The sequence below is a fragment of the Bifidobacterium pongonis genome (genome assembly GCF_019331805.1).
In the GTDB taxonomy this organism is placed as follows: Bacteria; Actinomycetota; Actinomycetes; order Actinomycetales; family Bifidobacteriaceae; genus Bifidobacterium; species Bifidobacterium pongonis.
The window spans coordinates 57,672-114,060 of the sequence record NZ_JAHBBE010000001.1 but is presented as its reverse complement, the minus strand read 5'-3'; the positions used below and the strand labels follow the sequence as shown (position 1 = coordinate 114,060).

General features: G+C 61.9%; 60 protein-coding genes and 1 tRNA gene (2 of these 61 only partly in view). 9 read left to right on the top strand and 52 right to left on the bottom strand.

The genetic code is table 11. From position 1 onward, the window contains the following. The 32 genes from truA to adhE all read right to left on the bottom strand — a co-directional run. On the bottom strand, positions 1–826 hold the 5' portion of the coding sequence (truA, locus tag KIH75_RS00500) for a tRNA pseudouridine(38-40) synthase TruA (RefSeq protein ID WP_219054966.1). Its footprint begins 107 nt before the window's first position; 826 of the gene's 933 nt are visible here — the first part of the coding sequence; the start codon lies at positions 824–826; its stop codon lies beyond the left edge, outside the window. Positions 827–1,111: 285 nt separating this feature from the next. Then, entirely contained in the window at positions 1,112–1,579 is a 468-nt protein-coding gene (gene rplQ, locus KIH75_RS00495; RefSeq protein WP_219054965.1) for a 50S ribosomal protein L17, read from the bottom strand. Between the two features lie 84 nt (positions 1,580–1,663). After that, positions 1,664–2,662, bottom strand: a complete 999-nt coding sequence (locus KIH75_RS00490; RefSeq protein WP_003827266.1) for a DNA-directed RNA polymerase subunit alpha — start codon at positions 2,660–2,662, stop codon at positions 1,664–1,666. 78 nt (positions 2,663–2,740) lie between these two features. Next, positions 2,741–3,139: a 30S ribosomal protein S11 gene (gene rpsK / locus KIH75_RS00485; RefSeq protein ID WP_003827267.1), complete on the bottom strand. Its 399-nt coding sequence runs from the start codon at positions 3,137–3,139 to the stop codon at positions 2,741–2,743. Positions 3,140–3,221: 82 nt separating this feature from the next. Continuing rightward, a complete protein-coding gene (gene rpsM / locus KIH75_RS00480) occupies positions 3,222–3,599 on the bottom strand; it encodes a 30S ribosomal protein S13 (protein WP_003827268.1) in 378 nt (125 codons plus the stop codon). 143 nt (positions 3,600–3,742) lie between these two features. Further along, the gene (rpmJ, locus tag KIH75_RS00475; protein ID WP_003808136.1) at positions 3,743–3,856 is read right to left on the bottom strand and encodes a 50S ribosomal protein L36; all 114 of its coding nucleotides are present in this window, start codon (positions 3,854–3,856) and stop codon (positions 3,743–3,745) included. A gap of 21 nt (positions 3,857–3,877) precedes the next feature. Further along, entirely contained in the window at positions 3,878–4,096 is a 219-nt protein-coding gene (infA, locus tag KIH75_RS00470; protein ID WP_003827269.1) for a translation initiation factor IF-1, read from the bottom strand. Between the two features lie 178 nt (positions 4,097–4,274). Next, positions 4,275–4,841: an adenylate kinase gene (locus tag KIH75_RS00465; protein ID WP_219054964.1), complete on the bottom strand. Its 567-nt coding sequence runs from the start codon at positions 4,839–4,841 to the stop codon at positions 4,275–4,277. A 108-nt stretch (positions 4,842–4,949) separates the two neighbouring features. Continuing rightward, entirely contained in the window at positions 4,950–6,287 is a 1,338-nt protein-coding gene (gene secY / locus KIH75_RS00460) for a preprotein translocase subunit SecY (protein WP_219054963.1), read from the bottom strand. Between the two features lie 171 nt (positions 6,288–6,458). Further along, a complete protein-coding gene (gene rplO, locus KIH75_RS00455) occupies positions 6,459–6,911 on the bottom strand; it encodes a 50S ribosomal protein L15 (protein WP_219054962.1) in 453 nt (150 codons plus the stop codon). A gap of 2 nt (positions 6,912–6,913) precedes the next feature. Beyond that, entirely contained in the window at positions 6,914–7,099 is a 186-nt protein-coding gene (rpmD, locus tag KIH75_RS00450; RefSeq protein WP_169080624.1) for a 50S ribosomal protein L30, read from the bottom strand. 5 nt (positions 7,100–7,104) lie between these two features. Beyond that, a complete protein-coding gene (gene rpsE / locus KIH75_RS00445) occupies positions 7,105–7,830 on the bottom strand; it encodes a 30S ribosomal protein S5 (protein ID WP_033522690.1) in 726 nt (241 codons plus the stop codon). Next, positions 7,827–8,198, bottom strand: coding sequence for a 50S ribosomal protein L18 (rplR, locus tag KIH75_RS00440; RefSeq protein ID WP_219054961.1), 372 nt, complete (start codon positions 8,196–8,198; stop codon positions 7,827–7,829). The genes rpsE and rplR overlap by 4 nt, the downstream gene beginning before the upstream one ends. Before the next feature lies 1 nt (position 8,199). Then, positions 8,200–8,739: a 50S ribosomal protein L6 gene (gene rplF / locus KIH75_RS00435; protein WP_169080627.1), complete on the bottom strand. Its 540-nt coding sequence runs from the start codon at positions 8,737–8,739 to the stop codon at positions 8,200–8,202. A gap of 17 nt (positions 8,740–8,756) precedes the next feature. Then, a complete protein-coding gene (rpsH, locus tag KIH75_RS00430; protein WP_169080628.1) occupies positions 8,757–9,155 on the bottom strand; it encodes a 30S ribosomal protein S8 in 399 nt (132 codons plus the stop codon). An 83-nt stretch (positions 9,156–9,238) separates the two neighbouring features. Next, positions 9,239–9,424 carry a type Z 30S ribosomal protein S14 gene (locus KIH75_RS00425; protein WP_003808046.1) on the bottom strand — a complete coding sequence of 62 codons (186 nt, stop codon included), beginning with the start codon at positions 9,422–9,424 and terminating at the stop codon, positions 9,239–9,241. 1 nt (position 9,425) lies between these two features. Continuing rightward, on the bottom strand, positions 9,426–10,001 hold the full coding sequence (gene rplE / locus KIH75_RS00420; protein WP_003827278.1) for a 50S ribosomal protein L5: 576 nt from the start codon (positions 9,999–10,001) through the stop codon (positions 9,426–9,428). Beyond that, positions 9,998–10,333: a 50S ribosomal protein L24 gene (gene rplX / locus KIH75_RS00415; RefSeq protein WP_033522684.1), complete on the bottom strand. Its 336-nt coding sequence runs from the start codon at positions 10,331–10,333 to the stop codon at positions 9,998–10,000. The genes rplE and rplX overlap by 4 nt, the downstream gene beginning before the upstream one ends. A gap of 1 nt (position 10,334) precedes the next feature. Beyond that, entirely contained in the window at positions 10,335–10,703 is a 369-nt protein-coding gene (gene rplN, locus KIH75_RS00410) for a 50S ribosomal protein L14 (RefSeq protein ID WP_033522682.1), read from the bottom strand. 140 nt (positions 10,704–10,843) lie between these two features. Further along, positions 10,844–11,104, bottom strand: a complete 261-nt coding sequence (gene rpsQ / locus KIH75_RS00405) for a 30S ribosomal protein S17 (protein ID WP_219054960.1) — start codon at positions 11,102–11,104, stop codon at positions 10,844–10,846. 2 nt (positions 11,105–11,106) lie between these two features. Beyond that, complete coding sequence (gene rpmC, locus KIH75_RS00400; protein WP_033522679.1) at positions 11,107–11,358, bottom strand: 50S ribosomal protein L29; 252 nt, start codon at positions 11,356–11,358, stop codon at positions 11,107–11,109. A gap of 1 nt (position 11,359) precedes the next feature. Then, positions 11,360–11,779 (bottom strand): 50S ribosomal protein L16, encoded by a 420-nt coding sequence (gene rplP, locus KIH75_RS00395; protein WP_003827283.1) that lies wholly within the window; start codon positions 11,777–11,779, stop codon positions 11,360–11,362. A 6-nt stretch (positions 11,780–11,785) separates the two neighbouring features. Beyond that, entirely contained in the window at positions 11,786–12,589 is an 804-nt protein-coding gene (gene rpsC, locus KIH75_RS00390) for a 30S ribosomal protein S3 (protein WP_033522678.1), read from the bottom strand. A gap of 2 nt (positions 12,590–12,591) precedes the next feature. Further along, complete coding sequence (gene rplV / locus KIH75_RS00385; RefSeq protein ID WP_033522676.1) at positions 12,592–12,951, bottom strand: 50S ribosomal protein L22; 360 nt, start codon at positions 12,949–12,951, stop codon at positions 12,592–12,594. A gap of 15 nt (positions 12,952–12,966) precedes the next feature. After that, the gene (gene rpsS / locus KIH75_RS00380; protein WP_003808025.1) at positions 12,967–13,245 is read right to left on the bottom strand and encodes a 30S ribosomal protein S19; all 279 of its coding nucleotides are present in this window, start codon (positions 13,243–13,245) and stop codon (positions 12,967–12,969) included. Positions 13,246–13,259: 14 nt separating this feature from the next. Continuing rightward, positions 13,260–14,090 carry a 50S ribosomal protein L2 gene (gene rplB / locus KIH75_RS00375; RefSeq protein ID WP_003827286.1) on the bottom strand — a complete coding sequence of 277 codons (831 nt, stop codon included), beginning with the start codon at positions 14,088–14,090 and terminating at the stop codon, positions 13,260–13,262. 36 nt (positions 14,091–14,126) lie between these two features. Continuing rightward, positions 14,127–14,423, bottom strand: coding sequence for a 50S ribosomal protein L23 (gene rplW / locus KIH75_RS00370; protein WP_219054959.1), 297 nt, complete (start codon positions 14,421–14,423; stop codon positions 14,127–14,129). Between the two features lie 5 nt (positions 14,424–14,428). Further along, positions 14,429–15,088 (bottom strand): 50S ribosomal protein L4, encoded by a 660-nt coding sequence (rplD, locus tag KIH75_RS00365; protein WP_219054958.1) that lies wholly within the window; start codon positions 15,086–15,088, stop codon positions 14,429–14,431. Positions 15,089–15,094: 6 nt separating this feature from the next. After that, positions 15,095–15,745: a 50S ribosomal protein L3 gene (gene rplC / locus KIH75_RS00360; protein WP_033522672.1), complete on the bottom strand. Its 651-nt coding sequence runs from the start codon at positions 15,743–15,745 to the stop codon at positions 15,095–15,097. A 16-nt stretch (positions 15,746–15,761) separates the two neighbouring features. Further along, positions 15,762–16,070: a 30S ribosomal protein S10 gene (gene rpsJ / locus KIH75_RS00355; RefSeq protein WP_003827292.1), complete on the bottom strand. Its 309-nt coding sequence runs from the start codon at positions 16,068–16,070 to the stop codon at positions 15,762–15,764. A 293-nt stretch (positions 16,071–16,363) separates the two neighbouring features. Beyond that, entirely contained in the window at positions 16,364–17,233 is an 870-nt protein-coding gene (locus KIH75_RS00350; RefSeq protein WP_219054957.1) for a YwiC-like family protein, read from the bottom strand. Between the two features lie 216 nt (positions 17,234–17,449). After that, positions 17,450–20,176 carry a bifunctional acetaldehyde-CoA/alcohol dehydrogenase gene (gene adhE, locus KIH75_RS00345; RefSeq protein WP_219054956.1) on the bottom strand — a complete coding sequence of 909 codons (2,727 nt, stop codon included), beginning with the start codon at positions 20,174–20,176 and terminating at the stop codon, positions 17,450–17,452. A gap of 526 nt (positions 20,177–20,702) precedes the next feature. On the opposite strand from adhE, the gene KIH75_RS00340 reads away from it, so the two are divergent. Then, positions 20,703–21,833 (top strand): ROK family transcriptional regulator, encoded by a 1,131-nt coding sequence (locus KIH75_RS00340; RefSeq protein WP_219054955.1) that lies wholly within the window; start codon positions 20,703–20,705, stop codon positions 21,831–21,833. Positions 21,834–21,965: 132 nt separating this feature from the next. On the opposite strand, the gene KIH75_RS00335 is transcribed toward KIH75_RS00340, so the two are convergent. The 3 genes from KIH75_RS00335 to KIH75_RS00325 all read right to left on the bottom strand — a co-directional run bounded on the left by KIH75_RS00335 (position 21,966) and on the right by KIH75_RS00325 (position 24,992). Further along, positions 21,966–22,364: a VOC family protein gene (locus tag KIH75_RS00335; RefSeq protein ID WP_219054954.1), complete on the bottom strand. Its 399-nt coding sequence runs from the start codon at positions 22,362–22,364 to the stop codon at positions 21,966–21,968. 62 nt (positions 22,365–22,426) lie between these two features. Next, entirely contained in the window at positions 22,427–23,791 is a 1,365-nt protein-coding gene (locus tag KIH75_RS00330) for an MFS transporter (protein ID WP_219054953.1), read from the bottom strand. A 196-nt stretch (positions 23,792–23,987) separates the two neighbouring features. Further along, positions 23,988–24,992, bottom strand: a complete 1,005-nt coding sequence (locus tag KIH75_RS00325; RefSeq protein WP_219054952.1) for a zinc-dependent alcohol dehydrogenase family protein — start codon at positions 24,990–24,992, stop codon at positions 23,988–23,990. Between the two features lie 223 nt (positions 24,993–25,215). On the opposite strand from KIH75_RS00325, the gene glgX reads away from it, so the two are divergent. After that, the gene (glgX, locus tag KIH75_RS00320; protein ID WP_219054951.1) at positions 25,216–27,900 is read left to right on the top strand and encodes a glycogen debranching protein GlgX; all 2,685 of its coding nucleotides are present in this window, start codon (positions 25,216–25,218) and stop codon (positions 27,898–27,900) included. A gap of 78 nt (positions 27,901–27,978) precedes the next feature. Here glgX and rpsI read toward each other — a convergent pair whose 3' ends face one another. The 7 genes from rpsI to KIH75_RS00285 form a co-directional block, all read right to left on the bottom strand. Further along, complete coding sequence (gene rpsI / locus KIH75_RS00315) at positions 27,979–28,470, bottom strand: 30S ribosomal protein S9 (RefSeq protein ID WP_033522661.1); 492 nt, start codon at positions 28,468–28,470, stop codon at positions 27,979–27,981. A gap of 20 nt (positions 28,471–28,490) precedes the next feature. Further along, positions 28,491–28,940, bottom strand: coding sequence for a 50S ribosomal protein L13 (rplM, locus tag KIH75_RS00310; RefSeq protein WP_033522659.1), 450 nt, complete (start codon positions 28,938–28,940; stop codon positions 28,491–28,493). 303 nt (positions 28,941–29,243) lie between these two features. Beyond that, positions 29,244–31,415: a 4-alpha-glucanotransferase gene (malQ, locus tag KIH75_RS00305; RefSeq protein WP_219054950.1), complete on the bottom strand. Its 2,172-nt coding sequence runs from the start codon at positions 31,413–31,415 to the stop codon at positions 29,244–29,246. A gap of 38 nt (positions 31,416–31,453) precedes the next feature. Continuing rightward, complete coding sequence (locus KIH75_RS00300) at positions 31,454–32,167, bottom strand: AbrB family transcriptional regulator (protein ID WP_219054949.1); 714 nt, start codon at positions 32,165–32,167, stop codon at positions 31,454–31,456. Positions 32,168–32,199: 32 nt separating this feature from the next. Continuing rightward, a complete protein-coding gene (locus KIH75_RS00295; RefSeq protein WP_219054948.1) occupies positions 32,200–32,841 on the bottom strand; it encodes an IMPACT family protein in 642 nt (213 codons plus the stop codon). A 120-nt stretch (positions 32,842–32,961) separates the two neighbouring features. Further along, positions 32,962–33,999, bottom strand: a complete 1,038-nt coding sequence (locus KIH75_RS00290; protein WP_219054947.1) for a D-2-hydroxyacid dehydrogenase family protein — start codon at positions 33,997–33,999, stop codon at positions 32,962–32,964. A gap of 26 nt (positions 34,000–34,025) precedes the next feature. Further along, a complete protein-coding gene (locus KIH75_RS00285; protein ID WP_219054946.1) occupies positions 34,026–35,435 on the bottom strand; it encodes a CapA family protein in 1,410 nt (469 codons plus the stop codon). A gap of 195 nt (positions 35,436–35,630) precedes the next feature. On the opposite strand from KIH75_RS00285, the gene KIH75_RS00280 reads away from it, so the two are divergent. The 4 genes from KIH75_RS00280 (at position 35,631) to KIH75_RS00265 (ending at position 40,885) form a co-directional block, all read left to right on the top strand. Then, a tRNA-Ser gene (locus KIH75_RS00280) sits at positions 35,631–35,717 on the top strand. 122 nt (positions 35,718–35,839) lie between these two features. Then, complete coding sequence (gene dinB, locus KIH75_RS00275) at positions 35,840–37,111, top strand: DNA polymerase IV (protein WP_219054945.1); 1,272 nt, start codon at positions 35,840–35,842, stop codon at positions 37,109–37,111. Positions 37,112–37,212: 101 nt separating this feature from the next. Next, entirely contained in the window at positions 37,213–38,388 is a 1,176-nt protein-coding gene (gene glf / locus KIH75_RS00270) for a UDP-galactopyranose mutase (protein WP_219054944.1), read from the top strand. A gap of 118 nt (positions 38,389–38,506) precedes the next feature. Further along, positions 38,507–40,885 carry a transglycosylase domain-containing protein gene (locus tag KIH75_RS00265; protein ID WP_219054943.1) on the top strand — a complete coding sequence of 793 codons (2,379 nt, stop codon included), beginning with the start codon at positions 38,507–38,509 and terminating at the stop codon, positions 40,883–40,885. Between the two features lie 242 nt (positions 40,886–41,127). Here the strand turns inward: KIH75_RS00265 and leuA are convergent, their stop codons facing one another. Then, positions 41,128–43,035, bottom strand: a complete 1,908-nt coding sequence (gene leuA, locus KIH75_RS00260) for a 2-isopropylmalate synthase (protein ID WP_219054942.1) — start codon at positions 43,033–43,035, stop codon at positions 41,128–41,130. A gap of 227 nt (positions 43,036–43,262) precedes the next feature. On the opposite strand from leuA, the gene KIH75_RS00255 reads away from it, so the two are divergent. Continuing rightward, positions 43,263–44,735 carry a metallophosphoesterase family protein gene (locus KIH75_RS00255; RefSeq protein ID WP_219054941.1) on the top strand — a complete coding sequence of 491 codons (1,473 nt, stop codon included), beginning with the start codon at positions 43,263–43,265 and terminating at the stop codon, positions 44,733–44,735. A gap of 85 nt (positions 44,736–44,820) precedes the next feature. Here the strand turns inward: KIH75_RS00255 and KIH75_RS00250 are convergent, their stop codons facing one another. The 3 genes from KIH75_RS00250 to KIH75_RS00240 all read right to left on the bottom strand — a co-directional run bounded on the left by KIH75_RS00250 (position 44,821) and on the right by KIH75_RS00240 (position 48,166). Next, complete coding sequence (locus tag KIH75_RS00250) at positions 44,821–45,702, bottom strand: MetQ/NlpA family ABC transporter substrate-binding protein (RefSeq protein ID WP_219054940.1); 882 nt, start codon at positions 45,700–45,702, stop codon at positions 44,821–44,823. 261 nt (positions 45,703–45,963) lie between these two features. Next, positions 45,964–47,241: a methionine adenosyltransferase gene (gene metK / locus KIH75_RS00245; RefSeq protein WP_219054939.1), complete on the bottom strand. Its 1,278-nt coding sequence runs from the start codon at positions 47,239–47,241 to the stop codon at positions 45,964–45,966. A gap of 178 nt (positions 47,242–47,419) precedes the next feature. Further along, positions 47,420–48,166, bottom strand: coding sequence for a class I SAM-dependent methyltransferase (locus KIH75_RS00240; protein WP_219054938.1), 747 nt, complete (start codon positions 48,164–48,166; stop codon positions 47,420–47,422). 881 nt (positions 48,167–49,047) lie between these two features. Between KIH75_RS00240 and KIH75_RS00235 the strand changes: the two genes are divergently transcribed. Further along, entirely contained in the window at positions 49,048–50,289 is a 1,242-nt protein-coding gene (locus tag KIH75_RS00235; protein WP_236027934.1) for an MFS transporter, read from the top strand. 23 nt (positions 50,290–50,312) lie between these two features. Here KIH75_RS00235 and KIH75_RS00230 read toward each other — a convergent pair whose 3' ends face one another. Further along, positions 50,313–50,933: a DUF5701 family protein gene (locus tag KIH75_RS00230; protein ID WP_219054936.1), complete on the bottom strand. Its 621-nt coding sequence runs from the start codon at positions 50,931–50,933 to the stop codon at positions 50,313–50,315. 48 nt (positions 50,934–50,981) lie between these two features. Further along, a complete protein-coding gene (locus KIH75_RS00225; RefSeq protein WP_219054935.1) occupies positions 50,982–51,146 on the bottom strand; it encodes a hypothetical protein in 165 nt (54 codons plus the stop codon). A 246-nt stretch (positions 51,147–51,392) separates the two neighbouring features. Here KIH75_RS00225 and asd point away from each other — a divergent pair, with 246 nt between their 5' ends. Continuing rightward, the gene (gene asd / locus KIH75_RS00220; protein WP_219054934.1) at positions 51,393–52,487 is read left to right on the top strand and encodes an aspartate-semialdehyde dehydrogenase; all 1,095 of its coding nucleotides are present in this window, start codon (positions 51,393–51,395) and stop codon (positions 52,485–52,487) included. Between the two features lie 328 nt (positions 52,488–52,815). On the opposite strand, the gene KIH75_RS00215 is transcribed toward asd, so the two are convergent. From KIH75_RS00215 to dnaX, 4 genes are all read right to left on the bottom strand, one after another. Beyond that, positions 52,816–53,379 (bottom strand): ACT domain-containing protein, encoded by a 564-nt coding sequence (locus KIH75_RS00215; protein ID WP_219054933.1) that lies wholly within the window; start codon positions 53,377–53,379, stop codon positions 52,816–52,818. Positions 53,380–53,421: 42 nt separating this feature from the next. Then, positions 53,422–54,186 carry an aspartate kinase gene (locus KIH75_RS00210; protein WP_219054932.1) on the bottom strand — a complete coding sequence of 255 codons (765 nt, stop codon included), beginning with the start codon at positions 54,184–54,186 and terminating at the stop codon, positions 53,422–53,424. A 189-nt stretch (positions 54,187–54,375) separates the two neighbouring features. Next, positions 54,376–54,978, bottom strand: a complete 603-nt coding sequence (recR, locus tag KIH75_RS00205; RefSeq protein WP_219054931.1) for a recombination mediator RecR — start codon at positions 54,976–54,978, stop codon at positions 54,376–54,378. 3 nt (positions 54,979–54,981) lie between these two features. Next, positions 54,982–56,389: the end of a DNA polymerase III subunit gamma/tau gene (dnaX, locus tag KIH75_RS00200; protein WP_219054930.1), read on the bottom strand. 1,433 nt of this gene lie beyond the right edge of the window; 1,408 of the gene's 2,841 nt are visible here — the last part of the coding sequence; the start codon falls outside the window, past its right edge; its stop codon occupies positions 54,982–54,984.

The window sequence follows — 56,389 nt, the reverse complement described above, 5'->3', positions numbered from 1 at the left end:
CGGTGCTGCCTTCGCGCTTGGGCACGGCCATTTTGCCCGCGAACCAGTCGAGGTCCCGCTTGCCGAGACCGACCTGTACGCAGCCGTTGACCAGCGATCGCACCATATTGCGGGCGAAGGCGTCGGCGACGATGGTGAAGCAAACCAGACCGGATTCGAAGGTCGGCACGATATACCCGGTTTCCGAGCCTTTTTCCCGGCCGGTTTCCGATGCGTTCGGTGCAACGAGCGGCGACGTGCCGATGCGTGTCCATCGCGCACGCTTGACTTCGCGGATGGTGGTGCCTCCCGGATTCGGGGTGGCGAAGGAACCGAAATCATGCAGGCCGATGGTCATTGCCGCGGCATGGTTCATCGCCTCGATGTCGAGGTCATCGTCGATGTGGAGCACGCAGCCGCGCAGCCGCGGGTCGACTTCGCTTCGGCGGTCGGCGATGCGATACACGTACGTGCGTTCCAGCGCGGAGAATCTGGCGTCGAAGCCTTCCGGCGCCACGCTGATGCGGTGAATGGCGATGTCAGCGGGCAGCAGACGCTGCAGGCGATGTTCCAAAGCGGTCACCGCGGGAACCTTCATATGCCCGACCGCCCGTTGCAGGACATCATCGCTGATGTCGATATGGCACACCTGATGGCTGGCGTGCACGCCCGTATCGGTACGCCCCGCCACCACCAGGCGCAGCGGCTCGTCGGCATCATCGGCGGCGACACGCAGGATACGGTGAAGCGCCTGCTCCACTTCCCCCTGCACCGTGCGAATGTCTGGTTGCACGGCCCATCCGTAGAATGCCCCGCCGTCATATGCCAAATCGATCCGAAGTCTCATAACCACCCATAGTACGGGTTCCCTCAACCTTCGCGCGGCAACCACCCGGTTCGCTTACCGCCTCGAGCAGGCCGCCCGGCATGGCATAGCACGGCACGGCATGGCGTGATTCGGCACGCTCCGGCATGGCATGGCACGGCATCGCGCACGACGAGGCGAGGCGGTCACGGCTCCGCTCCCCCATTCCCGCTTCCCGATTCCCGAGGCGCATAAGCCCGCCTCATATACGAAAAAGGCTGGGAACCACGCAGGTTCCCAGCCTTTTCAACCAGCTAAATTACTGGTTCACTCAGCCTTCTCGGCCTCGTCCTTGGCTTCCTCAACGGGAGCTTCGGCTTCGGCGGCGACCTTGGTCGCGGCTTCGGCTTCCTTGACGACGGCCTTCTTCGGGCTCACCGGCTCGGTGACGAGCTCGATGATGGCTGCAGGCGCATTGTCGCCGGTACGGGAGGCGATCTTCACGATGCGGGTGTAGCCGCCCTCGCGCTGCTCCATCTGCTCGGCGATCTCGGTGAACAGCTTATGCACGACGGACTTGTTGCGGATGACGCGCATCACGCGACGGCGGGAGTGCAGATCACCGCGCTTGGCGAAGGTGATCAGGCGCTCGGCCAGCGGACGAAGGCGCTTGGCCTTCGGCAGCGTGGTGGTGATGCGGCCGTTCTGGAACAGGCTGGTAGCCATGTTCGCGAGCATAAGGCGCTCGTGTGCCGGGCTGGACGCCAGACGCGGGCCCTTCTTGGGTGTAGGCATTGTTACTCCTTTTGCCGGGCCGGTTCAGGTGGGCAAGAGCCCGAACATCCGAACCGGTCAAGCGGTTGGTCGAAGGTTATGCGATCACTCGTCTTCCGGGGAGAAGAAAGTGCCGCCTTCGAGATTATTGGGGTCGAAGTCGCCGAGCGGCGAAGCCTTCAGGGAAAGCCCCAGGGACTGGAGCTTCTCCTTGACCTCGTCGATGGACTTCATACCGAAATTGCGGATGTCGAGCAGATCCTGCTCGGTGTGGGAGACAAGCTCACCGATGGTGTGGATGCCCTCACGCTTCAGGCAGTTGTAGCTGCGCTGAGTGAGGTTCAGATCCTCAATCGGCACGGCATGCTCGGGGTTGGCTTCTTCCACAACGGGAGCGGAACCAACCTCAACGCCCTCAGCCTGAACGTTGAGCTCACGGCACAGACCGAAGAGCTCCACCAGGGTGGAACCGGCGGAAGCCACCGCGTCACGCGGGGAAATGGCCGGCTTGGTCTCCACGTCCAGAATGAGCTTGTCGAAGTCCGTGCGCTGTTCCACACGGGTGGCCTCGACCTTGTAGCTCACCTTGAGCACCGGGGAGTAGATGGAATCGACCGGGATACGGCCGATTTCGTCAGCATCCTGCTTGTTCATCGACGCCGGGACGTAACCGCGGCCACGCTCGACGGTGAACTCGATCTCGAGTTCGCCATCTTCGGCGAGGGTGGCGATGTGCTTGTCCGGGTTGGCGATGGTGACGCCGGCGGGCGGGGTGATATCGCCTGCGGTGGCTTCACCCTTGCCGCTCTTGCGCAGGTACATCACGACGGGCTCATCATATTCGCTGGTGAGCACGATGCCCTTGATGTTCAGCAGGATCTCGGTGACGTCTTCCTGCACACCCGGCAGAGTGGTGAACTCATGCAGGGCACCGGAGATACGTACCGAAGTAACAGCGGCACCCGGAATCGAGCTCAACAGGGTACGGCGCAGCGAGTTGCCAAGCGTGTAGCCGAAGCCCGGTTCAAGCGGTTCGATAGTAAAACGGGAGCGCTGAGGATTCAGCGATTCCTCGGTAAGAGTCGGACGCTGTGCAATAAGCACTGTGGTATCCTTTCAGCTTCTGAACGGCGGTGCACTCGCCGAACATAAGCACGTTGGATGAATATTGTCTAGTAGTGCTCAGACGCGACGGCGCTTCGGGGGACGAACGCCGTTGTGTGCTTGCGGGGTGACGTCGGTGATGGAGCCGACTTCAAGACCTGCAGACTGCAGGGAGCGGATAGCGGTTTCACGACCGGAACCCGGGCCCTTCACGAATACGTCGACCTTCTTGACGCCGTGTTCCATCGCCTTGCGGGCGGCGGACTCGGCAGCCATGCCGGCAGCGTACGGCGTGGACTTACGGGAGCCCTTGAAGCCGACGTCGCCACCGGAGGCCCAGGACACCACAGCGCCGGACGGATCGGTGATCGAGATGATCGTGTTGTTAAAAGTGGACTTGATGTGCGCCTGCCCGACCGGGACCGACTTGCGGTCGCGGCGACGAGGCTTGCGCGCGGCTTGCTTCTGAGCTGCCATTGATCCTCGTTTCCTAATAACGAATGTCTTGCTGGCCTACGCGATGAGGATGCACACCTCGTGGCGTATGCCTCGCCACCTATTACTTGGTGGCCTTCTTCTTTCCGGCGACCGTGCGCTTCGGGCCCTTGCGGGTACGAGCATTGGTCTTGGTGCGCTGACCACGCACGGGAAGACCCTTACGGTGACGCTGGCCTTGATAGCAGTTGATCTGAATCTTACGACGGATATCGGCGTCGATCTCACGACGCAGATCGCCCTCGATCTTGAAGTTGGCTTCGAGGTAGTCACGCAGCGTGATCAGCTGCTCGTCGGTAAGATCCTTGACGCGAATATCCGGGTTGATACCGGTCGCAGCAAGCGTTTGCTTCGCACGAGTGCGACCCACACCGAAAATGTAGGTGAGGGCGATCTCGATGCGCTTCTCGTTAGGGATGTCGACTCCGGCAAGACGTGCCATTGCGATTCCTTCTATGCTCCGTAGGTCTTGCACCCTCTCGCCCGGTTATCCGGCACGGGCCTACGTACCCGTGGTTCAACGTCGCTTCCAAGAGAAGGCGTTGTGAGAAAGTGCCTTATTACTTGTGCCGCAGGGAAATCTGCTCAGCCCTGGCGCTGCTTGTGGCGCGGGTTGACACAGATCACCATGACGCGGCCGTGACGACGGATCACGCGGCAGTTTTCGCAGATCCTCTTCACACTAGGGCTGACCTTCATGGTTTTCCTTTACTTGTACCTTTACTTATAACGGTACGTAATGCGTCCGCGAGTCAGATCGTACGGGCTCATCTCGAGCACCACGCGATCCTGCGGGAGGATGCGAATGTAGTTCTTCCGCATCTTTCCGGAGATGGTGGCCAGCACGATGTGCTTGTTCTCAAGTTCAACACGAAACATCGCGTTCGGCAGTGCTTCGACTACCTGACCTTCGACTTCAATCACACCGTCTTTAGCCATTAGCTCCAGTCCATCCTTGTGGGTGCATTACACGGCGCTTCCGAAGAAACACCAACTTGCAAGAATACACAGTAGGGCCCCCAAGATCGCGGACGGCGTGTCACGCGATATTGGGGGCCCTATAGGCCGGCGGGTCTACCCCGCCGTCATGAGTTCGCTACGGCGATCAGACGTCCGTTCAGCGGGCGTCGAGCGCGTCGACAATGTTCTTCTGGATGGCGTCGATCTCGCCAACACCGTCGATGGCGACCAGCTGGCCACGGCTCTTGTAGGTGTCCAGCAGCGGCGCGGTCTCCTTGGCGTAGGTGGCGAGGCGCTTGGCGATGGCTTCCGGCGTGTCGTCGGTGCGGCCCTGTTCCTCGGCGCGCTTGGCGATGCGGGCCATCAGCACGTCATGATCGGCGTCGAGGGCGACCACGGCGTCGAGCGGGGTGCCGAGCTCTTCGAGCATGGCGTCGAGGGCTTCGACCTGGGCGGCGTTACGCGGGTAGCCGTCGAGGATCCAGCCGTTGGCGGTGTCGTCCTGGGCCAGACGGTCCTTGACGATGGAGTTGGTGAGCTCGTCGGGGACCAGCTCGCCCTTGTCGGTGTATTCGATGACCTTGAGGCCGAGCTCGGTCTTGCCCTTGATGTTGGCACGGAAGATGTCACCAGTGGAGATGGCGGGGATGCCGTAATGCTCGGCGAGCAGTGCGGCCTGGGTGCCCTTGCCGACGCCCTGGGGGCCCATGATCAGCAGACGCATGAGGGTTCTCTTTCTATGTTGGATTCTGTTGTGTGGGTTATACGTAACGGAGCGCTATCGAAGTCCAGCTCCGTAGCGCTCCGTAAGTATGGCCGGGTCAGCGACCCGTCACTTGCCTTCCTGGTGATCGGTGTTCTCGAACAGGAAGCCAGCGTACTGGAACTGTTCGGTCTGCGCCTTCGCCTGACGCAGGGTGTCGAGGCCGACGCCCGCGATGATCAGGATGGTGGTGCCACCGAACGGCAGCTTGGTGTTGAGGTTCAGGGCCATGATCAGCACGGTCGGGATCAGGGCCACGAACAGCAGGTAGACCGCGCCGACCGTGTTCAGACGGTTCATCACGTAGGTCAGGTAGCGGCTGGTGGCGCTGCCCGCGCGGATGCCAGGGATGAAGCCGCCGTACTGCTTCATGTTGTCGGCGGTCTCGTCCGGGTTGAACGTGATCGACGTGTAGAAGAAGCAGAAGAAGACGATCATCAGCGCGTACAGGGCGATGTACCACACGGAGGTGGTGTTGCCCAGGTTGGCGTTGATCCACTTGACCCAGGACTGATCGGAGCTGCCGAACTGGGCGACCAGGGTCGGGATGGCCAGGATGGAGGATGCGAAGATCGGCGGGATGACGCCGGACATGTTGATCTTCAGCGGCAGGTAGGTGGAGGAGCCGCCGTACATCTTGCGGCCGATCATGCGGCGGGTGTACTGCACCGGGATACGGCGCTGGCAGAGCTCGACGAAGTCGACGAAGATGAGGATGACGACCAGCACGGAAACCACGATGGCGAACTTACCCCAGTCGCCGTCCGTGCCGTTGGTGCCGTACCCGATCTCCCACAGCTGCGGCAGGAAGCCGGAGCAGATGGACATGAAGATAAGGACGGACATACCCTGACCGATGCCCTTATCGGTGATGAGTTCGGCCATCCACATAATCAGGCCGGTACCGCCGGTCATGATGAGGACCATGACCACGAGGTTCCACACGGAACCGTCGGGGATGACCTGGGAGCACTGGTAGTTGAACAGGGCGCCGGAACGCGCGGTGACCAGAATGGTGGTGGACTGCAGCACTGCGAGGCCGATGGTCAGATAACGCGTGTACTGGGTCAGCTTGGTCTCGCCGGACTGGCCTTCCTTATGCAGCGCCTCGAAGCGCGGGATCACGACGCGCAGCAGCTGGATGACGATGGACGCGGTGATGTACGGCATGACGCCCAGCGCGAAGATCGACAGCTGCAGCATGGCGCCGCCGGAGAACAGGTTGACAAGCCCGATGAAGTTCTCCTGATTGCCGGACAGAGTGGTGACGCACTTCTGCACGACCTTGTAGTCCACACCCGGGGTAGGAATGAACGAGCCAATGCGATAGATAATGATGATGAAAAGAACGAAGAGGATCTTCTTCCTCAGTTCCTTCGTCTTCAAGGCCTGGATTAACGTCCTCACCTAGATTCCTCCCTTATGGTGTTAGGCGCACAATTGACACACCACAGATACAAAACAATTCACTAACGCACGAGCATAGTCGACAGTGTCTACTTCGTGCGCACACATCTCACAAAAAATGGCCCCCTTGCAGGCAAGGGGGCCATTTCAAATCACCTTACCGAAAACGAATCAGTCTTCGGAGATGGAACCGCCGGCGGCCTCGATCTTGGCCTTGGCGGAGGCGGAAGCCTTCACGCCCTTCAGCGTGTACTTGACGGTGGTCTCGCCATCGCCCAGGACCTTCACCGGGTAACCGTTGCGGACGGCGCCCTTGGCGACCAGGTCGGCCACGGTCAGTTCGCCACCCTCCGGGAAGAACTCGGTGAGCTTGGTGATGTTGATGACCTGGAACTCCGTCTTGAACGGGCTCTTGAAGCCACGCAGCTTCGGCAGGCGCATGTACAGCGGCAGCTGGCCACCTTCGAAGCCTGCGCGCACGTGCGTACGCTTGGTCTGGCCCTTGGCGCCACGACCGGAGGTCTTACCCTTGGAGCCTTCACCACGACCCACGCGGGTGCGGTCCTTCTTGGCGCCCGGGGCGGGCTTCAGATCGTGCATCTGCAGAATTTCGTTATCTGCCATAATCAGTCAGCCTCCTCAACGGTGACCAGGTGACGCAGCACGTTGACCATACCGCGCACGGCCGGGGTGTCCTCGCGGACAACGGTCTGGCCGATCTTGCGCAGACCCAGGGTCTGCGCAGTCGCGCGCTGGTTCGGCTTACGGTTCACGAGACCGTGGTGCAGCGTAATCTTCAGGTTCTTAGCCATGTGAATCACTCACCATCCTTCGCTTCAGCGGCAGCCTCTTCGCGAGCCTTGCGGGCTTCGGCAATGCCGGCGGCGCGGGCGCGCAGCAGGGCATCCGGAGCGACTTCCTCGAGGGAAAGGCCACGGCGGGCAGCGATCTCCTCCGGCTCCTCAAGCTGCTTGAGGGCGTCGACGACCGCACGCACCATGTTGATCGCGGTGGGCGAACCCATGGACTTGGTCAAAACATCGGAGATACCGGCGCACTCCATGACGGCACGCACCGGACCACCGGCGATAACACCGGTACCGGGAGCGGCCGGACGCAGCAGGACGGTGCCAGCGGCGTCGTGGCCGATCACCGGGTGGGTGATGGTGCCACGCACGCGCGGCACGTTGAACATGTGCTTCTTAGCATCCAGCTGGCCCTTGGCGATAGCGGCCGGGACCTCACGGGACTTGCCGTAGCCGACACCCACGGTGCCGTTGCCGTCGCCGACCACCACGAGGGCGGCGAAGCTGAACGTACGACCACCCTTGTGGGTCTTGGACACGCGGTTGATGGTCACGACGCGATCGAGGAGCTCATCGCCCTTGTTCTCTTCGCGACGGTTGCGACGCTCACCGCGACGGCCTTCGCCACGCTGGCCACGACGGCCACCACGACGATCGTCGTTGGACTTCTCTTCAGCCGGAGCGGCCTGAGTGTTCTGATCTTCAGCCACTTGAGTTTCCTTCACTTCTTCGCTCACAGTGCCAGACCTCCCTCACGGGCGCCCTCAGCGACAGCTGCGACACGACCGGTGTACTTGTTGCCACCACGGTCGAACACGACGGTGTCGATGCCAGCGGCCTTGGCCTTCTCAGCAACCAGCTGGCCGACCTTCTTGGCGGCCTCGACCTTGGTGCCTTCGAAACCGGCGAAATCAGCGGTCAGAGTGGAAGCGGACACCAGGGTAACGCCCTTGGTGTCGTCCACGATCTGAGCGACCATGTGACGGTTGGAGCGGGTGACCACCAGGCGCGGACGCTCGGCGGTACCGGCAATGTGCTTGCGGATGCGTGCGTGACGGCGCTTGAGAGCAACCTTCTTGCCTTTTCCGAGAATAGCTACGCTCATATCACTTACCAGCCTTTCCAGCCTTGCGCAGAATACGCTCGTCGGTGTACTTGACACCCTTGCCCTTGTAGGGTTCCGGAGCGCGCAGCTTGCGGATATTCGCAGCAACCTGGCCCACAACCTGCTTGTCGGTGCCCTTGACGATCACCTGGTTGGGGTTCGGCAGTTCGAACTCGATGCCTTCCGGCGGGTTCACGGTAATGGTGTGGGAGTAGCCGAGGAAGAACTCGATGCCCTTGCCCTTGGCGACGGCGCGGTAACCGGTGCCGACGATATCCAGGGTCTTGGTGTAGCCTTCGTGCACACCCTTCACCATGCCGGCGATGATGGAGCGGCTCAGGCCGTGCATTGCACGGGTGGTGCGCTGATCATCAGCCGGGGTCAGGACGATCTCGTTGCCTTCGACGGCAGCGGTGATGCCCTCGGGGATCACGTAGGAATCGGAGCCCTTGGCGCCCTTGACCGAGAAGTTCTGACCGTCAATCTTGACTTCCACGCCAGCCGGAATGGTGACGGGGAGCTTACCAATATGCGATGCCATGTTTCAGCTCTCCTTTCTCACCAAACGTAAGCGACGATTTCGCCGCCGATGCCTCGATCGAGGCATTCCTTCTGGGTCAGCAGTCCCGACGAGGTCGAGATGATTGCGATACCAAGGCCACCGAGCGGCATCGGCAGGGAGTCGGACTTCGCGTAGCGACGCAGGCCCGGCTTGGAGATGCGCTTGATGCCCTGGATGGAACGCTCGCCGTTGGGGCCGTACTTGAGGGTGACCTCAAGAGTCTGGCCGACCTTGGCTTCCTTGGCGGTGAAGTCCTTGATAAAGCCTTCGCGCTTCAGAATCTCGGCAATGTTCGCCTTGAACTTGGAGTACGGCATATCCACGGTCTCGTGCTTTGCCGCGCTCGCATTACGCAGACGCGTAAGCATGTCTGCGATCGGATCTGTCATTGTCATTGTGGGCTAGTGCCCTTTCTCGCCGTGGTTTCCGCCGCCTATCCCCTATCGGGGAATCAGCCGCGGACCTTCAGCGTCGATGTTTACCAACTGGACTTCGTAACGCCGGGCAGCTCGCCGCGGTGGGCCTTCTCGCGAAGGCAGATGCGGCACAGGCCGAACTTACGATACACGGAATGAGGACGACCGCAGACCTGGCAGCGCGTGTAAGCGCGCACCTTGAACTTCGGCTTAGCGGCCGCCTTGTTCTTCAGAGCGGTTTTTGCCATATCAGTTCTCCTTGAAAGGGAAGCCAAGGTGCTTAAGCAGAGCGTAAGCTTCCTTGTCGTCCTTGGTGCTGGTCACCACGGTGATGTCCATACCGCGCTGGTGATCGATCTCGTCCGGGATGATCTCGTGGAACATGGACTGTTCGGTGAGACCGAAGTTGTAGTTGCCCTGTCCATCGAACTGGTGGCCGTTGATGCCGCGGAAATCGCGGATACGCGGCAGAGCCAGCGTCAGGAGACGGTCCAGGAACTCCCACATACGATCGCCACGGAGGGTCACGTACGCACCGATGGCCTGGCCTTCACGCAGGTGGAACTGCGCGACGGACTTCTTGGCCTTGGTGATCTTCGGCTTCTGGCCGGTGATGGCGGTGAGGTCCTTGACGGCGCCTTCGATGAGCTTGGAGTCGCGAGCGGCGGCGCCGACACCCATGGAGACGACGACCTTCTGCACACGCGCAACCTGCATGGGGTTGGAGTACTTGAACTCCTTCTCCAGCTCAGGCACGATCTGCTCGTTGTACTGCACCTTCAAGCGCGGAGTTGCCGGCGCTTCGACGGTAGTGGTGTCGGTCATGCCAGCTCCTTTCCGGACTTCTTGGCAACGCGCACGCGCACGGTCTTGACCTTGCCGTCGCGAGCCTCTTCCTTGACGTTCACGCCAACGCGAGTGGGCTTCTTGGTCTCCGGGTCGATCAGCATCACGTTGGAGCGATGGATCGGAGCCTCAACGGAGACGATGCCCGACTGCTGACCCTGCTGGGTGGCGCGCACGTGCTTCTTGACGATCTGGACACCTTCGACGATCAGACGATCGTTGGAGAGCACGCGGGTAACGGTGCCTTCCTTACCACGGTCCTTGCCGCGGATGACCTTGACCAGGTCGCCGCTCTTGATCTTGGCTACCATGTCAGATCACCTCCGGGGCGAGGGACACGATGCGCATGAAGCGCTTGTCGCGCAGCTCACGAGCAATCGGTCCGAAGATACGAGTGCCCTTCGGTTCACGGCCGGAGCCGAGAATAACCGCTGCGTTCTCGTCGAACTTGATGTAGGAGCCGTCCGCACGACGGTGCTCCTTGACGGTACGAACGACGACTGCCTTGACAACGTCGCCCTTCTTGACCGATCCGCCAGGGATCGCGTCCTTGACCGAGGCGACGATGACGTCGCCCAGGCCGGCATAGCGTCGCTTCGATCCACCGAGCACGCGGATGGCAAGGATTTCCTTAGCACCCGTGTTGTCGGCGACATGAAGCCGCGTTTCCTGCTGAATCATTGATTCTCCTTAGCCGAGCTGGTTCTCCCCGCACACTGGGCGCAGCAAAGTGACCATCTTTCCAGATGGCCACAATAGCAACACCCCTAGAGGTGTTTCCTGCTGCGCCCAGTGTACGGCGAGCCTTGCCGAACTTTTGTTTACTTGGCGCGTTCGATAATGGTATCGAGACGCCAACGCTTGGTCTTGCTCAGAGGCCGAGTCTCCATAATACTCACGAGGTCGCCAACATGGGCTTCGTTGTGTTCATCATGGGCCTTGACCGTCTTGGTGGAACGAACGACCTTGCCGTACAGCGGGTGGGTCGAACGCTTCTCAAGCTCCACGGAAATGGTCTTGTCCATAGCGTCGGACACGACGTAACCGCGGCGAACCTTGCGGAAGTTGCGCTCTTCAGCCATGTTCACTTCTCCTTAACGGTTTCAGCGGCCGGCTCAGCGGTGATGCCAAGCTCACGCTCACGCAGCACAGTGTACATGCGGGCGATGTCATGCTTGACGGCCTTGAGACGAGCCGTGTTGTCGAGCTGACCGGTTGCGGACTGGAAGCGCAGGTTGAACAGCTCTTCCTTGGACTTCTTCAGGAAGCCCTCGATCTCCTCGTTGGTCTTCTCGTTGAGATTCTTGATGGAGTACTCTTCGGTTCCGACTGCCATATCAGATGTCACCGCCTTCACGTGCAATCACACGGCACTTCATGGGGAGCTTGTCGATTGCGCGGCGCAGAGCCTCGCGAGCGACGTCTTCGGACACGCCACCGATCTCGAACATCACGCGACCAGGGTGGATGTTGGCAACCCAGAACTCCGGGGCGCCCTTACCGGAACCCATTCGAGCACCGAGCGCGTGCTTGGTGAGCGGACGATCCGGGAAGATGGTGATCCACACGCGGCCGCCACGCTTGATGTAACGAGTCATGGCGATACGAGCGGCTTCGATCTGGCGGTTGGTCACGTAGGCCGGTGCCAGAGCCTGGATGCCGAAATCACCGAAGTTGATCTCGTTGCCGCCCTTGGACATGCCAGTACGAACCGGGCGGTGCTGCTTGCGGTACTTAGTCCTCTTTGGGATAAGCATTCTTGCTCACTCCTTCGTTTCCGTGGCAGCGGGAGCCTCGGCAGCGGCTTCGGCCTTGGGAGCCTCGGCGGTCTGCGGCTTGGCTGCGGAACGGTTGCCACGACGCGGGCGGCGATCGCCACGACGGCCGGAGCGGTTGTTCTGCTGTGCCTGCTGCTCTTCGAACTCACGTTCGGTCATGTCGCCCTTGTAGATCCACACCTTGACGCCGATACGGCCGTAGGTGGTCTTGGCCTCGAAGAAGCCGTAATCGATCAGGGCGCGCAGGGTCTGCAGCGGAACGCGACCCTCGCGGTAGAACTCGGAACGGCTCATTTCCGCACCGCCGAGGCGGCCGGAGAGCTTGATGCGGATACCCTTGGCACCGGCGCGCATGGCGTCCTGCTGAGCCTTGCGCATCGCGCGACGGAAGGTCACGCGGTTGGTCAGCTGCTCAGCGATGCCCTGGGCGACGAGCTGGGCGTCCAGCGCGGCGTTCTTGACTTCGAAGATGTTGAGCTGGACCTGCTTGCCGGTGATCTTCTCCAGCTTGGCGCGAACGCGCTCAGCTTCGGCGCCACGACGGCCGATCACGATGCCCGGACGGGCGGTGTGGATGTCCACGCGGACGCGGTCACGGGTGCGCTCGATCACGATCTTGCTCACGCCGGCACGCTCGAGGTCCTTGCTCATCTCCTTGCGGATCTTGTCGTCCTCAAGCACGAAGTCGCGGTAACGTTCGCCGACCTTGTTGGAATCGGAGAACCACTTGGAACGATGGTTCTCAGTAATACCCAGGCGATAGCCAAAGGGATTGATCTTCTGACCCATCTTTAGCGGTCTCCTTCCTTGTTGGCAACGACGACCGTGATGTGGCTGGTGCGCTTGTTGATACGAGCGGCACGACCCTGGGCACGGGCGCGGAAACGCTTCAGCGTCACGCCTTCGTCCACGTAGGTCTCCTTCACGACCAGATCGTTCTCGCGGAACGGCTCGCCAGCCCTCTCGGCCTTGACGCGAGCGTTGGCGATGGCGCTCTCCAGGACCTTGCGAACCGGAAGGGACGCGGCCTGCGGAGCAAACTTCAGAATGGTAACGGCTTCAGTCGCCTGCTTGCCTCGGATGAGGTCGACCATGCGGCGAGCCTTGCGCGGCGTCACGCGGACGTGACGAGCGATTGCTTTAGCTTCCATAAGTCATTCTCTCCTTTAGCGGCGGGCCTTCTTGTCGTCCTTCACGTGACCCTTGAAGGTCTTCGTGGGGGCGAACTCACCGAGCTTGTGGCCAACCATGGATTCGGTGACGAACACCGGCACGTGCTTGCGACCGTCGTGGACGGCGAAGGTGTGACCGATGAAGTCAGGGGTGATCATAGAACGACGGGACCACGTCTTGATGACGTTGTGGGTGCCCTTCTCGTTCTGCTCGTCGACCTTCTTCTGCAAGTGGGCGTCGACGAAGGGGCCCTTCTTGATGCTACGAGTCATCTTCTCGACCTTCCTTACTTGCGGTTCTTACCGTTCGGACGACGACGAACAATCATCTTGTTCGAAGCCTTCTTCGGACGGCGAGTACGAACTTCACCCTTGCCCCACGGGGAAACCGGCGGCTTGCCACCACGGGTACGACCGCCGTGCGGGTGGTCGACCGGGTTCATGGATTCACCACGGGTGATCGGGCGCTTGCCCATCCAACGAGCGCGACCGGCCTTGCCGAGCTGCACGTTGGCGTGCTCTTCGTTGCCGACCTCGCCGACGGTGGCGCGGCAGCGCGCGTCGACGTTACGGATTTCGCCGGACGGCATACGCAGCTGGGCGTAGGCACCGTCCTTGGCCACGAGCTGGACGGAAGTGCCGGCGGAGCGGGCGATCTTCGCGCCGCCCAGCGGGCGGAGCTCGATGGCGTGCACGATCGTACCGGTCGGGATGTTCTTCAGCGGCAGGTTGTTGCCCGGCTTGATATCAGCCTGGGCACCGGTCTCGATGACGTCGCCCTGCTTGATGCCCTTCGGCGCGATGATGTAGCGCTTCTCGCCGTCTGCGTAGTGCAGCAGGGCGATGTTGGCGGTACGGTTCGGATCGTATTCGATGTGCGCAACCTTTGCGGGCACGCCATCCTTGTCCCAACGACGGAAGTCGATGAGACGGTACTGACGCTTGTGGCCGCCGCCGCGATGGCGGGAGGTCATGCGGCCGTAGGAGTTGCGACCACCGGTCTTGGACAGTTTGCGAACCAGCGACTTCTCAGGCGTGGAGCGCGTAATCTCGGAGAAGTCCGAGACGGACGCGTTGCGGCGGCCTGCAGTCGTCGGCTTATATACGCGGATAGCCATAATGTAGTTCTTCCTTTAACTTTTCTCGGCTAGCCTTCAGTTACCGAAGATGTCGATCGTCTGGCCCTCGGCGACGGTCACGATCGCACGCTTCTGGGAAGCGCGCTGGCCGAAACCGTTGCGGGTGCGCTGACGCTTGCCGGCGCGGTTGAGGGTGTTGACGTTCGTCACCTTGACGTTGAAGATCTCTTCAATAGCCTGCTTGATCTGCACCTTGTTCGCGTTCGGGGCCACCACGAAGGTGTACTGGCCACGGTCGGAAGCGGCGTAGCTCTTCTCGGAAACGACGGGCTTGATAATCACGTCGTGTGCCGGCTTGTGAATAGCGACCATCTAAATCAGGCCTCCTTCGGCTCGGTCTTCGCGGCCACGAAAGCCTCGAAGGCTTCCTTGGAGAAGACGACGTACTGCGCGGTAACCACATCGTACGTGTTGAGCTGATCGACGAAAATCGGGTGAACGGTCGGGATGTTGCGCACGGAGAGCCACTCGTTCACGTTGTCGCGGGTGAGCACGACGGTGGTGAAACGGTTCTCGGTGATCGGGGTCAGTGCAGCAACGGCGGCCTTGGTGGAAGGAGCATCGGCGACAGCGAAGTCGACGACTGCGATGCGACCGGCGTTAGCGCGATCGGACAGCACGTACTTCAGAGCTGCGGCCTTCATCTTCTTCGGGGTGCGCTGGTCGTACTTGCGCGGCTGCGGGCCGAACACGACACCACCGTGGTACCACTGCGGAGCGCGGGTCGAGCCCTGACGAGCGCGGCCGGTGCCCTTCTGCTTCCACGGCTTCTTGCCGCCGCCGGAAACGTTGGCGCGGGTCTTGGTGGCGTGGGTGCCCTGGCGAGCAGCGGCAAGCTGGGCCACGACGACCTGGTGGATCAGCGGCACGTGGGCCTGCACTTCTTCGGCGGAGAAGCCGAACAGCTCGGCAGGAGCCTCAACGGTGCCGGTCTTGGCGCCCTTGGCGTCGGTGACGTTCAGAGTAACGTTTGCCATGATTTATCAGGCTCCCTTCACTGCCGAACGGACGAGAACGATGCCGCCCTTGGGGCCGGGGATGGCGCCCTTGATGGCGAGGATGCCGTTCTCAACATCCGCGGAGACGATGGTGAGGTTCTGCACGGTGGAGGTCACATGACCCATGCGGCCAGCCATGCGCTTGCCCTTGAGGATACGGCTCGGGGTTGCGCAAGCGCCGACCGAACCCGGACGACGTTCGTTCTTGTGGGAGCCGTGGGTACGACGGTAGGACTTGAAGCCCCAGCGCTTGATGGTGCCGGCGAAGCCCTTGCCCTTGGTGGTGCCGGTCACGTCGACCTCAGCGCCCTCTTCGAACACTTCGGCGGTGAGTTCCTGGCCCAGCTCATACTCGGTGGCGTTGTCCTCGCGCACCTCAACGAGGTGACGACGCGGGGTGACGCCGGCCTTGGCGAAGTGGCCAGCCAGCGGCTTGGTCACCTTGGTCGGGTCGATCTGGCCGTAACCGATCTGAACCGCGGTGTAGCCGTCGGTTTCCTCGGTCTTGATGGCGGTCACCACGTTGGTGGAGACGTCGACCAGCGTGACGGGAACGAAGAGACCGTTCTCATCCCACACCTGGGTCATGCCGAGCTTCTTGCCCAGCAGGGCCTTGCGATCTGCTCTTTGCGACATATCGGTTCCTCCTCCCTTACAGCTTGATCTCGATGTTGACATCTGCGGGCAGGTCGATGTGCATCAGGGAATCCACGGCCTTGGGGGTCGGGTCCACGATGTCGATAAGACGCTTGTGCGTGCGCATCTCGAAGTGCTCGCGAGAATCCTTATACTTGTGAGGAGAACGAATAACACAGAAAACGTTCTTCTCGGTCGGCAGCGGAACGGGGCCAACAACAGTTGCGCCCGCGTTCGTCACCGTTTCGACGATCTTCTTCGCCGATTGGTCGATGACCTCGTGGTCATAGGACTTAAGCCTGATGCGGATTTTCTGTCCCGCCATTGCCGTCCGCCCTTTCTAGCGATTCGTGTACTGTTTACCAGCCTGTTTCGTGTTGAGGGCACCGGCGCGCATGGCCTCCATTGGACATACGTCCTCCAGGCGGTCATCCGTCATCAGTGCGCGGCCCATCGAATCCACGGTTGTGGGTCCGATCCCGCGCTCGCTTTTTTGATTCCAATTTGCGAGCCCAAAACAGGCAACTTGTTCATTAAAGCACCGAGCCCTGACTAAGCAGGGCTCGATGGTGTTCGGCGTGTCGCCGTTCGTTGAGATCCGTTGAGATCCGTTGAGATTCAGACCGCGGTACCCACGATAAGTGCGCAGGAGGCGATGCTGGACGCGAATTCGACGAGCCCCGTGTGCAGCGGGCGGACCGTTCTATGTTTGGCGAGAAGCGGCATGACCACCGCGCGGATGAGCAGCAGCGCGCTGAGAACGGTGAGCATCGGCATATGCACGGCGGATGCGATGGCCACCGCCACGGCATGCCATGCCCATGAGGCCGCAAGATATTTTGTGTTCCCACGCTCGCGGATCATGGTTTTGACGAAAAGCACGGATCCGAACTGCGCGATGGCGAACGCGCACGCCAGCAGGCTGCCCGATCCGTCAACGCCCGGTACGGTCAGATCACGGATGCCCAGATCGGGGATGACGATGCCGGTGTTACCGAGCTTGCGGACGATATCCAGATCGCATCCGTACCGGAAGGTGAGCAAGGCCATCAGGCAGGCGGCCGCCACCGCCACCGCGTTCGACCACAGCGACCGCTCCTTGCGCAGCCATGAGGCGGCGAACGACGCCACGGCGAGTATCACCATGGTCGGCGCCCAGGCGAGGATGTCGGGATGCACGGCGATGAAGGGGATGCCCACCGCACACAGGATCGCGCAATAGACGAGCGGCTGGCGCAACCAGCGCCGCGAACCGCGCGACTTGAACCATCGCGCGGCGGAGAACTGCACGCAGTAGCACAACATCCAGCACGCGGTCAGCCACCAAGGGGCTGCGGAGAACCCGTCATAGGCGACGGATGCGATGTCGCCGCCCAACGCGGGCGTCATCGCCATCATCACCGCGCCGGGCTGCCCGGGGAGCCAGGCGCGCAATCGCCTCCGTATGCTGCTCTTCTTACTGGTACGTCGTTTCGAGGATGCTGTCATGCCACCTACGCTACGTGAGGCATGGACGAAATCCAACACCGGCAGGCAAAAAGCCTAGTAAACGGCAAGGAGCCCGGCGGGTTATCCCGTCGGGCTCCTTGCCTGCTATCGCGTTACCGCGTCGCGGATCATACCGCTATGCGCCTTGCCATCACATACCTATATATAAGGTACCGTGCGGCACCTTATATAAAGGTGCGGTTCGGCGCGGCGGAATCAGACGCGCTCGGAGGCTTCCTCAGTGGCGGCCTCGCCTTCGCGCTCCACGCGGATCTTGTGGCCTTCGGCCTGGGAGACACCGTAGTACGCGGCCACGGCGATGTCCTTCATGTCGTTGATCAGCGGGATGCGCGGGTTCGCCGGGGTGCACTGGTCCTCGTAGGCGCGCATGCCGGCCTGATCGAGGATGGACCAGAAGAAGTCCTCGTCCACACCGCAATCCTGGAAGCTCTTGTTCATGCCGAGCTTGTTGTCGCGGTAATCCTCGACGGCCTTCGCCAGGTTCTCCACGCCTTCGGCCGGGGTCTTGCCCGGGTCGATGCCGAGGTTCTTGGCGAGCTCCTGGTAGCGTTCCGGCGCGATGTACTTGTTGTACTTCGGCCAGGAGGTGGGCTCCTCCGGGATCTGGCCGTTGTAGCGGATCACGTACGGCAGCAGGATGGAGTTGGTGCGGCCGTGGGCGATGTGCAGCAGGGCGCCCAAGGTGTGGGCCATGCCGTGGCACATGCCGAGGAACGCGGAGCCGAATGCCATGCCGGCCATGGTGGCGGCGTTGTGCATCTTCTCCTGGGCGTTGGTCTTGGCCAGTCCGGGCTCGCCGTTGACCGATTCGGCCAGGTTGTCCCACACGAGCTTGGCCGCGTGCAGGGCCATGGCGTCGGTGAAGTCGTTGGCGTACACGGAGACGTAGGCCTCGAAGGAGTGGGTCAGGGCGTCGAAGCCGGCGTCGGAGGCCAGCTTGCGCGGCTGGGTGCGTGCCAGCACCGGGTCGACGATGGCGACGGACGGGGTCAGCGCGTAATCGGTGATCGGGTACTTGTAGCCGGTCTTGTGGTCGGTGATCACGGCGAACGGGGTGACCTCGGAGCCGGTGCCGGAGGAGGTCGGGATGCACACGAGCTTGGCCTTCTTGCCCAGCGGCGGGATCTTGAAGGCGCGCTTACGGATATCGAAGAACTTCTCACGCACGTCGGAGAAGGCGATTTCCGGGTGCTCGTACAGCAACCACATGATCTTCGCCGCGTCCATCGGGGAGCCGCCGCCGACCGCGATGATCGTGTCGGGCTCGAACTCCTCGCGCATCATGGCCGCACCCTTTTCGACGGTGTCGACGGAGGGCTCCGGCTCGACGTAGTCGATGATGCGGAAGGTGACGCGGTTGGAGCGTGCGCGCAGCTGGTCGATGATCTTGTCGACGATGCCGAGCTGTTCCATCACCTTGTCGCAGACGATGACGGCCTTTTCGATGCCGTACATGTCGCGCAGGTACTTGATGGCGTTCGGCTCGAAGTAGGTCTTGGCCGGAATCTTGAACCACTGCATGTTGTTGTTCCTCCGAGCGATGCGCTTGATGTTGATGAGGTTGACGGCCTGGACGTTGCCGGAAACCGAGTTGCCGCCGTAGGAGCCGCAGCCCAGGGTGAGCGACGGGGCGATGGCGTTGTAGATATCGCCGATGCCGCCGAGGGAGCTCGGCTGGTTCCAGATGATACGGCAGGCGTGCATGCGCAGGCCGTATTCGCGGACCAGGTCCTCGTTGTTGGTGTGGATGGCGGCGGTGTGGCCGGCGCCGAGCTTCAGCATGGCCTCGCACATTTCGAAGGCCTGCTCCTTGTTGTCGGCCTTGAGCACGGCCTGCACCGGAGCGAGCTTCTCGTGGGTCAGCGGTTCGTCGTCGGAGACTTCCTTGCATTCCGCGGCGAGGATGGTGGCGTCGGCCGGGATTTCGAAACCGGCGGCCTTGGCGATGAACTGCGGGGACTTGCCCGGCACCACGGAGTTCAGCTTCGGGGTTTCGCCGCTGCCCGCCACACAGCCGAACATGTACTGTTCGAGCTTGGCCTTCTCTTCCTTGTTGACGAAGTAGGCCTTGCGGAGCTTGAGCTCGCGGATGAGGTCCTTGTAGACGTCCTTGTGGGCGATGATGGCCTGTTCGGTGGCGCAGATCATGCCGTAATCGAAGTGCTTGGAGAGGACCAGATCGTTGGCCGCGCGCACGATGTCCACGTCCTTGTCGACGTAGGCCGGTGCGTTGCCGGCGCCCACGCCGAGGGCGGGCTTGCCGGAGGAGTAGGCGGCCTTCACCATGCCGGGGCCACCGGTGGCGAGGATGGTGGCGATGCCGTCATGCTTCATCAGGGCGCCGGTCGCCTCGATGGAGGGGTGCTCGATCCACTGGATGCAGTTTTCGGGGGCGCCCGCCTCGATGGCGGCGTCGCGCACGATCTTGGCGGCGGCGACGGAACAGTTCTGGGCGCCGGGGTGGAAGCCGAAGATGATCGGGCAACGGGTCTTCAGGGCGATCAGGGACTTGAAGATGGCGGTGGAGGTCGGGTTGGTGACCGGGGTGACACCGGCGACCACGCCGACCGGTTCGGCGACTTCGTCGATGCCGAGCACGTCGTCTTCGCGGATGATGCCGACGGTCTTCTGACCAGCCAGGTAGTTGGTGATGTGCTCGCAGGCGAAGATGTTCTTGGTCGCCTTGTCTTCGACCAGACCGCGGTGCGTTTCGTCGACGGCCATCTTGGCGAGCACGAGGTGCTTGTTCAGTGCCGCCACGGAGGCCTTGGCGACGATGTGGTCGACCTGCTTCTGGTCGAGCTTTTCGAATTCGACGAGAGCCTGCTGGCCCTTGGCTACGAGTGCGTCCACTTCAGCTTCGGCTGCGGCGAGCTTTTCTTCCGGAGTCGGCTTCGTTGCGCTGTTCTTAGTTTCTGCCACTGTAGGATCCTCCTCTAATAGAGATCTGGAACGTGGTGCGTTATTCCTTCTTGTTGATTGCCGTTGTACAGCAGTCATGTCACGGCTTTTCATAACTGCGAATCGCCTGTGACCTGCATCACAATATACATGACCCTCCGCATCTTTTCATCCTTTAAGCGGGTTGTGCGTTTCATGTTATATTTCGTTTCCTTAATGTGTAAACAAGCGCTATTTTTGCACGAATCTCTGTTCATTCTTCATAAAATGTGAGTTTTTGTTTACTTTACCTATCGAACGAACATCGCCAAATCAGTATTCCTAAAAATAGTTTTACAAAACTGTTGCACATCAATGCGAATCTAGGCCCAACTTCTGTAAACCCGCTTTGCATTAATCACCCCATACCCGCCCCGTCAACGCCCCTTACAGCGGGAAATCAAGTCTTGACGGCATCGTCCGCCATGCGCAGCGACACGACATTTTGAAAAGACTTTTGATAAAGTGGCAGGATAAGCGCGTCGATGTGGAACACGAAAGGAACGTCATGAAGCCCATGCCATCAACAGCGGTCAAACAGGCCAACCGTCAGGCGATGATCGACTACCTGTACCGGCATGGCCCGTCCACCAAGCAGCATCTGCAGATGACCCTCGGCCTGAGTCTGCCCACCATCACCGCCAATCTGCGCGACCTTGAAGACGAAGGACTGGTCGAGCGCGGCGAGCCGACGGAATCGACCGGCGGGCGCAAGGCGCAGACCTACAAGTTCGCCCCGAAATCACATGCGGCGATCGGCGTTCGTATGCGCGCGGACGGCGTCACGCTGGTGGCGGTGGACCTCTACGGCGAGGTGATCGCCCGCAAACGCAAGCGCGTCTCCTACCGCGACACCGGCGACTACTACGACATGGTCGGCGATCTCGTCACCGAATTCGCGGGGCGCGTGGTGCGCTCGGGCAGCCAGGTGCTCGGTGTCGCCTTCTCCATCCAAGGCATCGTCTCCCCCGACGGCAGCGCGATCACCTTCGGGCGGATCGTCGGCAACACCGGGCTGACACTGGAGAAACTCACCCGGCATATCGAATTCCCCGCGCTTATGATCCACGACTCGGACGCCTCGGCCATGGCCGAGCTCTGGTTCGATCCCAGCATCCGCGACGCGGTCTGCATCTACTTGGAGCGTCGCCCCGGCGGCGCGGTGATTGCGCACGGGGCGCTGTACCAAGGCCCGAGCCTGTCCAACGGCACCGTGGAGCATATGTGTCTAGTGCCGGGCGGACGCGCCTGCTACTGCGGGCAGCACGGCTGCATGGACCCGTATTGCTCGCCGGAGGCGCTGCTGGAGGACGGCGAGGGAATGCCCGGCTTCTTCTCGGTGCTGAGCCAGGGCGAACGCGGGCATCGCCAGCGTTTCGACGAATGGATGGGGTACGTGGCGCAGGCGATCGTCAACATCCGTTCGGTGATCGCAGGCGATGTGATCATCGGCGGCGAGGCCGCGCAATACCTGGACGATGACATGCTGGCCGAGCTCAAGCGCCGCACGGAGGCGCTCAGCCCGTTCAGCACCGATTTCACGCTGAAGAAGAGCATCTGCGTCGAGGATCAGAACATCATCGGCGCGGCCCTGCGCTTCGTGCGCGACTACGTGGACGGGATCTGCGGGCGCGCATAGCGCCTCTCCCCCGCATTCCGCCGGGCCCTGTCGGCATACCACGGCAGGTGTGCAACAAGCCGAAAAGGGCCGCAGCCCACCCGTTTCCACGGGTGGGCTGCGGCTCTTTTCGCTGTGGCGCTCTTTGCGCCGTCACACGATCTGGCAGAACTCGATGGTCTCGTCGTTGGGACCGTACACGTTGAAGTAGCGGATTCCATGTTCCCAGAAGCTGTCGATGTGCTGGATCTCGGTGTCCTTGAACTCCAGGCCGAGCTTCTTGGCGTTGTCGAACGCCGCTTCGATATCCGGGGTGTCGAACGCCCAATGGTTGATGGCGCCGGTGACACCGGGGGCCGGTTCGCCCTCCCAAGTTTCGATGGTCAGATGGCCGTAGCGCAGGAAGGCGCAGCGGTTGTCCCCGTTGTGGAACAGGCCGGCGAGCTCGAATCCGAGCTTCTCCGTGTAGAAGGCGATGGTTTCGTCCAGATCCCTGGCGATCATGCCGGAATGCTGCAGATCGGTGGTGAATGCGGACATGGGTTCGGTCATGATGTTCTCCTTTTCGGTGATCGATTGGTGGTTGATGGTTGATGATCGATGGTCGGCGATGCTCATTCGCCGGTGGCGACCGCGGCTGCTGCGGCGACGGTGGCGGGTGCGGCGGGTGCGGCGGCCTCCACGGTTTCGGCAGCCTTGTTCTTCGCCTTGGCGATCCGGTGGCCGTGCTCGTCGAATCCGGGCTGCTGCGGACGGATGAACAGCGTCAGCACGAACGCCAGCACGTACAGCGCCGCGTACGTCCAGCACACGCCGCCGTAGCCGATGGTCGGCAGAAGGATCGTGGCGATGCCGGGGCCCGCGAACGTGGTGAGGCCGGCCGCGAGGTTGTATGCGGACAGTGCCGCACCCTGCTTGCCTTCGCCAGCATACAGCGTCATGATGGTCGGCAGCGACGAGAAGGCGCAAGTGCCGATGCCCACGATGACCGAGGCGATGATCATCATCAGCGCGTTCGCGCCGAACCATTGCGGAATGTAGTAGAAGGCGACGGAACCGACGGCGAGCACCGCGCAGCCGAACCAGCGCATCGGCCACACCCATCCGAAGCGGTCCATGAACCAGCCCCAGAAGGTGTTGAAGATCAGGGTGACCACGAACACGAAGCCCCAGATGCGCATCCATTCCTCGGTTTTGAAGATGTTGATGCCGCCGTTGTGCGTGGTGCACAGGTACAGGGGCATGATGACCGGGAAGCCGTACAGCAGCAGGTTGTTGATGATGCGGATGATCGCGCAGATGAGGATCTTGCGGTTGGTGACGAGGATGGTGGCGCCTTCGGCCAGTTCCTTCAGCTGTTCCTTGCGGCTCAACCCCTCGCCCTTGACGATCTTGTTCTTCGGCACGAACAGGAAGCACATGATCGTGCCGACGATGGAGAACGGCAGCGCGAACCAGAAGGTGCGGTATTCGCCGAACACCGGCATGATGAAACTCGGCAGGTAGGCGCCGAACACGCCGATGCCCAGGGAGAAGCAGGTCCAGAAGAAGCCGGTGGCCGAGGCGAGTCTGGACGGGGAGATGTACTGCGCCATCAGCACCACGAAACTGTAGATGAACAGCGGGTAGCCGATGCCACGCATGGCGTACAGGCCGAGGATCAACGGGTAGATGTGGCTGGGGATGGCCACGCCGAGGAACAGCAGATGGATGCCGATCCACCAGCATGCGCCGAACATCATGACGCGGCGGGCGCCGAACATCTCGGCGAGCACGCCGGCGGACCATCCGCCAAGCGCCGCGAACAGACCGTATACGGTGACCAGCAGCGAGGCCTGGGATGAGGTGAATCCCTGATCCACCATGAATTTGGACAGGAAGGTGAGTTCGAAGCCGTCACCGGTCATGAAGATCGCGACGGCCAGGAAGCCGAGCATCAGCACTCGGGGAACGCCGAGGCGCTCAAGCAGCCTAATCATTGCAACAACCCTTACCCGGCCTTCGCCGACGTTGGGAAAGCCGTTTGCAGAAAATCATACAAGTATTCGCGTGCGGGGCGCCCGTCTTCGTTGCCGTGGCGCCCTCACGCCGTTTTGAGGAGGTGGGAGGCAGGCCGCCGCGCGGGTGCACGCCACGGCGGCCTTGGTGGTTGGGAGCTTGCGACTACCCTCGGCGTCACTTGCCGATCTTGACGACGGCCTTGGAAACCCCTTCGATCTTGCCGTCGAGGAAGTCCTGCACCTCTTCGAGCTCCAGCTCGTGGCTGATCAGGCCGCCGATGTTCATCTTGCCGGCGGAGACCAGCGAAATGGCGTCGCGGAAGGTCAGCGGGTTGATGAAGGAGCCCTGGATGGTGAGCTGCTTCTTGTAGATGTCGTAGGTGTTCATCTCGAAGTGGGCTTCCTGCGGGCCGACGCCGAACATCAGCACCTGGGCGCCCTTCTTGGCCGCGGCGACCGCCTGGGCCTGGGTGGTGGGCAGGCCGACCGCCTCGACGATGACATCGTAGGAGTCCGCCGGAATCTGCTCGCGGGTGGTGTTGTACGTTTCGGTGACGCCGAAGAGTTCCTTGTTGCGCTGCAGCTTCTCGTCGAAGATGCCGGCGAGGTCGACCTGATGCACGCCGTAGGCCTGCAGCAGCTGGGCGAAGATCTGCCCCATGAAGCCGTCGCCGATGACCAGCGCCTTCTGGTACGGGCGCAGCTTGAGCAGGTCGAGGCCGTGCACCGCGCAGGAGACCGGTTCGATGGCGGCCGCGTCGCGCAGGGAGACGTTATCGGGCAGCTTGTAGACCACGGTGGCGGGAGCGGTGAACTGTTCGGCCAGGCCGCCGTCGCGGGTGACGCCGACCGCGCTCAGGTGGTCGCACAGTTCCGGACGCTGGGTCAGGCAGAACTCGCACTGGCCGCAGTAGATATTCGGATCGACGGCCACGCGGTCGCCGACCTTGACGTTGGTGACTTCGGAACCGACGGCGGCGACGACGCCAGAGTTCTCGTGGCCGAGCACGATCGGAGGAACGGCGGCGGCGGAGCCGGGGCGACCCGCGTACAGGTCGTGATCCGTGCCGCACACGCCCGCGTATGCGGTGTTGATCAGCACCTCGTTCGGCAGAATTTCGGGGGTGGCCAGATCCTGGATTTCGAATTCCTTCACACCGGTAAGCACCAGAGCCTTCATGATCGTTCCTTTCATCGGCGAAAGCGTTCCGCGACTTGCGGATAAACGTTTGTGTTGTCCAGCAGTTCGTTCTGCTTGATGACTACAGCATACATTCTTTCATTATGTTTTGCAAATCTGTTTTCTTAAAGTGTTTGTTATAAAGGTTTTCACGGCGCGTCGCGCGGAACATGCCGGACGCGACGGTCATCGAGGAACGATTGCGCCACCTACAATGAGAGGTATGCAAAATCCACCGCTGCACCGTTACGCCACGAGACCAGGCCTGTACTTCACCGATGATGGCGGCGCCGACGCCATCGTCCGCTCCGAAACCGCCGATCAGGTATGGTTCTGCGTGCTGGAACCGGTCGATCAACCCAGCGCCTTCTACAGCGAGGCGATCAGACTGTTCCCCAACACCTCCATCCCCCTCATCAAACAGATCAGCGAATTCAAGGTCTGCACCCGCATCATCGAATCGACCTACGTGCGCGAGACCCTGTTCAAAATGGAAGGCCCGAATTACGGCCTATGGTCCGTGCACATCCCCAAAGCGTGGGACGGCATGCGCTACGGCTACCGCGTGGACGGCGCATGGGACCCCTCACGCGGCGTGAGGTTCAACCCCTACAAACTGCTGCTGGACCCGTATGGAAAAGGCATCGACGGCACCATGCAGCTCGACCCGGCCGCCTTCGCCTACCAGTGCAAGCTGGAGGACGGCAAGATCGTCGGCGACCCGTTCGGCAAGATGAGCACCATCGACTCGCTGGGCAGAATGCCCGTCTCCGTGGCCATCGACGACCGCGCCACCACCAAACTCGACAGCGAAAGCGTGCATCCCCACGTCCCGTGGAGCAAAACCGTCATCTACGAACTGCACGTCAAAGGCTTCACCGCCAACGCCCCCTGGCTTCCCGAGGAACTACGCGGCACCTACGCGGGCCTCGCGCACCCCACCACACTGGCGTACCTGCAAGGGCTCGGCGTGACCTCCATCGAGCTGCTGCCCATCCAGGCGAGCCAGCCCGAAGTCTTCCTCCAGGAACGCGGCAAGCGCAACTATTGGGGCTATTCCACACTCAGCTACTTCTCCCCCGAGGCCTCGTACGCCACCAAGGCGGCCCAGGAGGCCGGCGCCAACGCCGTACGCCAGGAAGTCATCGACATGGTGCAGGCCCTGCACGACGCGGGCTTCGAAGTGCTGATGGACGTGGTATACAACCACACCTGCGAAGGCGGCTCGGCGGGCCCCAGCATCTGCTGGCGCGGCCTCGACAACCTCTCCTACTACCGCAGGCAGAAGAACAACATCGCCTACCTGGAAGACACCACCGGCTGCGGCAACACACTCGACTTCACCAACACGCATGTGACGACCTTCGCCGTCGACTCGCTCAGATACTGGGCCAAGCGCATCGGCATCGACGGATTCCGCTTCGACCTCGCGCCCAGCATCGCCCGCCTGGACGGCGAATTCACGCGCTACCACCCGTTCCTGTACGCCCTGCGCTCCGATCTGCTGCTCGGCAACCTCAAGATCATCATGGAACCGTGGGATCTGGGCAACCAAGGGTGGCGCACCGGCCAGTTCGGCATCCCGTTCGCGGAATGGAACGACCGTTTCCGCGACACCTCGCGCACGTTCTGGCTCGCCGAAGCCGACCAGCAGCAGGGCAACACCGTCGGTATGCAGGAGATGGCCACGCGCCTGTGCGGTTCGGCCGACCTGTTCGCCACCGACCCCGGCCGCGGCGCCACCGCCTCCGTGAACTTCGTCGCATGCCATGACGGCTTCACCCTCAACGATCTGACCATGTACTCGCATAAGCACAACGAGGCCAACGGCGAGAACAACCATGACGGTTCGAACGTGAACCGGTCGAACAACTTCGGCGTCGAAGGGCCGAGCGACGACCCCGTCATCCTCTCGAAGCGCGAACGCGCCGCACAGAACCTGCTCGGCATGGTGCTGCTTTCGCTGGGCACACCGATGATCCTCGCCGGTGACGAATTCGGCAACAGCCAGAACGGCAACAACAACGCCTATTGCCAAGACAACGACATCACCTGGCTGAAATGGGATTGGCTGTACCACAGCACCAAAACGCCGGAAATGCTCCGCTTGGAATCCGTGTCCCGCCTGATTTCCATCCGCAAGTCGCTCGACCTCTACCATCATGAGGATTTCTTCACCAGGCTCAGCCAGATCGGCCTATTGAAGCCGTCGAGCCGTGTGCAGTGGTTCCTGCCGGACGGCACGACGCCGATGGAGCAGGACTGGTTCGACAAGAGCATCCGAAGCTTCGCCATGCGACTGCTTTCGCTCAACGAGCTCGACGTGATCCTGCTGGTGAACGGCGAATGCCGCGACAAGGAATTCCATCTGCCCGCCGACACCGAATGGCAGCCGCTCTGGTGTTCCGCCGAAACCACGGGCGCCTACCCCGGCCACGGCACCGAAGTGGAGAAACTGGATCTCACCAATGAGGATTCCATTTGGACCCATTTCGTGCCGAAGGACACCCGCATCGGCAAAGTCATCCAGGAAGTGCAGGCGGAACAGGACGACCCAGAGCGGCGCCCCGCGGTCAAGCCGTGGCCGCAGGAGGATGAGATGCCGGAAACCGTCACCCTGCCGGGGTTGACGGCCAAAACGCGTATCTACCGCGTGCTGGCGCACAGCGAGGCCCAGCAGCGTGTGGCACAGGCCCGTCAGCGCGTATTGCGTGGGCTTCGCACGCAGCCCGCTCCCGATCAGCATCGCGCGCAAGGCGCCAACAACGTGCAGCCCGGCTCACAGCCGAACGCACAGTCCAACGTGCAATCCGGTACGCAGCCCGATGCACAGCCGAACGTGCAGTCGAACGTCTGGACGGTGCCGTCCATGAGCATCACCATCATGCGCCAGACCGCACTCGGCTGACCGACACACAAAGCCGCCGAAAACGAGGAAACCCCTCGAAGGACGAACCTTCGAGGGGTTTCCAGCAGTAAGCGAAAATCAACGCTTGGAGAACTGCGGTGCACGACGTGCCTTGTGCAGACCGGCCTTCTTGCGCTCCACGACACGAGCGTCGCGGGTCAGGAAGCCAGCCTTCTTCAGGGTGGCGCGGTTGGCATCGCGGTCGATGGCGTTCAGGGCGCGAGCCACGCCGAGACGGATGGCGCCGGCCTGGCCGGTGGTGCCGCCGCCGTCAACGAGGACGATCGCGTCGAACTTGCCTTCGAGCTTGAGCAGGACGATCGGGGAGTTCACCTCACGCTGCAGCAGCTTGGAGGGGAAGTACTCCTCCAGGGTGCGGCCGTTGATGGTCCACTTGCCGGAACCCGGCACGAGGCGCACGCGAGCGACGGCTTCCTTACGACGACCGGTGCCGTAGCCCGGCTCGATCGCGGAAGTACCGGTGCCAGCACCTGCGTTGGTTTCGGTGGTGTAGCTGGTGAGCTCCTCTTCGGTTTCCTGAACCGCGGAGTTGTTGGTGTTTTCAGCCATGTTCTCTATCTCCCTTCGGTTCACTTAGCCTGCTGAGAAACCTGAGCGATCTCAAAGACCTGCGGCTTCTGCGGGGTGTGCGGGTGCTCTTCGCCGGCGAAGACGTGCAGACGACCAAGCTGCACCTTGGCGAGCTTGTTCTTCGGCAGCATGCCCTTGACGGCACTGGTGATGATGCGCTCCGGGTTGTTGGCGAGCAGCTGCGCGTAGGTGTCACGACGCAGGCCACCCGGACGACCGGAGTGCTTGTACAGTTCCTTGCCCAGCTTGTTGCCGGTCAGCGCCACCTTGGCGGCGTTGATCACGATGACGTGATTGCCGGAATCAGCGTGCGGAGCGTAAGTCGGCTTGTTCTTGCCGCGCAGAAGGGTTGCAACCTGAGTCGAGAGACGGCCCAGCACCACGTCGGTGGCGTCAACGATGTACCACTCATGGCTCAGATCGGCGGGCTTCGGAGTGAAAGTCTTCACTGTTCTACCTTTTCTAGTATTGTGTTCCGGGCTTCGGCGTTCCCAGCACGCTTGGTTAGGGCGTTACTGCGGAAACCTCCACCTCATTATCCGTGGGCTCCCTGAAAGTCCTCGATTGCGAGTGGGAATGCGCTTTGAAGGACCCCTTAGGGAAACACAACAGCTCACAAGTATATCGCGAGGCTTGACATACGGCCGACACACTGCGATACGAAAAAATCGCGCATGCAACCGGCCTGAAACAGGCTACGGAATGCATGCGCGATTCCTTATGAGAACCGCCTTTTCCGGCGTTCGCGCGGACTACTGCTCGTTGCGCATGATGGCCGCGAGACGCTGCACATCACTGCGATCGAACATGTCGTCCAGCAGCACCACTTCGCCCTTGCCGTCGGCGAGCGGAATACGCCAGTTCGGATACTCGTTGTTGGTGCCCGGCTGGTTCTGCGTGCGCTTCTCCCCGACTGCGTCGGTGATCGAAGCGGCGAGCAGCTTGCACGGCGAATCGTTGAGCGCACGGTACTGGGCCGCGATGATGTCGGCCTCATGGGTCTCGCGGTCAGTGGCCTCTTCCTCGTTGATGTAGCCGTTGCCGAGCAGCATCGAAATCATGGCGTCCTGCTCGGCCATGGCGGAACGTTCGAAGTCCTCCGCCGGGCCTTCCAACAGGCCGAGGCGCTCGCGCAGCTTGACATGCTCCAGCTCAAGGTAACCGGCTGCCGGCGGCAGGTCGTGCGTGTTGACCGAGGCCAGCGCGTATTCGCGCCAATCGGCCGGCGCACGGAACTTGCCGTCGAACTGCTCGAACCATTCCACCGCGCAGCCCAGCAGGCCGTGGGAGGACAGGGAGCTTGCCACGTATTCGGGGACCACGCCGAGATCCTCGCCGACCACCACGCCGTCGGCGCGGGAGGCTTCAAGCGCGAGAACGCCCAGCATGATGTCGGAATCGTAATGCACGTAGGCGCCGTCGTTGGCCTTGTGGCCGGACGGGATCCACCACAGGCGGAACAGGCCGAGGATGTGGTCGATGCGCACGGCGCCGGCATGGGTGAACATGTTGTGCACCATGTCGCGGTATGCCTTGTAACCGGTACGATCCAGGGCGATCGGGTTCAGCGGCGGCTGGCTCCAATCCTGGCCCTGCTGGTTGAACATGTCCGGCGGTGCGCCGACGGTCGCGCCCTTGGCGAAACGCTCCGGGTACCACCAGGCTTCGGAGCCGAGCGGGTGGACGCCGACGGCCATATCGGCCATCACGCCGATGCGCATGCCGGCCTCGCGCGCGCTCTTCTGCGCACGGTCGAGCTGCTCGGTGGCGATCCATTCCAGCCAACGGTAGAAGTTCAGCGTGTCGGGGAACTGCTCGCGCAGGGCGTTCACTTCCGGGGACTGCTTGTTGAAGCGCTGGGTCCAATTGTCGGGCGTGCCTTCGGCGGCACCCCACTTGTCATAGCACAGGCACCAGGTGGCGTAGGCTTCGAGATCCTCGCCGGTCTTCTCGCAGAAGGCGGCGAATTCACGCTGGCGTTCGGAGGTGCGGCCGGCCTTGAAGATGATCCACAGCGCCTGCATCTTCGCATGCCACATGGCGTTGCGATCGACGATTTCGGCCTGATTGTTGAGCGGTTCGACGGAGGCGAACAGTTCGCGGATCTCGGAGAGGCTTTCCGCGCCGAGCAGCTTGTATTCCTCGACCGCTTCCGGACGGATGTAGGTGAAGTTCACCAGACTGCGGGAAATCGGCAGGTACGGGGACGGGGTCAGCGGGGACACCGGTTCGGCCGCGTGCACCGGGTTGATCAGCGTGAAGTCGGCGCCGGTCTTGCGCTTGGCGTCCTTGAGCAGGTTGGCGAGGTCCACGAAATCGCCGACGCCCCAAGACTTGGCGGAACGCAGCGAATACAGCTGGGCCATCCAGCCCCACAGGTGACCCTGCTTCATCTCGTCGAGCAGTTCCACCTTGGCGGGGGCGCTGATCAGCGTGGCGTCCTCGGTGCGGTCGCCGACGGTGACGTGCAACGTATGGTAGCCTTCCGGCAGGTCGGCCGGAATGACAACGGATGCAGTAACGACGAACTGATCGTTCACCAGGTAGGCGGCGGAACCGTCGCCCGCATCGGGAAGGATCGCGCCCTGGTACTCCTGGCCGTTCTCCAACGTGATGGTGGCGCTGGGGATGTCGGTCATGCCGACGTTGACCAGCACATGGCTTTCGGAGCCCACGTTATGCAGGACGGTGTACGGCACCAGACGGCCGTGACGTTCGTCCAGAATCTGCCTGATCGACTGCTTGATAACGGCGTCATTTGAGGCATCGATGCCCAAAGCCCCCAACACCGCCACCAGGACATCATCTTCGATCTCGTGGTAGTCATGGCTCATGCCGACATAGCTGGTAGAGATGCCAGCCAACTTTGCCAATTGAATCAGCGGACGCGCTAAGCGCTCTTCGCTTTCGGTTCTCTCGCTCATAGTCACTTAGTGTAACGGCTTAGCTGAGACATATCGAGCTATTTTTCACGTTCCCTGCGGCGTTTTTCCACCGCATGGCGCACTTCGAGCGACGGATCGGCCTCCAATTTCGCTAACGTTTGCAAAGAAACGTTGGGATTCAGCGCCACAGCGCGACGCACCATCGACGACAACACCTTCGGCGCGTCGGGCTCAAGTTCCGTACCCAATGTCGCAAGGAAGTCCAAAATCTGGGCATCGCTATCCGGACTCTGCGCCCCTTCGAGCCTCATCTTCCATGATGTCCGCTTGTTACGCAGCGCCGCATCGCGCACTTCCTGCTCCGGATCCTTGGTCAACCGGCCCACCAGCCAGTTCTTGTCGTCCGTATTGCCGGCCACGGCCTTACGCACCGAGGCCTCCGGATCCTTGGCGAGCTTGACCAGCACATTCGGGAACGGCATCGTCTCGGCCAGGAACACGCGATCCTCCAGAGGCGTGTTCGGATTGCCGCCCACGGCTTCAAGCAATGCCGTGGCTCGGGAGAACGCCGCCTGATCGTCACGGTCGGGCAGCGGACGGCGCGCGAACTCGGACAGTTCGGCGGAATCGGTGCTGTGGCGCAGACGTTCGTAGGTGACGGTCAACGGCTCGAAACCCTTGTCGTTCCCGGTATTCCCGGCACTCTCGGTGTTCTCGGTGTTTTCGATGCCTTCGGCATTCTCGGCGTTTTCGGTGCTCTTGGTGCTCTTGGTGCTCTCTTCGTCGGTCATGGTTCACCAGTGTAGCCCAGAGGTGGCGGCGTTCAGCGGGAGGCGATGGCCCTGTTCACCGTGTCGATGGGTTCGGGGGCGATGGTGGCGTTGAAGGTTTCACGCACGCGCTCTTCGAAAACCGCCGTATTGTTCAACGGCAGCGTGGCCGTCAATGTGACGTCGGCGGCGTAGGTCTCATCGGACTGCACGCCGTCGACGGAGGCGAGCAGCTGCTGGAAGCGGGCCAGCTGCGGGTAGTCCAAGGTGACGAGATAGCGCCGGCAGGGCACGATGTCCACGCCTTTCGCGGCTTTGACCGCGATGGACGCGCCCGTGGAATAGGCGCGGATCAGACCGCCGGACCCCAGCAGGATACCGCCGAAATACCTGGTGACGGCGACCACGCAATCCGTAAGATCGTTGGCACGCAGCACGTCGAGGATCGGCTTGCCCGCCGTGCCGGACGGCTCGCCGTCATCGCTCATGCGTTCCGACACACGGCCGTCCGAACCACCCACCACGGCGGCGTACGCCACATGACGGGCCTTCGGATGCTGGTCGCGGATCGTGGCGACGAAGGCGAGCGCCTCATCCAGACTGTCGATATGCGCCGCATCGCCTATGAATTCGGATTTCTTCTCCACGAAGGCGTCATGCGCCGGCTTGCCTGCCGGGTCGAGAATGGTACGCATACGGGTTGTTCTTTCCTGTCTATCGTGCTTGTCTGATGTCTGCCTGATTCGTTCGCCGGGTCCGTTCGCCAGGATTGTTCGTCATGCCCGTTCACGCACGCCACCGGGCCGTGTGCCGCGTCACTCGTGCACGACGACGTTGAATTCGTCTCCGGTGAGGAAGGCGCGCACGCATTCGACCATCTGACGGGTGAGTTCCTTGAACGCGCCGTCGGTGCGCCAGCCGACATGCGGGGTGAGCACGATGCCGGGGATCCGGCAGATCGCGTCGTCGGATTTCAGCGGCTCATGGTCGAACACGTCGAGGCCGGCGGGGATGTCGCCGCGCTGCAGTCGCGCGAGCAGTGCACCGGGTTCGATGACCTCACTGCGGGCCGTGTTGATGAACAGCGTGCCCGGGCGCAGATGCTCCAGGTTTTCCGCGGTGATGATGCCGCGCGTCGCGCCGTCGATCAGCGGCAGGTGCACGGAGACGATGTCGCTGGATTCGATGAGCTCGTCCATGCTTTCCACTGGGGTGGCGCCGCAACGGTCGAACAGTTCGGCGGGCACATGCGAATTCCAGGCACTGACTTCCATGCCGAACGCCTTGCCGATCGAGGCGACGGTCGAACCGATGCCGCCCAATCCGATGATGCCGAGACGACGACCGGCCAATTGCAGGCCGTCACCGCCCTTCCACGCCCAGTTGCCTTCCTTGACGTCACGGTCGAGCTCGCCGATATGGCGGATCAGTTCGAACATGAGCGCGAAGGCGTGTTCGGCGACGGCATGATCGCCGTAATGTTCGGCGTTGCACACGCGCACGCCGAATTCGCGTGCCAGATCGAGGTCCACATAGCTCGCCACACCGGTGCCGCAGAACACGATGCACTTGACATGGCCTTCCGCCTCGCCCTTCGGGCCGTGACCGGTGATGCGGCGCAGCAGGTCGTCGCTGATATGGTAGCCGCCGACCAGCAGCACGTCCGCGTCGTGCAGGCGCTCCGCGATCGTGTCCTCGTCGGAGGTGAACTCCTCGTACATACGTACGCGCGCGACATCCTGCAGTCGCGGGAACTGGGAACGGATGGGCTCGACCATGGAGTCGAGCAGGGACGGCATTACCACCAATGGCAGGTCGGTACGTTCGGCCTGCGTCTCATACACTTGCGTCATACTCGACAGATTAGGAGCATCGGGCGTCATTCGCTCGTCTGAGCCGACTGCTGATCGCTCTGCTGTTTGGCCTGCTGCTTGGCCTGCAACTCCGCGGTGAGATTCCATTCATGCACCACATTGGTGTCGGCGCCCAAGCTGTAAATCACGTTCGAGATGCGTTGCCGCTGGGTCTCGTCCTCGCTTTCGCTCCAACACGTCCCGTCCGGATGGTCGGAGGAGATCGGGCACCACCGGTACTCCCCCTGCCTCATGTTCGCGGTCGGCAGCCAGTCGATGCGGCTCACGCGCCACGATCCAGCCACGCCCTTCTTGCCCGCGAACTGGACGCGGGCCGTCACGCCCTGGTTGTTCGTCTCGTTGCCGGGAATGTACGACGTGACCGTCACCGCATTGCCCAAACCGTAGATGATCCATGTGTTGTTGTACTTCTCGATCGGCTGCGCGCAATGGCACCCGGCACCGTAGATCACGTCGAACGCGCCGGTATCCGCCAGCTCATGCGCCTCGGAAACCTGCCATGTATCAGCGTAATCGAGATACTCCTGCACGGAATGCATGGCGATGGCCACCACGTCGGCACCCTGTTCGCGTGCCTTCTTCGCCTTGGTGACGGCCTTCTGGATATCGCTTTCATGATTCGGATCGCCGCTTTCGCGCAGACGGTCGACCTGCCAATCCTGATCGGCGGTCATGCCGTTAAGCGACACGGTTCCGGTGATCAGGCCAAGCTTGCCGCCGCCGGTCGGCGAATCGATGACCAACGGTTTGAGCGAATCCTCTTCGGTCTTGTATGAACCAGTCTGGGCGATGCCGTCCGCCTCCAGCGTGTCCCACAGACGTGCGATACCGTCCGCGCCCTGATCCCACGAATGGTTGGTGGCATGCGTGCACGCCTGATAGCCGACGTTCTTGGCGGCATCCGCGACTTCGGGTGGAATGTTGAAGATCGGGTATGCGCTGTACGGGCCGCCGCGCTGGGCGATGGGCGTCTCAAACTCGCATACGGCGATGTCGGACGCCTGGATGTACTTCTTCATCGGTTCGAACAGCGGATCGAAGTTGAAGGCCGTGCCATCGGTGGCGGAAGTGTTCGCCCCGGCGAAATGCTCCCACAGCCCCTCATGGAACAGCAGATCGCCGTTGACCAGCATGGAAATGCAATCCGTATCCGGGCAGTCGGGCGAATTGCCGTGATGCTCCTTGACGGTTTCGACGGTTCTCTTGCCGGAGTCGGTCGACTTGGTCGATTTGGACGCGCTCGCGGAACTCGCGGTGCGCGTGGATTGCCCGTTGCCGGATTTCAGCATGCTCCACACGCCGACGGCGAGCGCCACGATCAGCCCCAACGCCACGATGCCCGCGACGATCACCGGCACCGGCGAACGCTTCGCCGCGTGTTGGCCGTGATAGTATTCCCCGCTGTTCTGGTTCATCGCTTCTCTTCTCTCGTTCTCTGCTTCTCCTATTGAAATAGGGTATCCGAGTTCAATGGACAACTCGCCCTCCCGCCCGGCGTAACGACCGTATGGCGGTCTTCGGAAAAACTTTTCTTCTTTTTGCCGCATATCGGCGGGTTGACATCTTGGGGTGGTGTAAAGTACTGTGATGTTGCGTCGTAATGACGCAATGGAGTGATGCCTGAGTGGCCGAAAGGGGCACCCTGCTAAGGTGTTAGCTGCGTAAGCGGCTCGGGGGTTCGAATCCCCCTCACTCCGCGGGTTGGGCTTCCGAAGCGATTCGGAAGCCTTTTTCGTATTCGGATCGCCGTCGATTCGCACGCCGACCTCACCTCGAACATCTGTTCGACAATCCCGCGTGAAGCTCGTACCATGGTCGTATGAGCACTGCACCGAGACTGGCGGCGGCCAAACGCGACTGGGGCCATGATGAGACCGGCTGCACCGTGCTGCATATCGACATGGACGCTTTCTACGCATCGTTGGAGGTGGCGCGGCACCCGGAGTTGCGGGGCAAGCCGGTCGTGATCGGCATCGGCCCGCGATCGGTGGTGTCGGCGGCGAGTTACGAAGCGCGACGGTATGGCATCAATTCGGCCATGCCTTCGGCGCGGGCGAGGCAATTATGCCCTTCCGCCGTGTTCCTGCCGGTGGATATGACGTATTACCGCGGGGTGTCGCGGGCGATCATGCATGACGTGTTCCATGCCGTCACCGATCAGGTGGAACAGGTTTCGGTGGATGAGGGGTATATGGACGTTTCCGGCGCATTGCTGCGCTGGGGAAAGCCCAGCACGATCGGCGCGTGGATCAGGCGTGAGGTGGAAAGCAGGTTCCACGTGACCTGTTCGGTGGGCATCGCGGCCAACAAGCTGGTGGCGAAAATCGCATCCACAAACGCCAAACCCAACGGCATGCTGCTCATCCCGAAGGCACGGTCGGCGGAATTCGTGCAGATGATGCCGTTGCGCAGCATTCCCGGCATCGGACCGAGTCTCGAACGGCATCTGACGGCGTGGGGCGTCATGTCGGTGGCCGACCTGGCCCAGCTTGACGAGGCGCAACTCACTCAAGCCACCGGATCGCCCGCCGGCGCCCACCACCTGTGGATGGCGTCGCACGGCTTGGACGATCGCGCCGTCACGCCCACGCATGTGGAGAAATCCATCGGATCCGAGGAGACGCTGCTGAAAGACACCACGGATGGCACGATCGCCTGCCGGCAGTTGCGCCTGTCCTGCGATGACGTCGCACGTTCGCTACGCGCCCGCGGTTTTCTGGCACGCACGGTGACCGTGAAACTGCGGTTCGCCGATCTGAGCTATCGCACCCGGTCCCGCACCCTCGACCGCCCTGTGGACGCGGCGAGCGCCCTCTACCCTGTGTGCGTCGAACTGTTGCACGCCATGCTCGGCATGCCGCACAGCACCGACGCGGCCGAACTCCCCCGCCAAGTCCGGCTGGTGGGTGTGAGCGTCAGCGGTTTGAGCAAGGCGGCTTCCACCGCCGTGCAGCCCTCACTGGACGATGTGCTGGAGGAAACCGGCCGCGCCGACGAAAGCACCGCATCGCACAGGCTGCGTACCGCGGAAGCCGCGTTGGATGCGGTGCGCAGCAAATACGGCGACAAGGCGGCAAGCTTCGGCATCTGACGGCGTGACGCCGCCAGCGGGAGCGGCGATGGGACGAACATCCGGGCAGACGGTACACTGTAACGCAGGAAAAGCGCACATCGACGATGGAAGGTTTTGCTATGGCGCAAGTGGAATATCCGGATCTGGTGATCGTGGGGGCGGGCCTGTTCGGCCTGACCGTGGCCCAGCAGGCCGTGGAGCACCTGGGCGTGAGGGTCGAGATCATCGACGTGCGCGACCACATCGGCGGCAACGCGTACAGCTACATGGACGAGGAGACCGGCGCCGAGATCCACAAGTACGGCGCCCACCTGTTCCACACCTCCAACAAGCGCGTGTGGGACTACGTCAACCGCTTCACGTCCTTCACCCCCTACGTGCACCGCGTGTACGCCACGCACGACGGCGAGGTCTACCCCCTGCCGATCAACCTCGGCACCATCAACCAGTTCTTCCACGCGCGCTACACGCCCGACGAGGCCAGGGCGCTCGTCGAGAGCCAGGCCGGCGAGCTGGCCGGCACCGACCCGCAGAACCTCAACGACAAGGGCATCTCGCTGATCGGCCGCCCGCTGTACGAGGCGTTCATCAAGAACTACACGGGCAAGCAGTGGCAGACCGACCCGAAGGACCTGCCCGCGGGCATCATCAACCGCCTGCCGGTGCGTTTCAACTACGACAACCGCTACTTCAGGGACACGTGGGAGGGCCTGCCCGCGGACGGCTACACCGCCTGGATGGAGCGCATGATCGACGACCCGCGCATCCACGTGACCCTGAAGACCGACTTCTTCGACGAGTCCCAGCCGTTCAACAAAAAGGCGCTGGCCGAGGCGGGCGTGCCGGTCGTGTACACCGGCCCCGTGGACCGCTACTTCGGCTACTCGCTCGGCGAGCTCAAGTGGCGCACCGTGGACTTCAGGGAGGTGCGCTACGACGAGGGCGACCACTTCGGCTGCCCGGTGATGAACTTCTCCGACGCGGACGTGCCCTACACCCGCGCCATCGAGTTCAAGAACTTCAACCCGGAGCGCAGGGACTCCCAGAACCCGGACAGGACCGTGGTGTGGGAGGAGTACAGCCGTTTCGCCGAGCGCGGCGACGAGCCGTACTACCCGATCAACACCGAGGCCGACAAGGCGCTGTACGCGAAATACGAGGAGCTGGCCAAGGCCGAGCCGAACACCGTGTTCGGCGGGCGTCTGGGCACGTACAAGTACTACGACATGCACAACGTGATCGACACCGCGCTGACCGCGTACGAGGAGCAGGTCGCACCGCTGCTCAAGAAGTGATATAGCGCATCCCGCAGGCGCGGGAATTTGTGAGGATTCGACGGAAACTCCCGTTTTTTCGCCCTCTCCGGACGAAAAAACGGGAGTTTTCTCATGCCTTGTGGTTACGGTAGAACATATGTCACAATCTCGTAGCGCAAGCAGTGGTCGCAACACCCGCTCGTCGGGACGAAGCGCCGGTTCCACGAGGGCGAACGGAGCCCGTCGTTCGAACAACGGCACCAGGCCACGGAAGAACGCGACAACCAATTCGCCCGCCGCACGCCATTATCGCGGCGGCAACCATCGCACCAACGGCCGGGGCCCGAAGCTGAAGGGCCGCCGCAAGCATCTTATTCTCAAGTGGGTGCTCGGCCTGATCGGAGCCGGTCTTCTGGCCGGCATCGGCCTGTTCGCCTACCTGTACATCACCACGGAGATCCCGCAGCCCGAAAAGGTCGCCATGGCGGAGAACACCACCGTGTATTACAACGACGGCGTCACGGAACTGGGTACCTTCTCCCAGCAGAACCGCACCATCATCCAGTGCAACGCCCTGCCGAAATACATAGGAAACGCCATCGTCGCCTCCGAGAACCGCACCTTCTACCAGGACAACGGCATCGATATCAAGGGCATCGCCCGCGCGCTCATCAACAATCTGACCAAGGGCACGCGCCAAGGCGGTTCCACCATCACCCAACAGTACGCCGAACGCTATTATCTGGGCGAAACCACCAGCTACAAGGGCAAGATCCGTGAGGCCATCCTCGCGTTGAAGATCGCGCAGACGCAGGACAAGGATGAGGTGTTGTGCAACTACATGAACACCATCTACCTGGGCCGCGGCGCATACGGCATCCAGGCGGCGGCCAAGGCCTACTTCAACAAGAACGCCCAGGATCTGACCCTCAACGAGGCCGCCATGCTGGCCGGCATCATCCCCTCCCCCTCCAACTGGGACCCGGCGGTGAACCAGAAGAAGGCCGAATCGCGATTCAAGCGCGTCATCAACATCATGCATGAGGACGGCTATATCACCAGCAAGGAGGCGAAGGAGGCCCAACTTCCCGAAACCGTGCAGAACACGCAGCTGCAGGACGTCTACAAGGGCCCGAACGGCTACTTGCTGCAAATGGTGCGCGACGAGCTGGTGGATGCCAAGGCCTTCACCACGGAGGATCTGGACACCGGCGGCTACAAGATCGTCACCACCATCGACAAGGGCAAGCAGGATCTCATGCAGCAGGTCGTCAGCCCGTCCAACAACGGCATGGCCGGCGTGGTGCCGGACGGCATGCAGTTCGGCGCGATGAGCGCCAATCCGAAGGACGGGTCGATACTCGCCGTATACGCGGGTGACGATTATCTGACCAAGCAGTACAACAACGCCACGCAGGCGCAGTATGAGGTCGGCTCCACGATGAAGCCGTTCGCCCTGCTCGCCGCAGTGCAGGAGGGCGTCAGCCTCAACACCGTGTTCAACGGCAACTCCTACCGAACCTTCCCCGGCATCACCAACACCGTGAGCAACTTCGGCAACGCGAACTACGGTTACATCAACCTGTATCGCGCGACGGCAATGTCGTCGAACACCGTGTTCATGGATCTGCAGACCAAGCTCGGCACACAGAAAATCGCCGAAACCGCCCGAACCGCAGGCGTGGAGAGCACGTCGCTCGACGGTTCCGAGCCGTTCACCGTGCTCGGCAACAACGCGCTCACCGTGAAGGATATGACCGGCGCATACGCCACGCTCGCCAATCAGGGCGAGAAGCCGACGCTGCACATCGTGGCCAGCGTGAAGAGTTCCGCCGACAAGGACCTGTATATCGCACCCTCCACCACCGAGCGCGTGTTCCAAGCCAACGACGTGAACCTGGTGACCAAGGCGCTGACGGGCGTCGTGCAATACGGTACGTCGACCGAAGCGCAGAACACCGGCCATACCATCGCCGGCAAGTCCGGTACGTCGAACAACTCGTATGCGGCGAGCTTCTGCGGCTACACGCCTTCCGTGGTGTCGGTGTTCTCGATGTGGTACCCGGATGCGAACGGCAATCCGCAGGTGATCCCGTCATTCGGCAGCTGGAGCGGCGGTTCCGACTACCCGGTGCACCTGTTCACCCAGTACATGAAACAGGCGTTGGACGGCACCCCGAACGAGGCGTTCCCCACCGCCAAGGACAACGGTAAGGTCGGAGGCCCCGACGGCACGTGGGGAACCGGCTATTCAAGGACGTACTCGTACAACTACTACAACTACGGTACGCAGAACAACGGTACGACCGGCAACGGCGGTACGACCGATAGCACCACGAACGGCACGACCGGTGGCACCGATGCGAATGCTGGCACCCAGAGCACTCCCGGCACCACGAACAGCGGCGGTACGGGAGACTCCGGGAATACGGCAGGCGGAGGCGGCACCAGCAGCGGTGGTACCGGCGACACCGGTGGCACCGGTGACTCCGGAGGCGGCACCGCCAATTCCGGTGGAGGTACCGGAACCGAATAGTTCCAGCCTCATCGCTTGTTCGGCAGGTGGCCGATACGCTGAATAACGGCACGCCGAACAAGCAGGGAAAAGCCCGAACGCGCACCTTGCGTTCGGGCTTTTCCGTATCCGTTTGCCGCTGTTCTGGCGGCGCTTACGGTAGTACCGGGCCGCAGACTACGCAAAAGGTCCCGTATCCGTGGGAAACGGATGCGGGACCTTTTATGCGTTCACAGCGGCCGGATCGACCGGCCGGGCCGGAATCAGCGCTCGGAACGGTTGATGGCGGAGATGATGGCCTTCAGCGCGCTGGTGGTGATGGAGGAATCGATGCCGACACCCCAGATGATCTGGGATTCGGCGTCCTCACCGACCTGGCATTCCACGTAGGATGCGGCCATGGCATCGGTGCCGACGGACATGGTGTGTTCCGCGTAATCCATCACGGACGCTTCGATGCCGAAGTTCGACAGCGCGTTGAGGAACGCGGCGATCGGACCGTTGCCGATGCCGGAAACCTCACGTTCGCGCGGTTCGTCGCCGGGCTCGATGCCACGGTCAAGCACCTTGGCCTTGAGCACGGTGTCGGAGCCATCCTCGCCGGAGGAGACGGCGACCTTGAGGAGCTTGAGACGGCCCCACTGCTTCAGGGTCTCGTCCTTGCTGTCGCCGACCACGACACCGGCCGCGGTGGCGCCGGATTCCTCGACCGGCAGGTACTCGTCCTTGAAAAGACGCCAGATGTCCTCGTCCTTGACTTCCTTCTTGGTCTCATCGGCGAAGTTCTGCACGACCTTGTCGAATTCGACCTGCAGACGCTTCGGCAGATCAAGGTTGTGGTTCGTCTTGAGCAGGTAGGCCATACCACCCTTGCCGGACTGGGAGTTCACGCGGATGATCGCCTCGTAGGTACGGCCGATGTCCTTCGGATCGATCGGCAGGTACGGCACCAGCCACACGAACTTGTCGAGATCGGCGCCGGCGCGGTCGGCGGCCACCTGACGGGCCTCCAGACCCTTCTTGATGGCGTCCTGATGGGAACCGGAGAACGCGGTGAACACGAAGTTGCCCGCATACGGGTGACGCTCGGAGATCTTGATCTGGTTGCAGTACTCGACGGTCTTGCGGATCTCCGGAACGTTGGAGTAGTCGATCTGCGGATCGATGCCCTGGGTCAGGAAGTTCAGGCCGAGGGTGACCAGATCGACGTTACCGGTGCGTTCGCCGTTGCCCAGCAGGCAGCCTTCCACACGGTCGGCGCCGGCGAGCACGGCCAGCTCGGTGGCGGCCACGCCCATGCCCTCATCGTTGTGCGGGTGCAGGGACAGCACGATGGAGTCACGGTCGTTGAGGTTGTTGGAAACGTATTCGACCTCGTCCGCGAACACATTCGGGGTGGTCATTTCGACCGTGGCCGGCAGGTTGATGATCATCGGATGCTCGGGGGTCGGCTTGATCACGCTGGTCACGGCGTTGCAGACCTCGACGGCGTACTCTGGCTCGGTGCCGGTGAAGGACTCCGGGGAGTACTCGTAGTACAGGTCGATGCCTTCGGCTTCGCTTTCCAGGCTCTTGCACAGTTCGGCGGCGTCGATGGCCAGCTTCTTGATCTCTTCCTTGTTCTTGCGGAAAACGACCTCGCGCTGCAGCACGGAAACGGAATTGTAGAAGTGCACGATCGCACGCTTGGCGCCCTTCAGCGCCTCGTAGGTGCGGCGAATCAGATGCTCACGGCACTGGGTGAGCACGACGATGGTGACGTCGTCCGGGATGAGCTCGCGCTCGATCAGCATACGGATGAAGTCGAAATCGGTTTCGGAAGCCGACGGGAAGCCGACCTCGATCTCCTTGAAGCCCATCGACACGAGCAGGTTCCAGAAGCGCAGCTTGCGCTCGGAATCCATCGGGTTGACGAGGGCCTGGTTGCCGTCACGAAGATCGACGGAGCACCAACGCGGTGCACGCTGCAGTCGCTTGCCCGGCCACGTACGCTCCGGGTAATCAAACGGCACCTGCTTATCGTATGCGACGTACTTGGTGTACGGCATCTTGCTGGGCTTTTGCGGAGCTCCAATGAAACGCGCCGGAGGCAGCAGCGGGTCGTTGTTACCTCCGTTGGACGCCGCAGCCACAGCCGCGAGATCAAACACAGACGATTGATCCTGACCCATCACTCCTCCTTATCTTGGTTTTGCCGGATTACCCGGCCATCAGTTTGTTACGCGCATGTTACTTATGCGCTGCGGCCAATCCTAGCGGCTCCTCACCCCAATGCTTACCCGTGTTTCGTGATATGGCGGAATATCTTCACCAAGGTAAGGAATGGTGCGGGAACCGCCGCCGATTCCCGCACCGAATCGCCGCATATCGCGGCCCGTCAACCACTACAGTTGGTGATATGAATCTGCGTTTCCGCGACGACGGCAGCTTCCGCGTGCTGCAATTGGCCGACATCCAAGACGGCCCGAAGGTCAGTCCCGATACGATCCGGCTGATCGAGGCCGCGATCCGTGAGGCCGATCCCGATCTGATCGTACTCACCGGCGACCAGATCCGCGGTTACGACCCCGCCTACATCGACACGTTCCTGCGTCGCCGCGGCGAACGCCCCGGTGCCAGGCTGCGTGCGGTGACGAAGCTTGAAGCGCGATTGCAAGGCATCAAACAGCGCCTGCGCCGCGGAACCGACGCTGGTTCCGCAATCGACAGGCTACTGGAGGAGACCCGTGGCAAGGTGCGCGGCACCTTCGGTTCCTTCCTGAAACCGGTGACGGATGCGGGCATCCCCTTCGCCGCGACATACGGCAACCACGATTTCCAATGCGGCATTCTCGCCGACGAACAGGACGACATCTACCGTGAATTCCCCGGATGCCTGAACCCCTCCCCCGGTTCGTCGCAGCTCGCGCCGGAACCAGGCACTTTCGCACTGCCGATCGAATCCTCGGACGGGTCCGGGCGCATCGCCATGAGCGTGATGCTGCTGAATTCCGGCGATTATGCGGAGGATGGCGGCATCGGTGAAGCCGACGAAAGCGAAATCGGCGGTTCCGGCACTTCCGGCACCTCCGGCACCTCCGGCACCTCCGGCACCTCCAATGGTTCCATGGCGTCCTACATCGACTACACGGCCAACCCGCACGCTTGGGATCTGGCCGATTCGGACGGGTATGGCACGCCGACGCAGCAGGCCATCGACTGGCTGGGAACCGTGCAGCGCGAACTCGGCGCACGCAACGGCGACGGCGAACCCGTGCCGGCGATCGTGTTCCAGCACATCCCCCCGCAGGAATTCTACGATTGCCTGAAGGAAGTGCCCATGTGGACGCCGAACGCGGTGGAGGGCACGCGCGGGTATGCCGGGCGATGCTACACGCTGCGCACGGAGATCTGCCGGCCCGGGTCACGGCTGGGCGAAGGCATCGGCTGCCCGGACACGAACGCCGGCGAAGTGCATGCGATGAACGATGCCGGCGGCTATTTCGCACTGTACTGCGGGCATGATCACAAGAATTCCTTCGTCGCGCATGCGCATGATCTCGACCTCGGCTATTCGCCGACCTGCGGATTCGGCTGCTACGGCCCGAAATCACGGCTGCGCGGCATACGGTTCTTCGAATTCAACGAGCGCAATCCACGCGGATACGTCACGCGCGTACTGACTTGGGGCGAGCTGATCGGACGATACTCCAGCAATGAGGTGAGCGTGTTCTTCGGCGACCATTGCGCGACGGACCTGACCGGCATCCGCAACGAGCTGCGCCGCCCGCAGGTGTTCGCCCTGCTGACCGGCCTGCTGGGGTTCAGCGCGCTCACCATCATCCGCACGCTTTTCGGCGGCGGCCGGAGGCGCGGCGAAAAACGTCGATAAGAGCGGAAACAAGAAGTGCGCCCGTCGGCATAACCGGCGGGCGCACCCCGTTTCAGCATCTTCCGCGCTTTCGCATCCACCCGGATCAGTAGGTGAACGCCGGAACGATCGCCCCCTTGAAGTTCGTCTCGATCGCCTTCGCCACGCGCTTGGAATGGTACGCCTTGATGACCTTGGCGTACGCCGGGTCATCCTTCTTCGCCGTATTCGCGACGAGAATGTTGATATACGGCTTGAACGCCTCATCCGTCAGGGAGATCTTCGGCCGGTACAGCGCGGAATCGAGTTCCCTGCCGGCATCGATCACATAGTTGTCGTTGGTGATGCCGGCCGCGTAATCCGGCAGCAGATTGAGGATGGTCGCCGCATCATTGGGCTTGATCTTGACGCCGCTCGGATTCTCCGCAATGTCCTCCAGGCCCGGGTTCGCCTTCGTGCGGTCCTTGAGCTTGATGAGTCCGGCGGAATCCAGCACCTTGAGCGCACGACCGAAATTCGTGGCGTCCTCCGGGATCGCGATCTGGTCGCCGGGCTTGAAATCCTTCAGGCTCTTGTACTTGTCGGAGTACAGGTTGAGCTCGCAGATATACGTTTCGGCGATCGGCGTGAGCTTATAGTCGTTCTTGGCCTTCTCGTCGTTGAAGTACGCGTAATGCTGGAACGCGTTGAGGTCCACCTCGCCGTCGGAGACCACTTGGTTGAGTATCGCGCCGTCCCTGAAGGCCTTCGTCACGATGGTGATCCCCGCCTGCTGCGAGTCGAGTTCCTCCTGCACCGCATCCCATATGGGTTTCTGCGATTCGCCGGTGATGCCGACGGTCACGACGCGACTCGTGTTCTTCGCGGCCGACGCGGTGCGCACGATGTTGGTGCCGATGACCGCGGCCACAACGACCAGTACAGCGACCAGCGCGATGATGAGATTCCGTCTCGCCGCTCGGCGGGAACCTCGTATTGATGTTGCCATGATGTTTTGCTTTCTCTCTACGAATGGATTGATAGAAAACGCCCATCCGCACCCCTTCATCTGCGGATGGGCGTTATGCCGGCAGCCGGCCGATCAACAGCGACGGAAGCCACTGGCTTCTCGGACGGCTGCCGACTGAATGTCACCGCGTTCCGTGTGCCCCTTCACACGACTTCACGTGATCCCGCATGTTTCCGTGCAACGCAATGCAACGCAACACAACGCGGTTCGGATCAGCGCGAATCAACGCGGACCAGCAGGTCAGTGCACGAGAATCTCCGCCTCGCGCACAATGGCGTTCGCCTCCGCAACCTCATCGGTTTCGGCACCGGCATCGGCGCGCTCGCCGATCTGCTTGACCGCGGCCTGCAGAGCCTCGACCTTGTCGAGACGCTCCCAGGTGAAGTCGGAATCGTCGCGTCCGAAATGACCGTATGCGGCGGTCTTGTAGTAGATGGGACGTTCGAGATCCAGCTGATCGATGATGGACAGCAGTCGGAAGTCGAACACCTGCTCGACCGCCTGCTGGATGATCTGGCGCGGCACGGTCTGCGTACCGTAGGTTTCCACATCGATGGACACGGGAGCGCCCTTGCCGACGATGAATCCGAGCGTCACCTGCGCCTTGTGCGCAAGCCCGGCCGCCACGATGTTCTTGGCGGCCCAACGGGCGGCGTACGCTTCGGAACGGTCGGCCTTGTGCGGGTCCTTGCCGGAGAAGGCACCGCCGCCGTGCGAGCCGATGCCGCCGTACGTGTCCACCACGACCTTGCGGCCGGTGAGACCGGCGTCGGAGTGGGGGCCGCCCTGGATGAACGGCGTCCTGTTGATCACGATTGTGGCGTGCGAATAGTCAAGACCAAACTCGTCGAGCACGGGGACGAGCACCTCGTCATACACCCTGCGACGCACCTCGTCCAGCGGGATGTCCGGCCTGTGCTGCGTGGAGATCAGCACGGCTTCGAAACGCAGCGGCGTGGAGAGGTCCTCGTTGTAGGCGACGACCACTTCGGTTTTCCCGTCGGGGCGCAGCTGCTCGATCGTGCCGTCCTTACGAACCTGCGCGAGACGACGCGCCAGCTTGGTGGCGGCGACGTACGGCAGCGGGAGGTATTCCGGCGTCTCGTCGGTCGCATAACCGACGACCAGTCCCTGATCACCGACGAAGGTGTCATACAGGTGATCACGCTCCTCGGGCGTGTACGCGGTTTCCTGGCCGTAGTCGCCCAAATCGGAGGAGAAGTCGCGCGGCCACACGTTGTTGATGATGCCGGCGCCCTTGGGGTCCAGGCCGCTGTCGGCGTCGGTGTAGCCGATTTCGGCAATGGCCTGACGTGCGATTTCGCTGTGGTTGAGCGTGAACGGCGCGGAGATTTCACCTTCCAGCGCGATCAGCCCTTCCTTGACCACGGTTTCGACGGCCACACGCGAATCGGGGTCGCGGGCAAGGTAGGCGTCGACGATGGCGTCGGAGATCTTATCGGCGACCTTGTCGGGATGGCCTTCGGTCACGGATTCAGAAACGAGATAACGGGTCATGGGATACTCCTCAAAAAAAATGAAATTAGACGAATAAAATGAATGTGTTGAATGGTAATGGGTATGCGCAGCCGGCCTCCACCGCCGCCCGGCACCGCTTATGCGAACCGTTTTCCATACGAACGGCATGTGCGCACGGCGGCAAGGCGGCGAAGGAACGGCTACGCGGAAGGAACGGTTACTTCGCGGGCTTGGTGGCGATAATCGCCACATAATTGCCTTTGCCGTACCCAGCGATGGGGTCTTCGACGTGGTCATCCTGATAGGTCGCGTTCGCGAGCACCGTCTGCTTGAATTCAAGGTCGGTGAAACCGATACGCCGCAGCAGATCGATGTAGAACGTGGTCACATGCCAGTTCGGCTTGTACGTGGGTACGCCGCCTTGCGCGATATCGAAGAACGCGGTTCCCGACAGCAGGTCGGCGTACGGCGAGCGGTCGATATCGGGATGGTTCTGGATGGTGAACAGGATGATGCCCAACGGACTTTCCTTCGGCACGTCGGACAGAATCAGACGGCCTCCCGGTCGCAGCGCATCATAGTTCTTACGCAACGTGGTTTCCAGATCCTCATCGTCGATGAACCCATGGCTGGAACCGTTGTAATAGATCGTGTCGAATGACTGCGGTTCGTACGGGTAATCCTCGGCAATGCCATGCCAGACGTTGAATCCCTTGGATTGCAGAGCGGGAAGCAACGCGTCGGACGGTTCGATGATCTCGTCCACGCTGAACCCGTACCGTTCGCGCAGGGCCTCCTCGACATCCCCGGTTCCCGCCCCGATGGACAGGGTGCGGCCGGGAAGTCTGGTGGTCAACGCCGCCCAGATCAGGCGCAGCCTCGATTCGGTGACATTGGGACGTTCGGTGTAGTGACGTTCGAAACGCTGGTATTCAAAACCGTCATTGCTGCCGTCAGTGGTCATGATGATCCTTTGCATATGGAAGGCGGGGCCGCGGCGGACCAAGCCGATTTTGGGTATGGCTTCGCCCAGTACCGCGGCGATCCGCGAAAGAATATGGGAATTGGGCATAGTGCACGTATGCCCGGAAACGGGTGCGACCCGGGTGATGTGAGAACGGAAAATGGGAATGGGTCAGGCGCGCCGACTCAGCGAGCCGCGGGACCCTCGGCCATCATGGCCATCATGGAACCCATCATGCAACACATTCGGTTGATTCCTTCGGTGGAATACGTCATCATCATACGAGACATGTCGGTAGGCTCCTTTCTTATCGATTGCCTTCGGCTTCCGCCGAATCGGTATGGAACGACCGGACATCCAACATTCCGGTCTTATCGTGTGCGAAACCGGTAATCGAACTGGTGTGAGCACGAAGAAAATCGTTAATCCCCTTCTCGTGCATCTTTCGCAACGATGGTGATATCGTAAGCACCCAACCGCAGCGAGCGCAAGCGTGTGGATAAAGGTGTTGTTGATACCGGGTCATAGAAAAACCATAGAAAGGCATTGTGGCCGGGAACCGCCCGGTTGCGGCTCCGCCGTCGCGCCGCACGCCTGGTCGCACTTCCTTACGCGCACCTCCACGGCCCGCGCGATACCGCCAATCAGGCGAGCGTTCACCCACCGTTCACCAGCATGCGCACACGCTCCCAGTTTGATGGGGGACAATGGTGCCCGACACCGACGAACCGCGCGGAAGGACACGCATGGCGAACAGCGCATCCACTCACAGCACCACGGCCGGCACGGCCAGCAATACCGGAGACGCCGGCAGCACCGGCAGCACTCCGAGCGGCGGGAGCGCCGGCAATCCGTCACCTTCGCGCACAACGGCACCGAGCATGAAGTTCACCGCGCGGGAGAAGAAATGGATCGTCTACGATGTGGGCAATTCGGCGTTCGTGCTGCTTTCGACCGCGGTGGTGCCGATCTACGCGAATTCACTGCTGAAAGCCGCGGGGCAATCCAATATCGTGTCGACCTGGGGGTATGCGCAGACGATCGCCTCACTGGTCATTGCCGTGCTCATGCCGCTGCTGGGGTCCATCGCCGACGTGCAAGGCATGAAGATCAGGTTCTTCACCGGTTTTCTGCTGACCGGCGTGGTGATGTGCTGCGCAATGGCGTTGCCGCTCGGATGGCTCGCGTTCCTCATCGTCTGCATACTGGCGACCATCGGTTTGAACGGTTCGCTCACCTTCTACGATTCGATGCTGGTCGACGTCACCACCGATGAGCGCATGGATCGCGTGTCCTCGCACGGCTACGCATGGGGGTACATCGGTTCGACGGTTCCGTTCATCGCATGCATCGCGCTGATTTTCGGCGGTCCGGCGCTGCTCGGCCTGCCTACGGTGCTGTGCACGCGCATCTCGTTCGTGATCACGGCGGTATGGTGGGTCGCGTTCACCATCCCGCTGCTTACCAGCTACCGTCAAACGCATTACCGTGCCACGCGCGATCAGGCGGGCGAGGCGATCCGCGGCACGTTCGGCGAGCTGCGTTCCACATTCCGCGCCATTCGTACGAACAAGCCGCTGTGGATGTTCATGCTCGCGTTCTTCTTCTATATCGATGCGGTGAACACGGTGATTTCGATGAGCACGTCGTATGGCACGCAACTGGGCATCGATTCGACGCAGCTGGTCGCCGCACTGTTGGTCACGCAGTTCGTCGCGTTCCCGTGCGCGATCATCTACGGCAGGCTCGCCGACCGTTTCGGCGGCAAAACCATGATCGTCGCCGCGGTGATCGCCTACCTGTGCATCGTGTTCTTCGCGGCGTTCTTCCTGCGTACCGCCACGGAATTCTGGATTCTCGCGATTCTCGTAGGCATGTTCCAAGGCGGCATCCAGGCCCTGTCACGCTCGTACTACGGCAAGCTCATCCCCAAGCATCACGCCAACGAATACTACGGTTTTTACGATGTGTTCGGGAAGACGGCTTCCGTACTGGGCACGTTCCTGGTGGCGACCACCACGTCGATCACCGGCAATGCGTCGATGGGTGTGCTGTCGATTGCGATTCTGCTGGCGTTGGCGCTGGTGTTCCTGCTGGCTCAACGTGATCCGACGCGGGACTAATGCGAAAAGGTTGACAGGCAGCATCAGTGGAACAGACTGACGCCACGACGGGCGACGCAATACGCGTTACCCAGCCAGGTGTGACGGGAATTCGGCCACACCGCGCCCAAACGCGGCGCATTCTGACTCATCCAGATGCTCGGCACGCGCCCATCCGTGGAACGCGATCCGAGCAGATTGAACCCGTTCTTGACCTCCAGCCAATCGGGATGCTGCGTGGCGATGGCAAGCCCCTCCTCAAGTGTGAGCGGAAGGCGATCATCGGCGTCGATGAGTTTACGGGCCACATCGGGTTCACGATTGATATAGCAGGTGCCGGTATGCGGTTCGACAACGAGATAGAACGGACCTTCCGGCGGTTCGAACCCGTCCTGGGGAAGGAAGCTGGCGATATCGCGCGGCGGCATGGTAGTGAATCCCGCCATGCGGTTGATGGAAGTACGGGCGATCAGGGATTCGGGAGACACCAGTTCGCGCGTGGGCACCAGCAGAATATCCTTGCCCAAATCGCAATGCTCCAGCGCATTGATAAGCGGATTGGCCAATGCCCGGAAGTCGTCGGCCGCCATATCGGCCACGTCCGGATACCCCAAGGCGACGATGCGATCAAGCTGTTTGCGCGCTTCTGCTGATGCGATTGACATGGTTCCAGTGTACGCGAGCGCTTCACCCAAAGCGCGAAGCCGCGTCGGCTACGCCCATTGCGGTTCTCTCCGCATAAGCTCCTTCATCTCAGCGGGAACGGGCTCGTCTAGTTCGTGAAGCAACGCATCGAACGATTCATCCTCAAGTTTGAGCGAGGATGCTCTCTCCATGCCGAGATTCCTTGCATTGATGCGTTGTTCGCCCCAACTCATATTCATGCTCCATATCATACGCTCGCGAAACATCATTCACCGTTTTCATCGGTACGTTTGCCCGGACGCCCCGATTCCGACGGCACTCGGCGCAGACCAGCATACGGATAGCGGAACCGGGTTGTTCCACGGATTACGTAAGATAAAACAACGCGTGTGGCCGCCCACGGAGTCGTTTTGGGCCGGCTGGTCGACCTCAAGCGTGCAATCATACGAAACCGTTCCAGCATTAAGCGAGAGGTTGTTATGTCCGAAAAGATTAAGGTCGGCATTCTCGGAGCTACAGGCATGGTTGGTCAGCGCTTCGTCACGCTGCTCGAAAATCATCCGTGGTTCGAATTGGTCACCCTTGCCGCGTCCGCGCACAGCGCCGGCAAGACCTACGAAGAGGCCATCGGCGGTCGCTGGAAGATGGAAACGCCGATGCCGGAATTCGTGAAGAACATGGTCGTCAAGAACGTGGCCGACGTGGAAGACGTGGTCAAGGACGTCGATTTCGTGTTCTCCGCGGTGAACATGCCGAAGGACGAGATTCGCGCCATCGAAGAGGAATACGCGAAGACCGAAACCCCGGTCGTGTCCAACAACAGCGCGCACCGCTGGACCCCGGACGTGCCGATGGTCGTGCCGGAGATCAACCCGCAGCATTACGAGGTCATCGAACACCAGCGCAAGCGTCTCGGCACCACGCACGGCTTCATCGCCGTCAAGCCGAACTGCTCCATCCAGGCGTACACCCCGGCTCTGGCCGCATGGCAGGAATTCGAACCGCGCGAAGTCGTGGTGAGCACCTATCAGGCCATTTCCGGCGCGGGCAAGACGTTCAACGACTGGCCGGAAATGCTGGGCAACATCATTCCGTTCATCTCCGGCGAGGAAGCGAAGTCCGAGAAGGAACCGCTGAAGGTCTTCGGCCACGTGGATCCCGACAAGGGCGAGATCGTGCCGTTCGACGGCCCGCTGAAGATCACGTCGCAGTGCATCCGCGTGCCCGTGCTCAACGGCCACACCGCCACCGTGTTCATCAACTTCGGCAAGAACCCGACCAAGGACGAGCTCATCGACCGTCTGGTCAACTACACGAGCAAAGCCTCCGAGCTGGGCTTGCCGCACGCGCCGAAGCATTTCATCCAGTACCTCACCGAGGACGATCGCCCGCAGGTCAAGTTGGATGTGGACTACGAGGGCGGCATGGGCGTTTCCATCGGCCGTCTGCGCGAGGATTCCATCTTCGATTGGAAGTTCGTGGGTCTTGCCCACAACACCCTGCGTGGTGCCGCCGGAGGCGCTCTGGAAAGCGCGGAAATGCTGAAGGCGCTGGGCTACATCACCAAGAAGTGATTCGGTGATTCGCGGCGATGCTGTAACGCGCCGCGTTTAGCCGTGCTTAGCCACGTCTAGCCGCGTCTAGCAGGCGCGTTCGCATCAATACGTCGCATTTGCGGGGGCCGGGTCGGGAAACCGATCCGACCTCCGTTTTTGCGTTTATACGGCTGATACCGCGCAGCACAGTCTGCGGGATGTGATGCGCGGCGCGATGTGCAGCGTGCCGCGCCGCATGATGCACGCCAACGCGCGAACGCACAAACGCGCTTACACAAGACTTGAGGCGGGCCCCACGCGTCTGCGCGGAACCCGCCTCAAGCGGAACGTCGAATCGGCCCCAGAATCAGCGACCGGTACCGCCGTACACCACGGCTTCCACCTGATCGGCATCGAGACCGTACGCGGTGTGCAGCGCCTTGACGGCGTCGTTGAGCTGATCCAGCGGCACCAGGGCGGCGATACGAATCTCGGACGTGGAGATGATCAGCACATTGATGCCCTTGTCACTCAGCGCGTTGAAGAACTTGGCGGCCAGACCGGAATGGGTCTTCATGCCGACGCCCACCACGGCGACCTTGCCCACGTTGGTGTCGATGTCGAAGGACTTGTAGCCGAGCACGTCGTGTCTTTCGATGAGAATCTCACGGACCTGCTTGACCGCGGCTTCAGGCACGGTGAAGGAAATATCGGCGGTGCCGACGGAAGCGCCCGCCTGCACGATCATGTCGACGTTCACGCCGGCCATGGCCAGCTCAGTGAACACCTTGGCGGCCATGCCGGGCTCGTTCGGCACGCCACGCACCGTGGCCAGAGCCTCGCTGCGGTCGTGGGCCACACCGGAGATGACCGGCGCCTCCGGGCCGAGGTCGGGGAACAGGTCACCCATGGATTCGTTCTTATCGCTCATGTTCTCTTGCCTTCGCTTCTGTTGGGATGGGGATTTCGTTGACTAGTCGAGGTTCGGCAGCGTGCGCGGGTCCACACCGTTCGGCACGACCAGCGTGCCCGGCCTGTGGGAGAAGGACGAACGCACATGCAGCGGCATGTTGAAACGCTGGGCGTATTCGACGCAGCGCAGCGCAAGCACCTTCGAACCGCATGCGGCCATTTCGAGAATCGACTCGTAGTCGATGCACGGAATGCGCTTGGCGGTGGGGACGATGCGCGGATCGGCGGTGAACACGCCATCCACATCGGTGTAGATCTCGCACATGTCGGCGTCGAGGGCGACGGCCAGCGCGACAGCGGAAGTATCGGAACCGCCGCGACCGAGCGTGGTGGCGTCACCATTGGCATTGATGCCCTGGAAACCGGCCACGATAGCCACATCGCCTTCGTCGAGCGCATGCTTGACGCGATCGGGCTTCACGGACTTGATGTGCGCGGCACCGTATCGTGCATCGGTGAAGAAGCCGGCCTGCTGACCGGTGAAGGAATGTGCGCTCGCACCTTCGGCGTGGATGGCCATGGCGAGCAGGCTCATGGAGATGCGCTCGCCGGCGGTCATCAGCATGTCCATCTCGCGCTCAGGCGGGTTGGAATCGATGCTGAGGGCCTGCTCGATAAGGTCATCGGTCGTATCACCCATGGCCGAAACGACCACGGCGACGGAATTGCCCTTCTTTTTCGTCTCCACAACACGGCGGGCGACGCGCTTGATGGATTCGGCGTCGGCCACGGAGGAGCCGCCGTATTTCTGCACGATGAGAGCCACAGTTGTCCTATCCTCTATCCGAAAATTTCAAACCTGCGTCTCATAGTACGCAAGTGTGACGATTATATGGAGACGCATATTACCGTTATTCTCTCCGCTCACGATTTGGGACGGTGTGACAGGGTGAGTCCGAGCACACAGATGCCGGATCGGGGGTCGGACTTAGGACTTCGCGCCCGGGACTTACGCTCAGGCTTCGCGCCTGCCGGACAGCGCTCGTCCGAGCGTGATCTCGTCGGCGTATTCGAGATCGCTGCCCACCGGCAGACCGCTGGCCAGTCGCGTCACCTTCAATCCGACCTGGCTGAGCAGACGGCTCAGATAGCTGGTGGTGGCTTCGCCTTCGATATTCGGGTCGAGTGCGAGAATCACCTCCTTGACTTCGCCGTCCCCCAGTCGTTCCAGCAGTTTCGCGATATTCAGGTCGCTCGGGCCGACGTTCGCCATGGGGTTGATGGCGCCGCCGAGCACGTGGTACAGGCCGTGGTATTCGCGGGTACGTTCGATGCTCATCACATCCTTGGGCTCCTCGACCACGCAGATCATGCTGCGGTCGCGGCGCGGGTCGGAACAGACCGGGCACGGCGATTGTTCGCACACGTTGCCGCATACTTCGCAGAATTTCACCTTCGCCTTGACTTCGGCGATGGCGTCGGCCAGATCGGCCGCCTCACGTTCGTCGCTGCCGAGGATGTAGAAGGCGATGCGCTGGGCGCCTTTCGGCCCGATGCCGGGCAGTTTGGAAAACGCGTCGATCAACCGTTGGATCGCACCATCGTAGGCCAATGCCATGCGTCACTCCTCCGTATGCTTCGTTGTCTGATGCGCGTTGCGCGGGTTCCGTGGGTCGTCGGCCGCGAATTCCTCGACCTTTTTGACTTCGAACAGGCGTTTGATGTCATCGGTGCTCATGGCCGTGGCCGCGCCCAATGACTCGTCGCTCATCGAATATTCGTCCTCGTCGGCCGCGACCTGCGGCTGCGTGGGCGGAGTGGCCGCCGCCATCGCCCACGGGTCGGGCTCGGCGGGTGCCATCGGTTCCGGGCCCGGTTCCGGCTCCGGCATGGGTTCGGCCGGCGGCGGAATCGGCGCGCCCGCCATCTGCCATGGATCGTCGGACGGGTCGGCGGCGGAGGGTGCGCTCTGCTGGTTCGACCTGCCGGACTGGTTGGCCTGATTCGGCTGGTTGGACTGGCTTGGCTGATGCTGTGCGCCGGTGTTCGCTGCGGAAGCAGCTTGGGCGGCCTGAGTGGTCTGGGCAGCTTGGGCGGCGGGAGGCGTAGCCGGGGTGGCCCACGGGTCGATGCCATCGCTCAAATCCGGCACCGCGACATGCTTGCGGTGTTCCTCAGGCTGGCTGTTTTCCGCGTTTTCCTGCTGGGGAACGACTTGGCCGGATGCCTGACCATGCGGCTGCGGCGGCACCGCCCACGGGTCATCGTCCGCTTCCGCTTCCTGCGCGGCCTGGCGTGCCGGAGCCGCTGCGGCGGATGACTCGGATTGCGCCGAATCGGCGGTCTGGGGAACGGCCCAACCGTCCACCGTCTCGTTGGCGGCGGAAGTTGAATCCTGCCGCAGGCTCACCGGTCTTTCCGGGGCGAATCCGTCAAGCGATCGGTGCGCGTCGGCATCGTCGGCCGCTTCCCCTTGCGCTCCCGACGCCTCGGAAGCGTCGGAACGTTCGCGGGACGCCGACTCCCCGGCGCTCTCCCCCCATTGTGAGGTGTTCGCCGTGGCGGATTTCAGGTTCTCCTGCAGCAGCTGGGTCTTGATGCGTTGCTGTTCTTCCGCGGGCAGCTGTTTGAACGCGGGCGCTCGCACGCCGTCATCCGTGAGCTTGGTGGGGGCGATTTCGGTGTGTTCGCCGAATGCCTTGCGTACTTCGGCACGCACGATGTCGACGACCTTGGTGGTGCCGTCGACCGTTTCCTTCGCAACGCCCAGGGCGAAGGCGTATTTGCTCAGTGCCTTGTCGAATTTCAGCCACAGGCGCATCTTCCCGGTGCTCGGCTGCGGCGCGTACTTGATGCGCACCACTTTGTCGCGGGACACGTATTTGCGCACATCCTGCGGAAGATCGCGCACGAGCACATCCCACTTCTCGTCCGGGGTACGACCGTCATCAGCCGGGCTTGCGGTTTGCGGGGCTGCAGGCGCCTGTTGGGTGGTTTCGGCCTGCGTCTGCGGCGTGGAAGCAGCGGGA

Bases quoted from the DNA above. Each gene is read 5' to 3' on its own strand.
- rplB (WP_003827286.1), bottom strand. From the start codon at position 14,090: ATGGCTATCCGCGTATATAAGCCGACGACTGCAGGCCGCCGCAACGCG.
- dinB (WP_219054945.1), top strand. From the start codon at position 35,840: ATGAGCACTGCACCGAGACTGGCGGCGGCCAAACGCGACTGGGGCCAT.
- KIH75_RS00215 (WP_219054933.1), bottom strand. From the start codon at position 53,379: ATGAGCGATAAGAACGAATCCATGGGTGACCTGTTCCCCGACCTCGGC.
- KIH75_RS00235 (WP_236027934.1), top strand. From the start codon at position 49,048: ATGAAGTTCACCGCGCGGGAGAAGAAATGGATCGTCTACGATGTGGGC.
- rpsH (WP_169080628.1), bottom strand. From the start codon at position 9,155: ATGACAATGACAGATCCGATCGCAGACATGCTTACGCGTCTGCGTAAT.
- rplE (WP_003827278.1), bottom strand. From the start codon at position 10,001: ATGACCGACACCACTACCGTCGAAGCGCCGGCAACTCCGCGCTTGAAG.
- KIH75_RS00325 (WP_219054952.1), bottom strand. From the start codon at position 24,992: ATGAAGGCTCTGGTGCTTACCGGTGTGAAGGAATTCGAAATCCAGGAT.
- rplF (WP_169080627.1), bottom strand. From the start codon at position 8,739: ATGGCATCGCATATTGGTAAGCTCCCCGTCACCATTCCGGCTGGCGTG.
- rpsQ (WP_219054960.1), bottom strand. From the start codon at position 11,104: ATGGCTGAAGAGCGCAACTTCCGCAAGGTTCGCCGCGGTTACGTCGTG.
- asd (WP_219054934.1), top strand. From the start codon at position 51,393: ATGTCCGAAAAGATTAAGGTCGGCATTCTCGGAGCTACAGGCATGGTT.
- rplO (WP_219054962.1), bottom strand. From the start codon at position 6,911: ATGGCAGATAACGAAATTCTGCAGATGCACGATCTGAAGCCCGCCCCG.
- rpsC (WP_033522678.1), bottom strand. From the start codon at position 12,589: ATGGGTCAGAAGATCAATCCCTTTGGCTATCGCCTGGGTATTACTGAG.
- rpsM (WP_003827268.1), bottom strand. From the start codon at position 3,599: ATGGCACGTCTTGCCGGAGTCGACATCCCTAACGAGAAGCGCATCGAG.
- glf (WP_219054944.1), top strand. From the start codon at position 37,213: ATGGCGCAAGTGGAATATCCGGATCTGGTGATCGTGGGGGCGGGCCTG.
- recR (WP_219054931.1), bottom strand. From the start codon at position 54,978: ATGGCATTGGCCTACGATGGTGCGATCCAACGGTTGATCGACGCGTTT.
- metK (WP_219054939.1), bottom strand. From the start codon at position 47,241: ATGACCCGTTATCTCGTTTCTGAATCCGTGACCGAAGGCCATCCCGAC.
- rplR (WP_219054961.1), bottom strand. From the start codon at position 8,198: ATGAGCGTAGCTATTCTCGGAAAAGGCAAGAAGGTTGCTCTCAAGCGC.
- KIH75_RS00285 (WP_219054946.1), bottom strand. From the start codon at position 35,435: ATGAACCAGAACAGCGGGGAATACTATCACGGCCAACACGCGGCGAAG.
- rpsJ (WP_003827292.1), bottom strand. From the start codon at position 16,070: ATGGCGGGACAGAAAATCCGCATCAGGCTTAAGTCCTATGACCACGAG.
- rpmJ (WP_003808136.1), bottom strand. From the start codon at position 3,856: ATGAAGGTCAGCCCTAGTGTGAAGAGGATCTGCGAAAACTGCCGCGTG.
- rplN (WP_033522682.1), bottom strand. From the start codon at position 10,703: ATGATTCAGCAGGAAACGCGGCTTCATGTCGCCGACAACACGGGTGCT.
- KIH75_RS00255 (WP_219054941.1), top strand. From the start codon at position 43,263: ATGAATCTGCGTTTCCGCGACGACGGCAGCTTCCGCGTGCTGCAATTG.
- rpsK (WP_003827267.1), bottom strand. From the start codon at position 3,139: ATGGCAGCTCAGAAGCAAGCCGCGCGCAAGCCTCGTCGCCGCGACCGC.
- KIH75_RS00350 (WP_219054957.1), bottom strand. From the start codon at position 17,233: ATGACAGCATCCTCGAAACGACGTACCAGTAAGAAGAGCAGCATACGG.
- KIH75_RS00230 (WP_219054936.1), bottom strand. From the start codon at position 50,933: ATGTCAATCGCATCAGCAGAAGCGCGCAAACAGCTTGATCGCATCGTC.
- KIH75_RS00465 (WP_219054964.1), bottom strand. From the start codon at position 4,841: ATGCGTCTGCTGATCATGGGCCCCCAGGGCGTCGGCAAGGGCACCCAG.
- rplP (WP_003827283.1), bottom strand. From the start codon at position 11,779: ATGCTTATCCCAAAGAGGACTAAGTACCGCAAGCAGCACCGCCCGGTT.
- rplQ (WP_219054965.1), bottom strand. From the start codon at position 1,579: ATGCCTACACCCAAGAAGGGCCCGCGTCTGGCGTCCAGCCCGGCACAC.
- rplD (WP_219054958.1), bottom strand. From the start codon at position 15,088: ATGGCAAACGTTACTCTGAACGTCACCGACGCCAAGGGCGCCAAGACC.
- KIH75_RS00290 (WP_219054947.1), bottom strand. From the start codon at position 33,999: ATGACGCAAGTGTATGAGACGCAGGCCGAACGTACCGACCTGCCATTG.
- rpmD (WP_169080624.1), bottom strand. From the start codon at position 7,099: ATGGCTAAGAACCTGAAGATTACGCTGCACCACGGTCTCGTGAACCGT.
- rplC (WP_033522672.1), bottom strand. From the start codon at position 15,745: ATGTCGCAAAGAGCAGATCGCAAGGCCCTGCTGGGCAAGAAGCTCGGC.
- rplW (WP_219054959.1), bottom strand. From the start codon at position 14,423: ATGGTCGCTATTCACAAGCCGGCACACGACGTGATTATCAAGCCCGTC.
- infA (WP_003827269.1), bottom strand. From the start codon at position 4,096: ATGGCTAAAGACGGTGTGATTGAAGTCGAAGGTCAGGTAGTCGAAGCA.
- rpsI (WP_033522661.1), bottom strand. From the start codon at position 28,470: ATGGCTGAAAACACCAACAACTCCGCGGTTCAGGAAACCGAAGAGGAG.
- KIH75_RS00425 (WP_003808046.1), bottom strand. From the start codon at position 9,424: ATGGCAAAAACCGCTCTGAAGAACAAGGCGGCCGCTAAGCCGAAGTTC.
- rplV (WP_033522676.1), bottom strand. From the start codon at position 12,951: ATGGAAGCTAAAGCAATCGCTCGTCACGTCCGCGTGACGCCGCGCAAG.
- KIH75_RS00250 (WP_219054940.1), bottom strand. From the start codon at position 45,702: ATGGCAACATCAATACGAGGTTCCCGCCGAGCGGCGAGACGGAATCTC.
- KIH75_RS00300 (WP_219054949.1), bottom strand. From the start codon at position 32,167: ATGACCGACGAAGAGAGCACCAAGAGCACCAAGAGCACCGAAAACGCC.
- rplX (WP_033522684.1), bottom strand. From the start codon at position 10,333: ATGGTAGCCAAGATCAAGAGCGGCGACCTGGTCAAGGTCATCCGCGGC.
- malQ (WP_219054950.1), bottom strand. From the start codon at position 31,415: ATGAGCGAGAGAACCGAAAGCGAAGAGCGCTTAGCGCGTCCGCTGATT.
- KIH75_RS00330 (WP_219054953.1), bottom strand. From the start codon at position 23,791: ATGATTAGGCTGCTTGAGCGCCTCGGCGTTCCCCGAGTGCTGATGCTC.
- leuA (WP_219054942.1), bottom strand. From the start codon at position 43,035: ATGGGTCAGGATCAATCGTCTGTGTTTGATCTCGCGGCTGTGGCTGCG.
- rpmC (WP_033522679.1), bottom strand. From the start codon at position 11,358: ATGGCAGTCGGAACCGAAGAGTACTCCATCAAGAATCTCAACGAGAAG.
- KIH75_RS00340 (WP_219054955.1), top strand. From the start codon at position 20,703: ATGAAGCCCATGCCATCAACAGCGGTCAAACAGGCCAACCGTCAGGCG.
- KIH75_RS00335 (WP_219054954.1), bottom strand. From the start codon at position 22,364: ATGACCGAACCCATGTCCGCATTCACCACCGATCTGCAGCATTCCGGC.
- rpsS (WP_003808025.1), bottom strand. From the start codon at position 13,245: ATGACTCGTAGCATCAAGAAGGGCCCCTTCGTCGACGCCCACTTGCAG.
- KIH75_RS00240 (WP_219054938.1), bottom strand. From the start codon at position 48,166: ATGACCACTGACGGCAGCAATGACGGTTTTGAATACCAGCGTTTCGAA.
- KIH75_RS00295 (WP_219054948.1), bottom strand. From the start codon at position 32,841: ATGCGTACCATTCTCGACCCGGCAGGCAAGCCGGCGCATGACGCCTTC.
- KIH75_RS00225 (WP_219054935.1), bottom strand. From the start codon at position 51,146: ATGAGTTGGGGCGAACAACGCATCAATGCAAGGAATCTCGGCATGGAG.
- glgX (WP_219054951.1), top strand. From the start codon at position 25,216: ATGCAAAATCCACCGCTGCACCGTTACGCCACGAGACCAGGCCTGTAC.
- KIH75_RS00265 (WP_219054943.1), top strand. From the start codon at position 38,507: ATGTCACAATCTCGTAGCGCAAGCAGTGGTCGCAACACCCGCTCGTCG.